Here is a 57,671-nt window from a genome sequence, read left to right as displayed (position 1 = left end):
AGCCAGGATACCCATACCTTGTCGCCATTTTTACAGGTATTTTCGTTTTCGTGGCTTTGATAAATTTCGGGATGTTCCAGAATGCGGTTGATCAGATTATGCAGGTCTGGCAAGGCGTTTGAACTGTCCGGCAGCAAAGTTCCGTGTATTTTTTTGCCGTCCAGCTCTCCTTCGCTGTAACCGAAAAACGACAGGCCGTATTCATTGATAAACTCAATTGTGCCGTCTGTGCTGATGTGCAGAATAATGGAGCGGGCGTTGTCTACCAGTTCACGGTATCGTGTTTTGGCTTCGCGCAGGCTTTGTTCTACTGCGCGTTGCTTTATGATGTGTCGCGATTCGAGTGCCAGCGCAAGAGTCAGCAAGCTGACCAGCACGAACATGGGGAGCAGGATTTTGCGGTACCGCTGATAGAACGTCGGCGGTTCGTTCAGTATAATGCTGTCTGCGGGAACGTTTGCAAGCTCTATGGAATATTGCTGAAGCTTGTTATAATCGTAAATATAGTTGTTCGGGCTGACAGTGATCACAGGAATATCAGCAGCGTTGCCCCCGCGGGCTATACGCAACGCCATTGTAGCAGCCTGACGCCCCTGCTCAACGCCGTCTGTCAATTTACCGCCGACAATACCCCTTCCGGCAAAAAAACCGAATATCGCAAAGACAGGTCTGTCTGTGGCTTCGAGTATCTTGTTAAGACTTTGCCGGTAGGTTCGTACCTTTTGCTCTGTGTCCTGCAGGGCCGACATCAGCAGAATGGCGCTGCCGCTGTCCAGATTGGCCAGATCATGTTGCAGGGAGTCAAAGGTGTAGTTGCTCCACAGTTCCAGACGACCGCGTTGAGGAAGAGTGATAACCTGCCTGTTGAAGTCTTCAATTAATGCCTGACCAGTCTGGGAGCGGTCGCTTATGGCGACAATTCTTGATAGTTCCGGCAACATGGAAAAGGCTGCCTGCAGCGTGTCGTCAATGCTTACTGCCTCAACAATGCCGGTAACGTTTTCATGCCCTTTAAGCATTTCGGGGGTGTAATAGTTGTATCCGCAAAAGACGATACTGCTTTGTGCAAATTCTTTACGGTGCTTCAGCAGCAGATCAAGGGCGATGTTATCGGCGGTTATGATGACTTCAGGCGGGTGGAGGGTGTATTTTTTGCGTAAAAAACGCAGCATATCCACAAGATGCTCTTCTTCCGGATACCGTTTGGCATCAAGATAGTCGATGGACAGGCGCACGTTGCCGTTTGATGCATCAACGACAGGTTCGATAATTTCCTGAACACCGGTACTGATGTCCTGCACCCATAACATGTTCGGATGATATGAATGGAGCAGCAGAATGTGCAGCTTTTCGCCGGTGTCTGCAGCTTTTGCCTTTGCAGGAAAAGCAAAGCTGCCTGATATAAAAACGAGCAGAAGGAAAAAGGACAGGGCAAGATGTAATGCAAGGAGCCGCATCGGGCAGCACCCGTGCAGCATTTCCGGCTGATGAAAAGAATTAAGGACTGTTGCGCCGGAAGATGCTTTTTGAGGTGTGTATCTATCCGTAATGTTATGCATAATGGCCCTGTTATGTTTATGAAAACAAAGTCAGAGCCATAGTAGCATAGTTTATAGCGCAATCAACATTATAATAGGTGTGCCTACAGGAGGTTGTACGTGGAGAGGCTCAGGACAAGTTGTCCAGCTGACGCTTAGCTTCGTGCGGAGGACCTAACATGGATGAGTCGTGCATCAGCTCTGCCAGCGTGATGGACTCCAGCTCTTCTTCCATGACTTTGGAAATGCGCATCCAGACAAGACGGGTTTTACAGTCATGCGAACGTTCACAGGCAGAGTCATCACGGCTGCATTCTGTCATATGTATGCCGCCTTCCATTACGCGTACTATACGGCCAAGAGTCAGCTCTTTGGGAGAAACTGCCAGCAGGTGTCCACCTGTTGCTCCGCGAACGCTGGTGACAATGCCTTCTTTTTTTAACGGTTTTAATATCTGCTCGATAAATTGAACCGTTACTCCGGTGCTTTCAGAAAGCATGGATGCACGACGGGGGGTATTGTCATCATGCAGAGCAAGGTCAAGCAGCAGACGCGTGGCATAGCGTGTTCTTGCGGATAGCTTCATAATACTCGCAATCCCGTGGCATGGTTAAAGGAGCATCGCGTATTTAGTTCAGGTTAATCCTTAGTATGCTACTCCGGTTTCGTCAAGAATGCAGCCGGAAAAACTTCCTCTCTCTAAATATAATAGGTTGTTTTTTAGAAGTATTTAACTGAACAATGACTTTTGTGATACCCCTATGGGGCATCTTTTTTTTTAGGAGGACGCGCTGCATACACTCTTGCCAGCCCGCCGCGGGATGTTTCGCGGTAAAGGCTGGGCAGGTCGTGACCGGTCTGTGCCATAACGGCAACCACTTCATCAAAAAGAATGCGGTGAACACCATCTGAGAGAATCGCCATCTGCGCACGGGAAAGGGCTCTTGTTGCAGCACAGGCATTACGCTCGATACAGGGTATCTGCACCAGACCGTCCACAGGGTCACAGGTCAGACCGAGATGGTGCTCAAGTCCCATTTCCGCCGCGTATTCTATCTGTCGTACGGTGCCGCCCATCAACTGCGTTGCAGCGGCTGCAGCCATGGCGCAGGCAGAACCTACCTCGCCCTGGCACCCTACCTCGGCGCCGGATATTGATGCGTTATGTTTAATGATATTGCCGAAAAGACCGGCGGTAGCCAATGCGCGCAGAATGTCCGTTTCCGTGGCGTTTAGCGTGTCACGCAGATAGTACAGCACTGCGGGCACAATGCCGCACGAACCGCAGGTAGGCGCTGTTACTATAACGCCGCCTGCTGCGTTTTCCTCTGACACGGCAAGAGCGTAAGCCGTAACTTTGCCTGTCTGATGCATGGTCTTGTGGGCCAGCTTGGTGCGGGCCATATAGTTCCAGGCCTGCCTGCGAAGCCCTATGGAACCGGGCAAAACCCCCTGTGCCGTCAGGCCGCGCTCCACGGCGTCCTGCATAGCCTGCCATATTTCTTCCAGAAAGCTCCATATGTCGTCGCCTTCGCAACGCGCCACATATTCCCAGTATGTCAGCCCTTTTTCTTCACACAGCGCCATGATGGAGCCAAGATCAGGCAGGGCGTATACTTTGTTTGCAGACTGGCGGGGTTCGTCTTCCGCCATTATGGCACCGCCGCCTACGCTGTATACTTTCCAGCTGTCGAGTACATTGCCTGATTCGTCCAGTGCTTCGAAAATCATGCCGTTGGGGTGTCTGGGCATTTTTTCGTCAGGCTTCCACAGTATTTCACAGCGGGAATCGCCCAGCACCTGATGCACGGCCCAGTCGGTAAGGTGACCTTTACCTGTGGATGCAAGACTTTCATATAATGTGACTCTGAAACGGGGGGCATCCGGATTGCGCTGCAAAAATTTACGGGCCGCGTTTTGCGGTCCCATGGTATGGCTGGACGAAGGGCCGACGCCTATGCGGTAAAGCTCTCTGATGCTGTCCATGTTGCCTCACTGATGTGGAACGGTGATTCAGACAAGGCGGCGGACGAAAACAGGATATGAAAATGCGTCACATGCTTGCCTGCGAGTATTACTCTTCAGGTAGCGTGAGTTGCATACGGCGTCAATCCGGCTGCAGGATTTTTTATCATGCGATACCCCGCATCGCCGCCTGCAGTTACGAACAGGCAGATTATTTCTAGCATAATGACATGGTAAGAGTGTACAAGATCAGCTGCAAAAAGGACTGCATCAGCCTGTCATTTATAGGTAAACAGTAATCTGAAAGGAGTCTTCGTGGAAAGTCATGACGTTGATTACCGCATCATCGGCGGTGATTTGCAGGTAGTGGAAGTGGAACTGGACCCCGGCGAAACCGTTATTGCCGAAGCCGGAGCCATGTGCTGGATGGATCAGGGTATTGAGTTTGCCACGCGCATGGGCGACGGTTCAAAGGCGGACAGTGGTCTGTTTGGCAAGCTTCTGGGCGCAGGCAAGCGACTTGTGACTGGTGAGTCGTTGTTTATGACGCACTTTACCAACGAAGGTTCCGGTAAAGCCTCGGTTGCATTTGCCGGTCAGGTTCCCGGGCATGTTGTTCCGGTAAATCTGGCGGAGATCGGCGGCGAGCTTATTTGCCAGCGAGATGCTTTTTTGTGTGCGGCACGTGGTACCCAACTGGATGTTGCGTTCAGCAAGCGGCTTGGGGCGGGGTTCTTTGGCGGAGAAGGCTTTATTTTGCAACGTCTGCGTGGGGACGGTCTGGTCTTTGTTCATGCAGGCGGTGCCGTGGTTCGCAAGGATTTGCGCGGCGAGATGCTGCGTGTTGATACTGGCTGTCTTGTAGGTTTTACCTCTGGCATCGACTACGACATTGCTCTTTCCGGCGGGTTGAAGTCCATGGCGTTTGGCGGAGAGGGTGTTTTTCTGGCTACGCTGAAAGGGCATGGCAGTGTGTATCTGCAAAGTCTGCCCTTTAACAGATTGGCAGACCGGATCACTGCTCTTTTTCCGGAGAAGAAATAACGTATAAAACTGATGCGAATAAAACGGCCGCCCAAAAGGCGGCCGTTTGTGTTTGTTAAGTCTGCGTACGTAACCTACTGTCAGCAGAGCTGTTCTTATTCCCATCCGTTGCGACGTTTCTTGTCACCGGTAACCAGCAGCAACGAAAAGTAATGCGGCCTTTCCGGTGCTTCTGCCAGTGATTCGGCAACCACTTCTCCATCCATGCCAAGACGCGAGATAAACGTGCTCTGGCTGTCTTTTTTTGCGGCAACAATGGTATCGCGGATGGTGGTGAAGTTTTTGTACGTCTTAAGGATTACAGCGTTATCTGCAAAATCAAGAGCCTTATCCAGTCCGTTGCCTACGCCGGAAAGCAGCAGCAGGTTTTCTCCTGACTCACACAGCACAGTCCGTGTGCGCGCCGCAGCGGCCTGATATGACGTGATACCCGGAACAACTTCAACAGGCAGATCGGGGTTGATAGTCCGCAGCGTCTGCATGAGGTATCCGAAAGTAGAGTAGATAAGAGGGTCGCCCAGTGTCAGAAAAGCACAATTTTTACCGGCGGCAAGATGTTCTGCCACTACGGCTGCATTTTCGCTCCATGCCTTGCGAAGCTGTTCCTTGTCGCGCAACATGGGAAAACCCAGCTGTCTGATTTCCACGTTTGCACGCATGTGCGGACGCGCGATGGACAACGACACCGAATAATCGTTTTTGGTAGAGCTTGCGGCAAATACAACATCTGCACGGGCAAGAGTTTTTACCGCTTTTATGGTGAGCAGATCGGGGTCGCCGGGGCCGACGCCGATGCCGTACAAGGTTCCGTACACTAAGAGTCTCCTTGACCAGTTACCGCAGGGGCCGGAGCAAATCGCGAAGGATGCAGATACCGCGCAAGTTCTTCCACAGCGGTCACGGCACGTGGGCCGGGCCGCGAGAATTGCGCTTCTTCCACAATCATCCAGCGGTTTGCCTGCACTGCGCGCAAGGGGCGGTAGTGCGGCCTGTCTGTAAGCGGAACAGGTACTTTATTCATGGGGCCGTGCTGCACAATGTATACGTCTGGATTCAGGCGCAGCAGTTCCTCTTCCGAGGGGCGATCTAGTTTTTTGTCTGCCTGCAGGCAGTTTGTTCCGCCTGCAAACCGGATAATGTCATTGACGATAGAGGCCTGACCCGCTCCCAGCAGGTTGGGGTAACGCACTTCAAAAAAAACAGTCGGTTGCGGTTGGTCGGCAACTGCGGTCTGCACTGCTTCAAGTCGCTGCTGCAGGTTGCCGTTCAGGTGTGCCGCTTTTTGCGGAGTGCCTGTCAGAACGCCCAGCCGCGTGATAACCGAAAAAAGCTGTTCAAAGCTGCCTGCATGAAATTCCGCAACGGGAATGTTCATGGCACGCAATTCCGCAACGGCCTGTTGTGCCTCTTTGCGTCCGCTCATCTGAAGCACCAGATCAGGCGCAAGGCCTGCGACCAGCTCCAGATTAGGGCGCATGTGTGTGCCGATTGCCGGAAGTGCTGTAATGGCGGGGGGCCAGTTATCAGCATTGGTGCGGGCAACCAGCCTGTCCTGCAAGCCCATCTCGGTCAGTATTTCGTTAAAGGCACCGTACAGTGCGATGATGCGCTGAGCAGGTGCCTGTAATTGCACTGTGTGTCCGGTATCATCCGTAATGGTCACTGGTAGTCCGGCATGAAGGGCATGGCGGCCATGAAGGCTATGACGGGCCGAAGCGGAGTCGGCAACTGTCTGCAGCTTGTAGCCATGCGTTTTTCTGGAATCAGCAGCAGGTACCCTGCCGGATGAGCTGGCGGGTGCACCAGCGGAACCGGCATTTTGCTGCAGCAGCAGAGGCGGGGTTTCGGCTGGAGAGCCTGCCACCGCAGGTGCGTATACTGAAAATACAAAAGCCGCTGCTACCGTAAGGCAGCAGATAATTTTATGTAATCCGCTTATCACAGGACGCCTCCGGCATTGCGGGATGGCAGGAACAGGGCCTGCGGAACATCATGGTCAGGGTGGCGTACCACTCTTACAGATGTTTCGTAGATACGGCACAGATTGTCTTCGGTAAACACGTCCTGCGTAGGGCCGTCCAGCGCGATACTGCCGTCTTTCAGGATTATCAGGCGGTCACAGTATAATGCCGCCAGATTCAGGTCGTGGATGGCGGCAACCACAGTTAATCCTTGCAGATATCTGCGGCGCAGCATGTCATAAATTTCCACCTTGCGGGCTATGTCCAGACCTGATGTTGCTTCGTCAAGCAGCATGCACGGGGCGGATTGCGCAAGGGCACGGGCAATAAGCACGCGTTGAAATTCACCACCGGAGAGCTGTGATGCAGGGCGCGCCGCAAAGCGGGCCGTTGCGGTTTCCTGCATGGCGTTATCTGCGGCGTTATAGTCCTGCCCATCATAGCCACCCCAGAACGATACATACGGGTAGCGTCCCATAAGAACGACGGAGCGCGACGGTATGTGAGGTACGGTATCCGGCCGTTGCGGCACAGAAGCAACAGCCATGGCCCGTTGCCGTGGTGACAGGCTGCTTACTTCGGCTAACGCCGAAGCGTTGGTTTGCGCTATGCAGTGCTGTCTTGCATCGGTACTCTTTTGTGAGGATTGCCCTGTACTTTTTGGCTCGTTGTCGTGAATTTGTTGCGTGCAAGTTGCTGCGGTATCTTCAGCTGCTGTATTCATGTTGTGCCCGAATCCGGCGCTACAGGCAGAGCCTGCGGCATCAGCCGGACGCAGCAGAACAGCACCGCCAAGCGGAGGCAACACGCCGGAAAGCGTCAGTAGCAGGGTGGTTTTGCCGCTGCCGTTGGGTCCAAGCAGGCCGACCATCTCCCCCTGCCGTATATGCAGTGAAATATCGCGTAGTACGGGCGAGTTGCCGTGCCCCAGAGTGGCGTTTTGCAGGCGTATCATAACGACTGCCCCGTCTTGCGGCGTAGCAGCAGGCAGAAAAACGGGCCGCCAAGCAGCGCCGTAACCACGCCTACGGGAAGTTCTGCTCCGCCGGAAAGCAAGGTTCGTGCAAGAACATCCGACCAGAGCAGCAGCAGCCCGCCGGTAAGAGCGGATACCGCCAGCAGTGGTCTGTGTTCTGCGCCTATGAGCAGTCGTACAAGGTGGGGTACAACCAAACCTACAAACCCGATAACACCGCTTACAGCAACGGAGACACCGGTAAGAGCTCCGGCGCCCAGCAGCAGCCAGAGGCGTACCCGTCCTGCATCCATGCCCAGTTGACGTGCCTGCACCTCGCCCAGCGAAAGAATATCCAGCTCCCGCGAAAAACGAATTACCGGCAACATTCCCAGCACGAACCATGGCATAAACAACATCACCTCATGCCAGCCGCGTCCCTGCAGGCTGCCCATTATCCAGAACACAATGCTGGCAACTGATTCTTCATCAAGCGATTTTACCAGCGAGATAAGGGCTGAAAGAAACGTGGATACGACTACACCTGCCAGCACCAGCGTCTCGCGGCGCATGACCCCGCCCACACGGCCCAGCATAAGCACAGCTGCAAGAGCTGTAGTAGCGCCCAGCAGAGCCGCGGCGGGCAGCACGCCCACAGCGGGAAAAAAAGGCAAAGCTACAGAGCCTATGCCCCAGAAAATAGCTACCGAAGCACCAAACGCAGCACCTGATGAAACGCCCAGTGTAAACGGGTCTGCCAGAGGATTGCGCAACAGGCCTTGATACACAGTGCCTGCCACTGCCAGAGCGGCACCTACCAGCAGCGAAAGAACAACCCGCCCCAGACGCAGGTCAAGCACAACAACGGAAAGTGCAGGATTATCCACCGCTGCGGCGGGCAAGGCACCAAGCCCCGCACCATGCAGCAGTATTGCCGTAACATCCTTAAGGGAAACGGGAAAGGCGCCGAAAAAACAGGCCAGAACCACCGAGGCAACACACGCACACAAAGCTGCCGCCACCAGCAGAAGGGGGCGGTTGGTGTGCGTCTGGTACGCTCCAAGGGTGTTTCCGGCCTGCTTCATTTAATCAAGCTCATCAAATGCGGTTTTCAGATGATCAATCCAGATGGCGCGCACGGCGGGAACAGAGGCCATGCCTTTGACAACGGTAACGGGAGTGATGCCGTTGGCCTTGAATTCACTTTTCCACGAGTCGGGCTCGTCGCTGGCCATGTCGTTAACGGTGTGATCTCCGGCAACGGACATCAGCGGCAGCAGGTATGCTTTTTTGACACCGTTCTTTTTCAGAGCGCCAAGGATATCATCCAGCGAGGGGCTGCCTTCAACGGTGCCCACAAACGCGGTCTCGTCCAGCTTGTTCAGATAGTATTGCAGCGCAGGGTAGAACGCATTGGCTGCATGGCTGGTACCGTGACCCATGAAGACAACGGCTTCGCCTGCTTTACGGTCAGCGGGTACGGCAGTCATAATGGCCTTTGCCACGCGCTCCATATCTTCTGCGCTGTACATCAGCGGTTTGCCCACTTCGACCTGTTTGATGCTTTTGGGCATGCCTTCAAAACGCTCTGCAGTATGCATAAGCCACAAAAATTCAAGCCCGGGGATCATATGCAGTGACTGCACGGCAACGTGGTTGAACCCTTCATCGCCAAGTCGGGCAAGTGCCACGGCAGGGGAATCAACGTGCATGTCCTGTTCGTTGGCAATGGTGTTGCGTACCTTACGGGCGGTGTAAGCCCAGCGTACTTCCACGCCGGGAAACGCGGCGCGTACTTCTTTGTCCAAGGCTGCAAAAGGAGCACGGGCCTCGGGCACTGTGCTGCCGAACGTTGCCAGAAGGATGGCTTTTTTATCCGGCTGGGGTGCTCCGTGGCCTGCCATGGCAGGGACGGCAAGAAGCATCAGGCAGAGAGACAGAACAATAGCCTTGCATGCATTGTTCATTTTCATGAGGAAGACCTCCAGAAAAACTGGGGCGTTGATATGATGTCACGGTAAAAGGATAAGGCGCTGCTTCCTGTAAGTGCAGGAAGGGGCGCCTTTGTTACCTTGACTGACTTTCTGCGGCAAAGCCCCGTGCCCAAAAAGTTCTCCTTTACTCTTCAGGCAGGTCTTCCGGCTTGTCCGACCATATCCGGCCTTCCCGGAGCAGCTCCAGTGGCACAGTGTGGATATGGCGTTATTCGAACTTACGGCGGCGGGTCCGCTCCCGACTTTAACGGGATTCCCTATCAAGCCCATAAGGGCACCTGAATTGCTTCGGGTTATATACTCCTAATGCTGCTTGTCAAGCAACCATGGGGCAACTGCCGAGGCAGAATCGGGATGATGTCGAGGCGGCATTGTGGCGATGCGTGGGCAACATCGAAGTCGCAGGGCTTCTTGTGCATATGAGCTTGTCAGGCGGCAAAAAGCAGATAACATCCTGTAGCCAAAAGTAAGCTGGCGATACGCAAAAACTGACTTTGTAACAGCAGCATAAAGCCCAGCCGCGGAGTAAAAATGCCCGCGTGGGAGGGGAGCTGATGGCGCAGGGCTCTGATGGGCGTTGCCGCTATGGTGCCCAGCACCAATGCTGTGACTGTCTGGGCGGTGGTCAGTGCTCCTGCGTCAAGCAAGGCCCCTGCTGCCGCAATGCCGGATGTAAATTCTGCTGCTACGGCAAAGATGATCACGCTGGCAGCTTCTACCGGCAGAAATCCCCATGAGACTCCTTTTGCAGCGGCCATGCGCAACGCTTCAAACACACCTGCCTGCGTCAGCGCATATATCAGGAAGTAGACCGGAGCGGTAAACAGAATGATGCGGGCAAAGCGTCTGCGAAAAAGAGAAGCAACACGTTGCAGATCCAGTTTTACGGATTGTCTGCCTGACGCGGTTGCTGCTTCCTGCGTACAGTGCTTCAGCCGGTTACGCGACCATGCCAGCAGGACCATCGTGCGTGCAAGAGCCGCCATGCCGTTTAATGTCAGGTAGATGATACCTGCGGTGCGCGTCATGGGCACCACGATGAAAAACGTTGTGGGAAGGTGCAGCAGAAAGACCGGCAGACCGGTATTTACAAGGTAGGATGCCCGCAGTTCATCTTGCGATATGCGGCCGTCCTGCATGGCTTCCATAAGCATGGTGTTGGCTGCCGTACCGGAGAAAAACGCAGTGGCAAAGGCTGCACCCGCGGTCTGCCCCAGCTTGCCCCATCGGGTGAGCGGCCTTGCAAGGCGGGCAAGAAACGGTGCCCAGCCTGCTCCTTCGATGATAAGTCCTACGGCAAGGCCGATTGCAAGATATATCAGCATGCGCAGAAGCGGGCGAACAAGCTCCGGCCATGCTTTTTCCCAGTGCAAAAGGGCAGGGTCAGTGTGTATGATGACTGCCAGAGCTGCTATGCCGCAAAGAAGCGGAATAAGTGAAACAAGTTTGCTTTTTTTACGAGAGCCTTTGTGCTGTTTTATTCTGCCGGAGGCTGTGCCGTTAACCGATGGTTGGTGAGGTTGTTTTGTACTTGGCATAGATGTTTGTGACGAATTCAATATGCTGCAGCGGGTGCTTCTGACTGTGATAACTGTTAGAATCTGTTGCTTTGCAGCTTGTTTATTTGACAGGATACGCGGCGCATGGTGTACTTTTTTATCACATACAGTTGCTGAGTGAGGACACCAGAAACACATGAAGATTCCTCGTATACCCATAGTCTTGCCATGCGACAAGGTCGTATGGCTTTTGTGCAGCTTTTTGCTGGTGTGTTTCTGTGCCTTGATACCCCCTAAAGTTGCTTTTGCAGACAATCATCTGCGTGTGCTGGTCCTCAATTCATACCATCGGGGGTTCGAATGGTCCGATGCAGAAATGGCCGGTATTGAGGCTTGGTTTAAAACTTCCGGTCTGCAGCCGCAACTGTACTTCGAATACATGGATAGCAAACGCAGGGGGTACGAAAGGGCTGCCACGCAGGCTAGCAGTATACTGAGCGAAAAGTACTACCGTGACTTCTTTGATGTAATCATCGCCGCGGATGATAACGCTTTCGACTTTATGACGGAGTTCCGTCAAGCTCTTTTTCCGGACGTACCTCTGGTCTTTTGCGGCGTAAACAGATTGCAGGTTTCCCGCGATCAGATGTTGCAAAACACTACGGGTGTTCTGGAGCTTACTGATATTGCTGGAACTATATCCTTGGCTATTTCAGTGCAGCCACAAATCCGCAATATTGCATTTGTCACAGATAATACAACGTCCGGCATGCGGATGTTGCAGGTGGCCAGAAATGCTCAGCAGCAGTTTGCCGGACGGCTGGGTTTTATAGAACTGGCGAATCTGTCTCCTGAACGCCTTAAAGATGCTCTTGGTAAGCTGCCCTCATCCAGTGTGGTTATTTTGCTCAGCTATCTGCGAGGCAAAGACGGCAAAACCCTGACCGTGGAAGAAGGTTCGCGGATGGTTGTCGGCGCATCCCCTGTGCCTGTATACGGCGTGGCTTCGCAATATATTGCGAGCGGCCTTGTGGGGGGCATGACTCTTTCGGGTTTTGAACATGGCAAACATGCCGCACGGCTTGCAGAGCTTATCCTGCGCGGGGCGGCAGCTGACAGCCTGCCGATAAATACCGAAACGCCTACTATGGGAACGCTGGATTACGCACAGTTGCAACAGTTCGGTGTCCAGCTGGGCGGCCTGCCGGAAGATGTGCTGGTCCGCAACCTTCCTGATAAAAAGTTTCCTGTCTGGGGCTATCTGATTATCGTGCTTTGTGTTTTGGCTATAGGGGCTGGTGTTGTCTTTCTGTTACGCAGATGGCAATGCCGTCAGGCGTGCAGGGAGGTTGTTACCGCCGGAACAGGTGCCCTTGCAGTAATGCAGGTGATGAAGGCCATTGTGCTGCTGCTGGATGATAACGGGCGCGTAATCGCCATGAATAACGTGGCCGAAGATGCCTCAGGGTTTGATACCGCTGCTGCAAATGGCCTGATACCGGAAGCTGTATTCCCCATGCTGGCAGGCCCGTTGGAAAAAGCCAGAAGTGCGCTGCAGGAAGGGGCAGATCATTTTTCGCAGCTTACAACCGCCAGAATGCACAATGGGGTAAGAAAGATTGATATTTCCGGTTCCAAATTTTCGTATGCAGCCGGCGGCAGCCTGCTGGTATTGCGTGATGTGACTGATGATGTCGCCTTTGAAGTTGTATCGGCAAATCTTCACAGGTTGTCTTTACTTACCCGCCACATAACAGGATTATGCCAGGGCGCAAAAGAGCCGTTGACCAGTATGGCTCAAGGTGCTGACGAGCTTAAAGAAGTATTCAGGGCTGATTCTGAAATTAATTTACGAACAGCTGCCAGAGCAGGCTGCAGCATGGATGCACTGCAAACATACATGGTAGTGCGCGGTGTTCCGCGCAGACTGGAAGCCTTGCGGGAAGCTGCGATGGAAGTGATGGGTGTTGTGGCGCGCATGCCCAATACCGAACGACGCAGGCCCGGAAGAGCCATGCCCTTGAAAGACGTGGTCGAAAATGCCCTCAGGCTGGGCAAGGAAGACCCGCGACTGCGTGAAGCAGGTATCAGCCGTGTGGGGTGGCGTCTGGAGTCTGACAAAACTCAGGTTATGCACGTGATACGGTCAGGTGATGCGGAACTGGTTGTATACGAGATGATAGCATTGGGCCTGCAGGCTCTTGCAGAAGGAGCAGCCTCCCCGGGAGGGATTCGTATACGGCACGGTGCCGATGCTGCCGGAGGGTACGTTACTTTGACTGCTTCCGGATGTACCAAGCCTGTTGATGTGGAAAGACTATTGCGTAGCGAGATAGTTCCGCTACGTAAAGATGAAGACCCGGAAGGGCACGAAGGTTTTGCCCTTGCAATGTTTATAGCCGAGCGAAGATTCGGCGCACCGCTTAACGTGACGGCCTTTCAGGACGGGTTGCGGATTGAGTTCCTGTTGAGGCAGAGTGGCGGGGTGGCAGCGTAACAAAATAAGCAAGATGCGCCGGCAGAGCCGGGGGAGCTATGTCTCAGTCTAAAATTTTATTGGAATCCGGAACAAACGAGCTTGAGGTTATCGAGTTTTATCTTGATGAACCGGGGTATCGTGGTGCCTATGGCGTGAACGTGGCAAAAGTGCTTGAGATTCTGCGAGAGCAGAACATTACTGCTGTACCCGGCGAACGTCACCCTTCGGTAATGGGCGCTTTCCGTCACCGCGACGGCGCTGTTGTGCCGCTTGTGGATCTTGCCTGCTATCTGGGGAAAACGCTGGAAGAACACGAGCCTCCCAAGGTTATTGTGACTGAATTTAACGGGGTGATTACGGCGTTTCAGGTTTCCGCTGTCAACCGTATCCATCGTATAAGCTGGGAAGATGTAGAGCCGCCTTCGGAAATGTTGCAGGCTTTTTCTCAGAGTGCGTTTACCGGTGTTGTAAGGCTTGAAGGGCGCGTTGTTTTTCTGCTCGATTTAGAAAGCGTTGTGGCCGACCTGAATCCTGATTTGGCCGTCCGCCAAAGTGCGCCGGTAGTGTTGAATCAGGGCGAACAGGTGTACTCCATTGTTCATGCTGATGATTCCGGCAGCATACGCAAAATGGTTAAGCGGTTGCTTGAAGAGGGCGGTCGCTTTCAGTTGCAGCAGGCGACGAACGGCGAAGAAGCTTGGGAGATGTTGCAAGAGCTCAAACACAGGGCCGAAAGGGAGAATGTTCCGCTTACCTCGTTGGTTCAGGCTGTTATTACAGACGTGGAAATGCCCCGTATGGACGGGTTGAACCTGTGTAAAAGAATTAAGGAAGATCCCGTACTGAAGCAGCTGCCTGTCGCTCTTTTTTCCTCGCTTATTACAGATCAGTTGCTGCACAGGGGGGAAGCCGTGGGGGCTGATGCTCAATTTGCCAAGCCTGAGTTGTCAGAGCTTGGTCGACGCCTGCTGGAATTGCTGGGCGAAAATATTTAGCTCCAGCCTGTACAAGGTAACGAAAGTAAAGCCTGCATCATTCACGATGCGGGCTTTTTTGTTTTATGCATGTACTGCGTGGGAACAAGCCTGCAAGGAAGAGCGTTATGTAAGGACTAACGCTCAATAAGTAAGGTGGATACTGCGCGGGTATCGGGAGCTTTATCTGCCCGTTATTCCCTTGTGTGAGACAGGCCGAAACGAAGCGCAGGCAGGCCGTTGCGGGGGGCACGTGTGGCCGGAGGTTACTCGCTTTCTGTAAAGGTATATCCTGAAGTGTTGCAGACTGAGCGTATACCTGTTGTCTGAAACTGCGCCTGTTCTGAGACTGGCTGTTATGCCGGTCAGGTATGCCGTCGTATCTGCAACTGAACCGTGCCGGCGGCTGGTGCATGAGTGGTGCTTATAAGTCTGGCTGGAACGTGCTTTGTTACATATGACTTAGAACTATGCGGCACGGTAGAAACAGAGCAAGCAGGCCTTGTGGCCGAATGACGATGTGTACCGGCCAGTTAGGCAAAGCTACCACTTGCTCCACAGAAATTTGCCCAGATCAATACGGTCGCTTTTATCAAAAATGATGCCTTCTTGTACCAGCAGATCTTTTTGCCTTGCATAATCTGCACCTGTCATTGATATTTTGCCCTGACTGTTGATGACTCGATGCCAGGGCAGAGAGGCTGAAGAAGAACAGCTGTGCAGGATGCGGGCAACCTGACGCGCTGCTCGGGGATTGCCTGCCAAGGCGGCGATCGTGCCATATGTGCTGATACGTCCGGCAGGAATGTCTTTGATCAGCGAAATCACCAGTTCTGTAAAATGTGTTCTGCCCATGTCATGTGCAGAGGTACTGCGTGTTGTTCTTTTTGGGAAGGGGGGGGCGCCAGAAGAGATCAGCTGCGGGATGACAGAGCAGGGGGATAAAAAAGAAAGCGCGCCACACTGCGTGTATGACGCGATTTCTCTTATGTTCGCTATGCGAACGCTTCTGCGCTCTGCCTCCGACTTTGTCCGGTACACGAAGGCATGAGAACAGTGAGTGTGGACCAGACACTCGCCCTTCTATTACCAAGTATCGTGCCAAAATGAGCGTGTTGCGCTTTTTTGTATTTAACACGCTGAATTGTTAAATAATAAAAAATGTAATGAATAAATTCTTTCATTCTTCGCGTAGTAAATAATACTTTTGTCCGTGATTGCGGACGCGATAGGGAAGCCTTTGTCCGTTATCGCGGAAAAGCGGTGCGTTGTTTGTCCGCTATTGCGGATAGCATGAGATAAGTATCACTTGTTTTTTGAAGAATTGCCGTCACGTAAACCGTATCGGCGGAGTAAATCGTATAAGTAGGACCGCGAAAGACCGGACATGGTGCACGCCTGTGGTATATCTCCGTCAGTGCGTCGCATCAGCTCCTGAAGATATTCCTGAAAGATGTTGTCGCGGAATGAAAAAAACGGCGGGAGGGGCTGTTTGTGTGAACTCAGCCCCGCAGCGTCGGCAACATGCGCGGCAGGCTCTGTGCTATCTGTTGCAGCGTATGCATAAGACCTTTCCTGATCGGAATATTGAGTCTGAGGCTGGCCTTTCTGCTCTGCGGACACTTCCGGCAGTGCACCGCATGTCTGGCAGGGGCGTTGGGGAGAAGCCTGAGGCGTAGGCTGATGGGAACCATGAAAGGCAGCAGCATGGCGTATCGCTGTATTTTCCTGAACACCGGCCGTGCCGGATGGGGTGTGTTCCACCAGCGTTTCTGCTGCGGGTTGTTTGGCCGTAAACCTATGCTTCATTGCAGCCCGTGCAGTGCTGATGCGTACGTGGTCGGGCAGGTGACGGGCAAAAAGGCGTGGTTCGTCTTGCGCAGCTAAAACGGCACGCTCCAAGGTGTGCACCAGCTCACGCACGTTGCCGGGCCACGCGTAGGCTCGCAGCACTTCCTGCATATCCGGCGCCATGGCCTTGGTGGCAATGGCGTATTTGCCGCACAGGCGCTGGATGTAATGGTCCGCCAGCTCGATGATATCACCGGACCGTTGTCTCAGCGGCGGCAAGTGCATCACAATGGTGCGCATGCGGTACAAAAGGTCGGAACGGAAGGTGCCCTGCGCGACCATTTTTTCCAGATCACGGTTTGTTGCCGCAATCAGGCGAAAGTCACTGGTTACCTCATTTCTGCCACCTACCGGACGGAATCTGTGTTCCTGCAATACCCGCAAAAACAGCTTCTGCATGGCCAGCGGCAGTTCTCCCACCTCATCCAGAAACAATGTGCCGCCGTGTGCCTGCAGTACCAGTCCGTCTTTGTTCTGCTCCGCGCCGGTAAATGCACCTTTGCGGTGGCCGAACAGAATACTGCCCGCAAGTGTTCGGGTGAGTGATGCGCAGTCTACGGCAACAAAGGGGCCGCTGGCTCTGTGGCTGTTATTGTGAATGGCGCGTGCGAATACTTCCTTGCCTGCTCCGGTTTCACCGAAGAGCAGAACAGAGGCATCGCTGTAAGCAGCTTCGGAGACTGTCTGCAGGCATTTTTGCAGGGCACTGCTGCTGCCTATGATGTCGTCACGCTTCAGGGCGGCGGCAGGGCGGCGCGAAGGGCGCCTGCCCCGATAGTCCAGCGCACGCAGTAGCGGCAGAATAATTTTATCTGTCGGGGCGGATTTTTCTACATACTCCCACACACCGGTTCTGATGGCTTCTTCTGCGGTATCGGGGTCTCCTTCATCAGTAAGCAGAACTACTTCGGGCCTTCCGGCAGCACTGCGGAGCGCTTCCACCGCAGTCAGTCCATTGCCGTCGGGCAGGTATTCATGCAGGTACACGATGTCATGTTCTGCCGTGTTCGCAAGTGCCAGCCCGTCTTTCAGGGAGGACGTGTGCCTGACCTTATGCCCCAGTCCTTCGATGATGGCACTGAGAGTAAGGACAAAGGCTGTATCTGCGTCTATGATGAGAATCTGGGCCATGTGCGTGATTCCGGATGGTTATCTGCAATTTGTTCCAGCATAAGCTCTACAAGCCGTATGCGCGCTGTGCTGTCCAGCGGCTTGCGCGCCAGCCTGCATGCTCCGGCGGCACATGCCGCATCAGGGCTGACCGCATCCTGAGGAGAAAGGCATAATGCTACGGGAATGTCGGGCCTGATGCCTGCCAGTGTGCGGGCAAACTCCAGCCCGTTCAGCTGGGGCATGGCGTACGCAGTGATGACAAGGTCGAAAGATTCAGGTGATTCCATAAAAAGGCGAAGACCTTCCACCGGACCGGGACGTGTTTCAATTCGGTACCCCAGAGGCCCGAGCATTGCGCGCCATTTGTTGCGCTCGTGGTGGTCGGTGTCTACCACGAGAACACGCTCGCTGCCCAGTCTGGGGGAAGGGCCTGTCAGGGAAGCCGTCAGTCTGGTTTCACCCACTGCAGGCAGGTACAGGCACATTGTCGCCATGCCGCTTTCTTCAGGCCCCTGACACAACATGCCGCCATGCAGGTCTGCTATACCCTGAATCATGGCAAGGGCGGGGTTGCCGTGCGTACTCCACGGCGGGCAGGTATTGCAGCCATGGGCAAGCAGTGCCGGTTTGCTGCCGGCAAGTGTGAGACTGACGTATTTTCCCGCAGGAATAGCTTCGCATGCGTTGCTGTCCTGCCGGTTTGCCGCACGGTGGTGCGGGCCCTGAATATCTATAGTGCGCAGGCGCAAGACTGTCTGCAAGCTTTCGTTACTGCTATCAGCCTTTCCGGAAGGAAAACAGGCGACATGTTCCAGCAGCGCGGTAACTGCACGCAGCAGCAGATGGGCATTACCTTTTACGGTATCGCAGTATGCTGCAATATCAAGAACAGGATATGGCGTATTCTGACTTTCCGGATAGCTGCGTAACGCTGCCACAGCGTTTTCCACGATGGTGGTAAAAGACAGCTCAGTCAGCTCGGGCTCCAGTCCGCGGCAGAATTCGTGCATACGATACAGTTGGCTGCGCGCTTCTGTTGCGGCGTTCAGGGCGTCATCCAGTGCGGTGTGGGCGGGACTGTGCGCAGGCAGAGCGTTAAGCGCGGATTGAGTCTGCTGTGCAATCAATTCTATCTGACCGCTCATCTCTTCGGCCAGCGCTCTGGCCAGAATGCCCCCGCATTCAAGGGCTTGTGTTTCCGCAAGCTCTTGCTGCAATTGTTCAATTCGGATTTCGGCCGCTTTATATGCGGTGATATCTGTAACGGTTCCTTCAAAGTGCCGAATGCTGCCTTTAGATGTGTATACAGCGCGGGCGCTTACAGAAATCCACTCCGTTGCGGACACAGGACGCGAGTTGTCGTGGTTGCGCGGAATGATGCGCAGGTGGATGTCATTGACTACGCCATAGGCCACAAGCTCTTTAACCATGGCCGTAAACAATTGCGGCTCTGCAAACAGGCTGTGACCGGCAGTGCCGCTTTCCGCCAGAAATGCATCGGCAGACGGGAAACCGAACATTTGCGCCATGGCAGTGTTTACCAGCAGAAAGCTGCCGGAACGGGATTTTCGGAAGAGTCCGGCTTCGGCGTTTTCAAAAAGGCTCCGGAACTCTTGATCATCTTTTTGTGCTGGATGCTGCTCACGGATTTTGCCGCGCTGCAATCTGTGATGCTGGCTGCTCATGGCTTGGTCCAAGAAATCATTATGTTGCCGCTTGCCAACGCTGGCAGATGCCTGAGCGTTTTGGTGCACTTGGCAAACGGCTTTGGCATTGTGTTTTTGTTGCAATAAAGGAGACGGCCGTCTGACCGGACATGAGCGCCCGTAGTGTGTACCGCCTCAATGCCTTCAGTATGCCTTTGGGCTACCGTCCTTGCCATCGTCTCTGCAACCCCGCGTGCAGCCGGTTGAACATTGCATTTTCGGGAACAAGTTGCCTGCGTGGGCTGTCTGAATGCGCCCTCATCACGATTGACCGTCGGCACCGGATATCAGAGACCGTTTCAGGCAATGCCCCGTGTGTTTTTCCAGGCTATGCAGGGTTGGCAGCTCTCAGGAACAGGCCGGCGGCAAGGTCCTTATGTCCGCAACGCAAGACAGCCTTTGTCCCCGGATGGACGGTCTGCGCCAGCTCGCCTTTATGATTTTCTACACCGTAGCCTGTCTGCGCAAGCTCCGGCCTGTTCAGTCCGGGGGCCAGAATATGTACGGATGTGCTGGCATGCCATGGTGCAAGAACTGCCACTTCCCATGCATCGTCGTTATGTTGTCCGATAATGCGGGCAACCAGCGGCAGGCGTTCTTCCTTTGTAGCTGCGGGCCACGTTTTTCTGCGGCCTGAGGGCAGGAAAAAGCCTGAAGAAAGGGGCCTTGTGGCTGTATTCCGCAGTTCGGCCATGTACAGGTCTGGCCGGTAGCGTCCTGCTGCAAGGTCGTCGATGGCAGCCCGATATACGTCCACAACCTGAGCGGCATACCCTGCTGTTTTCATGCGGCCTTCAATTTTCAGTGCGGCAACGCCCTGCATGGCAAACCAGCGCAGGTATCGCACCAGGCACAGGTCATGCGGGCTCCAGATATGTGACCAGCCGTCATCTTCGGTAACTGTCCATGCGGGGGCGCCTTTGCGGGTACGTTCTTCAAAGTCCACTTCAATGCCGCCGAAGCCTGATTCCTGATCGCTGCATTCCACCGATGCAGTGCGATAGTCAAAGCGGCAGGGATGCGTGCATTGGCCCAGATTTGCGGGGCGGTCGTTCATCCATGCGCTAAGCAGGCAGCGACCGGAAACGGCAAGGCACATGGCGCCGTGTACAAAGGTTTCGTATTCCACATCAGGCACGGCGCGCATGATGGCTTTGATGTCTGCGGCACCCAGTTCGCGGGCCAGATTCAGGCGGCTTGCGCCTATGTCGCGCCAGAAGGCGGCAGATTCGCTGTTTGCCGTGTTGGCCTGTGTACTCAGATGTACGGGAATATGCGGGGCAATGCGCCGTGCCATGCGCAGCACGCCGGGGTCGGCAATGATCAGGCCGCTGATGCGGTATTCGCCGTTTGCAGGAGCATCAGCACTGCGCCATTGCGGCTCCAGCTGTTCCTGGTTGCAGAAAAAAGGCTGTGCCAGACGCTCCAGCGTGGCCTGCATTGTTTTAAGCTGATGCTCGTAGGGCAATGCGTTGACGCAGCAGTAAATTTTTGCGCCGCAGCTATGTGCTTTGGCAAGGGCAATCCCCAATGCTTCCGGCGTAAAGCCGGAGGCTCCGGCTCGCAGATTCATTTCTGTGCCGCCAAGGTAGACGGCATCAGCGCCGTAACGCAATACGGCATCAAGGCGCGCCATGTCTCCGGCGGGAGCCAGCAGTTCAGGCGAAAAGGTTGTTGCAGGCATAGTATCCATTATATGTGCAGGCCGCGTTCTGAACGCAGCGCTTCTAGTTTTTCAAGAATATAATACGGCACACGCAAGCCTCCCTTGCCCGTGCCGAGTGATATGTCGGGCTTGACGCTGCCGTGGTAGTCCGAACCGCCGGTAAGCGCAAGGCCGTACCTGTCTGCCAGCCCCACGCATCGGCGAACGTCTTTTTGTGAATGCTCGCTATGGTAGGCTTCCATGGCGTCCAGCCCCGCTTCCTTCATTTCTGCCACCATGCCTTCAAGCCACTCTGCAGGAGCTTTGATAAGCATGGGGTGTGCAAACGATACGGTTGCTCCGGCTTCTTTCAGCACAGATACGGCCTCAAGGGGCGAAAGCGTGGCGCGGGGGACATACGCAGAGCCTCTGTCACCCAGATACACCTCGAAAGCTTTTCTGGTGGAAGGGGCAATTTTTTTTGCCACCAGCACCTGCGCAATGTGCGGTCTGCCTACGGAGCCGTTTCCAGCAACGGCAAGCACTTCATCATAGGTAATGTCTATGTTCATGCCCTGCAGCTTTTCTACCATATGCCGGTTGCGGTCGTGCCGCCTTATGCGCAAAGTTTCCAGTTTTTCCAAAAGTGGCGCAGGATTATCCGGCAGCCACAATCCTAGAACATGTATTTCGCCGTAGGGGCCTACAGACCCCAGCTCGCATCCGCGGATTATCCGGATGCCGTGTTCGTCCGCTGCCTGCTGGGCTTCGGGCAGGCCGTCCAGCGTGTCATGGTCGGTAAGTGCAATAGCGGCTAGTCCGGCCTTGGCGGCATTTGCAATAAGTTCTGTCGGGGTGTCGCTGCCATCGGATGCAGTTGAGTGGGTGTGTAAATCTATATAGCGCGCGGCTGTCATGACAAACTCCGGAAAAAAGCAATGTGTGGTCGCGAAAGTCGTACGGGTTCTGTATTGCTTACAAGAATGCTACGGCCCCTGCGGTACACTGTCAATAAAGGGTGGTGTGCGCTCGGGTATTCTCGTGACAGGTGATGTGAAATAATACTGTGAACAAATGTGCCGGTTCGACATACTACCTCTCCGGCGTGCGGGATGATGGCAGACCGGTTACTGCATTCCGCATGTAGGGCTATGCGGCAATGCGCTGCGGCTATCTGCCCGTTACTGGTTGTGTTCTGAAATTTTGTCGGCAGCAAGCTGCTGCGGTTTGTTGCAGGCATCGGTACCGGAGATGATTATTGCGGGATATTGTCCTGTACGATTCTGCTTGCTTGTCAACGTTGCAAATGTTGCATTACGTTGTCCCGTGGCGCTCTGAATGTGCAGGGCAAACTCCGGATATGCGACCTTCGTACTGATTGGAACGGACAGGCAAACTTGCCCCGGCATTCGCTTCACTGTATGGTGGGCAAAATTAAACAGGAGTCCTGCTCGTGACTATAAATAAAGAACTTCTTGAGATACTGGCCTGTCCTAAGTGTAAAGCACCTGTCGAAATGACCATTGATGGTGACGGGCTTGCCTGTGATAAGTGCAAAGTGGTGTATCCCATCCGTGAAGACATTCCTGTGATGTTGGTGGAAGAAGCCATTGCCAAAGACCGCTGGACAGATGGAGAGCGGGGTAAATAATTGCAGTAACGCGGCTGTGCATCCGGCAGGCTTATTATCCGGTGTCAGGCACGTTTACGGAGAATTGCCTATGGCTATCGACTTCAGTTCGTTTTATGAATTTCCCCATTTATTTGATCGCATGACAGGGGAAATGGAACATCAGTTTGCGGGGGGAACCTCGCGTCAGGTCGCATTTCCGCCATTGAATATCGGTGAAGACGATAAGGCTGTATATGTGCGAGCCCTTGTTCCGGGTGCAGGCATGGACGATCTGGAACTGGTGATAACCGATAAAACTCTGTCTTTGCGGGGCGAGCTGAAGCCTGTTCAGGGCAGATATTACAGGCAGGAGCGTCCTACAGGGCCGTTTCAGCGCGTGATAACCGTGGGTGTTCCCATTGACCGTGATAACGTGAAAGCCACGTTGCGTAGCGGCGTGCTGGAAGTTGTGCTTCCCAAGCTTTCAGACCAGCGGCCCCAATCTATACGGATTGATATACGGTAAAGGGGAATAATATGAGTACGTGCCAGCAGAAAGTACAGAACCCCCGCAGGCCCAAAGTGCGCCCCGCAGCAGATCTGGTAGAGCGTGAGGACGGTTTTTACCTGTACCTTGATATGCCGGGTGTGAACAAGGAAGAGCTTGTCGTGGATATTGACGACAACGAGATGACTGTGCATGCCGTAAGCCGTTTTGGTTGTGCCGCCGGTGAGCGGATTCATGCTTTCGAGTTTTGCGATGTGGAATATCATTCGCAATTCAGCCTGTCAGATATGGTCGACAGAGAAGCCATTGCCGCAAAACTTGCGGATGGCGTGCTGACGATATATATGCCCAAGCAGCAGAAGGTGACGCCTAGGCGCATTCGTATTGAGGTGTTGTAGGCATAGTTGCCGGAAAACGGTATTTCAGCCCCTGCTTGCTGCGGGGGCTTTTTCTTTTTTTGAGTAAGTTACTAATAATGATAATGGATTATGAAAATTTTATTTGCATCTGATATTCATGGATGTCTGCCCGCCGCAGAGCGCATTTGGGCTGTGGCAGATGCTGTTCAGCCGGACGCCATCGTCGTGTTGGGGGATGCGTTATATCATGGCCCGCGTAACCCCCTGCCGGAAGGGTACGACCCGAAGCAGGTTGCTGCGCTGCTTAACTGCCGCAAAAACCGCATCATTGCCGTGCGCGGAAACTGCGACAGCGAAGTAGACCAGATGCTTATCGAATACCCCATGATGGGAGATTTCGCCTGGGTGCTGGTAGACGGGAAAAGGCTTTTTCTGACGCACGGGCATAAGTCTTCTCCCGCATCATTGCCTCCGCTGGCAGACGGAGACGTGTTTGTGTATGGGCATACGCATATCCCCAAGGCGGAAAAAAAAGTCCATGCTGACAGCGGCGGCTTAGTGCATATCTGGAATCCGGGGTCGTGCTCATTGCCTAAGGATGGTTATCAGGCTTCGTATGGTCTGTTGGCAGATGGAATTTTTTGCGTATGCGCCATGGACGGAACCGTATTGCTTGAGGATGCTCTTTGGTAGCACTCTGTTGAGACGAGGAATGAATATATGACTGAGCTTTGCTCCGGCAAAACGGAATTTGCTCTGCCAGAAACTGCCACGTCAGATGAACAGCAGCATGGTTCTGCGCAGACTGTTGAAGCCGCTTCTGAAGAAGCGGAAGTTTTTTTTACAACTTTTGTTGAAGAGACAAACTGGAACGAACTGGCAGTGGCCGCAGATGGTGTGGTGGACACTGCGCTTGCCGACAGGCTGAATACTCCGTTGCAGATAGGTGGCCGGACGATTGCCAACAGGTTGTTTCTGGCTCCTATGGCAGGGCTTGGGCATATAGCCTATCGTCAGGTGCTGGATAGCTTCGGGGGCTACGGGCTGGCGTTTACAGGCATGTGCAGCGCCCGGGCAGTGCCAACGGAAAACCCTGCGGTGTCTCCTGTCTTCAGCTGGAGGAAGGAAGAACTGCCAACGCTTGTCTGTCAGCTTTTCGGGGCCGACCCTGACGACATGGCCGCTGCCGCCCGCAGGGTGGAAGCTGAAGGCTTTTTTGGTGTTGATATCAACATGGGCTGTTCTGTTGCGCCCATTGTAAAGAAGGGCTGCGGCGCTGGTTTGATGCGCGATCCGGAACGTGCTGTACGCATGGTAGATAAAGTGCGCAGCGCAGTTTCGTGCCCTGTTTTTGTTAAAATGCGTACAGGCTGGAGTCCGGAGCCGGAAGCTGCCGTCACTCTTGCCCGTCGCATTCAGGATGCCGGTGCCGATGCACTGGTGTTTCACCCGCGTGTGGCACCTGACAGGCGGACGCAGCGTCCGCGTATTCCTCATATCGGTCTGGTTAAAGAAGCACTCAATATTCCCGTGTTCGGCAACGGCGATGTGTTTGATGCTGCGGACTGTACCGCCATGCTGGACAGGACGGGCTGCGACGGTATTTCCGTGGGCAGGCTTGCCATTGCCAAGCCGTGGATTTTCAGCCAGTGGAGCAAGGGGTTTGTTCCCGTCAAACAGACGTACAGGGATACGCTGTTTGCCATAATGGACGCGCTGGAAGAACACTACGATCCGACACGCGCCATCAAGTTTTATAAAAAATACATCATGTATTATGCGGCCAGTTTCACCTTCGGTAACAAACTGTTCGGCAGGCTGATTCGCGGTGACAATATGCAGGCCATGCGGGCTAATGCTCTGGCAGAGTTCGCCCGCTTGCCGCAGGTCAGCGTACGTCCGAACCTGCTGATGTTTTGTATGTAACCGGTCAGCTGTTCCCGTTTTGCTATTGTATTCAGGCCCGCCTTTGGCGGGCTTTTTTTTGCACTCACAATAATCTGAATATGTCTGAAGGCATGTCTGCACAGTTATAATGCGTCTTCACTGTACATACTGAGGGGCTCGGGCTATTATTCCGGTAATATTCTCTTATCGCGCCCTGCTCCGCAGGACTTCCAAGGAGGCCCCATGTCCAAGGCAGAAAAGCAGAAACAGTTCCCCAAAGATCTTTTCAGACTGGATAGTCTGGCTGACGATATTAAACGGAATATGGTGTCGCAGCTGGGTAATGACCCCCGAAATAAAAGGAAGTTTCCCTACTTTCACGCTTTAGGACACAGTGTGCGTGAACGTCTTATCGATATGTGGATGAAGACGCAGGGTGACTATTATGACTCTATGACGAAGCGGGTATATTACCTGTCTCTGGAGTTTTTGCCCGGACGTTTTCTGATGAACTATCTGACGAATATGCAGATAGTGGATGAGTGTAAACAGGTTGTTGAAGAGCTGGGTTTTTCATTGGAAGAACTGGAAGAGGAAGAATGGGATGCAGGCCTTGGCAACGGTGGGCTGGGCAGGCTGGCATCGTGCTACCTTGATTCTATGGCCAGCCTGAGGATACCGGGTTATGGGTATGGTATTCTTTATGATTACGGAATCTTTTATCAGTCCATAAGAAATGGAAATCAGGAAGAACGTTGCGATAACTGGCGTCGCTCCGGTTGTCCGTGGGAAATTGTCCGGCGGAGCACGTTATTTGAAGTACGTTTTTACGGGCGCTCGGAAGCGTACCATAATGTCGACGGCAAAGTATGTTACCGGTGGGTGGATACCGACAATGTCATGGCTGTACCATGCGACATTCTTATTCCCGGATACGGCGGCGAGCATGTTTCGAACATGCGTTTATGGGCTGCGCAATCCAGTCGCGAATTCAGTCTGGCCGACTTTAACCGTGGAGACTACATAGGTGCCATGCATGGCAAGGTAATGAGTGAAAACATTACCAAGGTGCTGTACCCGAACGACCAGTTTGTGCAAGGTATGGAGCTGCGCCTTAAACAACAATATTTTCTGGTTTCTGCAACATTTCAAGATATCTTGCGCAGATACCTGAAGCGGCATGTATCGCTGGCTGCTTTGCCGGATGCTGTTGCCGTACAGCTTAACGATACACACCCCGCCATTGCCATTCCTGAACTGATGCGTCTTTTGATGGACGAGCATAACCTTGGCTGGGAAGTGGCATGGGATATCTGCACACGCACCTTTGCCTACACCAACCATACCGTACTGCCCGAAGCGCTGGAAACATGGCCTGTAGATTTGCTGGGCAGGCTGCTGCCGCGGCATATGCAGATAATTTATGAGATTAACAGGCGTTTTCTTGAGGGCGTGGCGCAAAAGTACCCCGGCGATACAGAACGGCTTTCGCGTATGTCCATTATTCAGGAAGAAGGCGGCAAAAGGGTACGCATGGCGAATCTGGCTATTGTGGGCAGCCATACCGTCAACGGTGTTGCGGCATTACACAGCCATATCCTGCAGACGGGATTGTTCCACGATTTTCATGAGTATTACCCGCGCAAGATTCGCAATGTAACTAACGGCATAACCCCGCGCCGCTGGCTGCTGCAGTGCAACCCTGCGTTGTCACGCCTTATCACTCAGGCCGTAGGGCCGGACTGGGTATGCAATCTTGATAAACTACGCGAACTGGTGCCCATGGCGGAAGATAGTGCCTTCCGCGAGGCATGGGCAAAGGCAAAGCTGGACAACAAACGTAATCTTGCCCGCTATGTGCTGCGCAAAGTGGAAATGGGCATCAATCCCAACACCATGTTTGATATGCAGTTCAAGCGGATGCATGAGTATAAACGCCAGCTGCTTAATGTGATGCATGTCATTTCGCTGTTCAACTTAATCAAAGATAATCCTTCGGCAGGTATTACGCCCCGCACAGTGATGGTCGGCGGTAAGGCTGCCCCCGGATACTATCAGGCGAAGTTGATCATCCGGCTGATTAATGAAGTCGCACGGGTGGTGAACAGCGACGAAGATGTTGCAGGCCGCCTGCGTGTGGTTTTTTTGCCCAACTACTGCATTTCTCAGGCAGAAAAAGTCATTCCTGCTGCGGATCTTTCCGAGCAGATTTCCACAGCCGGTATGGAAGCTTCCGGTACGGGCAACATGAAGTTTTCATTGAATGGTGCGCTGACAATAGGCACACTGGACGGCGCAAATGTGGAGATTATGGAAGAAGTGGGTGAGGAAAATATATTCATTTTTGGCCTGAAGGCGCACGAAGTGGCTGAAAAACGCCGCAACGGCTACAACCCGAGAGAATTCTATGAGAATGATCCGGAGCTGCGCCGTGTGGTGGATATGATCGGTTCCGACTTCTTCTGCCCCGATGATTCAGGCTTGTTCCGGCCTATTTTTGACAGCCTGATGAATCATGGTGATTTTTATATGCTTATGGCGGATTACAGGTCCTATATGGACGCGCAGTCTGCTGTAAGCGCATTGTATCTGGATCAGAAAGAGTGGGTCCGTAAGTCCATACTGAATGCCGCGAATATGGGTAAATTTTCCAGCGACCGTTCAGTCATGGAGTATGCCCGTGGTATATGGAATGTGGAGCCGCTTGAGGGATAGGACTTTCATCTGTCCGCAGGAAAAAGGAACCCCCGCCGTACGGCGGGGGTTTTTGTATAGGCAAAACACAGCATTTTTGCAGCGGCTAATCAAACAGTTCCATAATCCATGGCTTTCTTTTTTTTCTGCTGTCGGAATAGCTATCATGCGTTGACGCATTGTGATGCTGCTTTTGGTTGTCGTAGGAGGACTGAGTTGGATGCGCTGCGTAATGCCTTTGCTCTTCTTTAAGAGCTTTCTCCAGAATTTTATCCAGCTCTCCACGGTCAAGCCAGACTCCTCTGCATTCGGGACAAAAATCTATTTCTATATTCTGGCGGTCAGTAATATGTAATGGCACGTCACATCTGGGGCACTTCATTGTGTATCTCCTTTGTATGCTGTGGGTTATCTATTTATTGCATGTGTATACAAAAGCAGGAGGGATATTTCTCCATATACATCGTGTTGTTTCGACATCGGAGAAATGCGTATGTAAAAGCGATCTGAAGCTGTTGAAATGTGGAAGAAAAAATCCTGAAATATAAGCATACGTCAGAAATATTCCTCCAATGTTCAGGCTTGCTGTTACTGATTCTAAAATTTCATTTTGAAGATGCTTTGTCAGTGTACTCCATGGTAATGATGAAATAATCATATCGGCACCTTGCATATTGTACTTGCATAAAATTTCAGGAAGGTGTGTTGCGCATGCATTTTCAAAGTGAACCTCGGGATACGATTTCTTAAGAGCCGAATATATCTGTGGCCTTTTTTCGATTGAAATAAATTGTGCATCCGGATTTTTGTTGCGGGCAATGCATCGTGTGATAGCTCCTGATCCGGGGCCGAGCTCAACAATGCTTTCGGCTGAATTTAAAAGGGTGGTTTGCGCCATTACGTTGCATAGGCGCGAACTGCTCGGCCAGATGGAACCTACACTGGAGGGCGCTCTGAGAAAGGACTTCAGCAACAGTAAGCGTGGGACGGACATAAAGAGCCTCGTTGGCGTGGAGAGAGCCGCATGTTAACGTAGCGTGGAAAATATTGTTATGGGCTAAGCATACACTGTGCCATAACTCTTGTTGACTGTAATAATGTACTATATTTTGTAAAATTGTTGTTCTTTATGAATTTATGTGCTGTTTTTTGCACTTTAAGATGGTTTTGTGCATGTGATGTGAATATCTATGCTGAGGAAATGTGCAATAAGGAAGTTCTCAAAGCTTCTTATGGTTCAATACATTGAAGTAAAAGTAAAAGCACCACATTCTTCATAATTGAAAATGTAGTGCTTTTTGAAGTCGGTACAACGCTTTTTGGAATTGTATCAACCAGAATTACAGGCTGTTGTACTATGGTCCGATGTTGCTTAGTCCTTGCTTTTTTGTGTGGCAAAAAACGAAGCAGCCCAGTCCATAGACTCCGAATACAGCTTGCGAACCAGCTCCGGCTCAAAGCCCAGCCGCGGCACGAGCTTGCTGAGCACTTCCAGATCTCCGTCTTCCAGACTTGTGAGCAGGTCAAATAAAGGCTTGTGTTCGTTGTTGGGATCGCCCAGCAGGCTTTCTTTCAGCTTTGAACTTAGTGGCAACATGTCTGTCACTTCTTCCATGGGTATTCCCAGAATGGCATCAAGAAGCGAAAACATGCCCAGCAGAAAGAGCGTTTCAGGGTTGAATCCCCAATAGTCATAGTGGGTGGTCAGCTGCTGTAAAAAATGTGCCCGCTGCATGGAGATGAAGGCAAGCTCCTGAGAACCGTCAGAGCGGCTGGCCATGTCTGCCACAAGCACTGCCCGCAACCAGGACCGTGTCTGTTCCCAACCTAATAAAGTCACAGCGTGGTCTACAGATGTTACCTTCTGGCGAAGCCCGAAAGCGGAGCTGTTGAGCAATGAAAGTAGGCGGAAGGTCAGCGATACGTCTGCCTTGACTGCCTCGGCGATGGCTTTGGGGTCCGGGGATGGAGATTCCAGAATGGACATAAGCTCGATACGCGCAACTTCATGGGACGAAAGGCTGCGGCCGGAAGTGACTTCCGGTGCTTTGAAGAAAGGCCCTTCAAAAAGAGCTATTCCCATTCGTCTTGCTGCTTCGAATTGCTCATTGTCTTTTATGTTTCGTGCCAGCATGACGCTGGATGTGTCGCCTCTGCTGCATGCGATGGCTGCTGCCTTGACGGAAAAATCCACACAAACCACATCAGCCAGCAACATGCAGTTTTTTTCCGGTTTGCTGGCATGTGAGCAGTCAATGGCAATGGTATACCCCTCGCTCTTCAGCTCTTTCAAAGCCTGTGTAACGTTTTCTGTTTTTGTGGCTTCCTGTGATACGCGGATAGCCCCGGATTGCGGCGGCAAGGCTTTGGGCACACCCATCAGGATGCTTTCCGCATCAAAAGCGATCATTACACGCTTGCCTCGTTCCATATCTTCCTGCAGCCGGAAATAGGCACTGGAACCCAGACTGGCTGCCGCCCCTGTCTGTTCGGGGAAGACAGTAAAAATGCCTTGCTGGATTTCTCCGCCCAGCAATTCGTAGCCCCAGATGCGTTTTTCAGTATCCATGATGGGCTGCTTCGAAAAAAAAACCGGTCTGCTAATCTTTGTTGAATCGGCCATGTGTGCCCCTTGCTACATATGCGGTTATGGTGCGGCAATCATGTTGCCGCACCAGATAACTGAAGAGATTTATGTTGAATACATAGCATAAGGCGGGACAGGGTCGTAATTATAACACTACCATTGAATCTGACCTGATTCGCTTAACTGAAGCGAAGGGACAAAGGCTACTTCCCACGGTGTACCGTCAATGTCTGCAAAGTAGCCAGTGTATCCCCACGGCTTTTGCACGGCAGGAGAAAGAATCCGCCCGCCTGCCTGCTCCGCCAGCCGGAGCAGATCGTCCACTTCTTTTTCCGAATGAACATTGTGCGATATGGTTATGCCTCCGGCTGCCGGTTTTGCCAGCGGTATTCCTGCATCTTCCAGCAGAAGCGGAGCAGGATACAGAGCCATCGTGATGCCTCCCATATTGAAAAAGGCTATTGCATCCGCATGGGGCGTGTCTTGTTCTTTCCAGCCTAATGTATGGAAGAACTCCCTGCTGCGGGCAAGGTCGGCCACACCGATGCTGATGCAGGTAATATGCTGGTGAAATTGTTGTGTGCTCATAAGAAACTCCTTGTTTTGATAATTCCGCACGCAGGTATGGCGGAAAAGATAATTATAGCGCAATGAGGGGCACTGCGTCTTGAACAAAACGGACAGGAGCAAGCGTGAGGGGGCAGGTTGAATTTGATGCGCAGACCGGAAAGTGAGAGCGGGATGCTATGGTATGAAAAGGCTTGAAGGAGGCAGCCCGCATAACTTGCGGCAGTCGCGGGAAAGGTGGGCCTGATCGGCGTAACCGGCATGTAATGCGGCCTGAGCCAGTGACACGTTACCTTGCTGCCGGACAAAGCTGACTGCCCGTTGCAGACGCATGACCGAAGCCAGTTGCTTGGGACTTGCTCCGGCGTGTTGCATGAACAGGCGATGCAGGGTGCGCGGCGTTGTATGAAGCCGTTCGCACAGAGCTTCGAGTCGTTGCGAGGGATGTTGCTGCAACAGGCGTACCCCCGCAGATAAAGCGGGCGGCGCAGGAGTGGCGAGTTTGTAAAGACATGCGGCCACAGCATGGGCAAGCCGTTGAGCGGCTTTGGCGGGGGGCGGTGCATCATGCAGCAGCATTGCGGTGTTGAGGTGGCGGGTCAGCAGAGTGCGTCGTGTCTTGGGACCGTTGCCAAGTTCAACAAGTGCTTCCAGTGCACCTGCACTGTTGTCTCGCAGGTCGCGCATAGAACACCCTAGTGCGCTAAACGCGGCGGCAGGAGCAAAGCGGACACCGGCAAAGTTGTTCCACCGTGTGTATTCCGGCCGGATTGCTCTGGTCATTGTGCCTATAAAATCAAGCGATGCCTCATGAATGGCACCCGTGGAATCAGTACGCCACCGGAGAATGATGTCGGCGCAGGCATCCGGAATGATAACTTCGGGAGGAGAGATTGCATCAGGCATGCTTGGACCGGAAAAGGCTTGATCGGAAAAATTCTGGCCGGAAAAAGCGTTGCCGCAGGACAAGTTGCCACAGGGTATGCTGTCGGAAAATATGTCGTAAGGCGAGCGCGTATCGGCAGAAGTTGCTTCGGGAGCAGCGGAAGTGCAGCGGGACGATTTTTCAGGGGATGGGTGATTGAAGCCGGAAAAGGTTTGCGCTTTTTGCTCTGCAGGCCGACAGGCTGGACCGGAATACCATACGGCCTCTACTATACCCGCAAGCTGCGGAGGCGGTGCAGACTGATGGATCATATGCAGAACCAGAGGCTAGAGTGAGAAAAAAGCGGGGTGACCCTATCGGACACCCCGCATCGTTTTGTGATTATGAACGGGCTGCTTTGGTTCCCAACATTCTTTCGTCTTCGTTGGGGCGTGTGGATTTTTGCTGTACGATTTTTGAGCCGGAAGGCACATCGTGTGTCAGCCACACGTTACCGCCGATGATGGAGCCGCTGCCTATGGTCACACGGCCCAGAATGGTGGCACCGGCATAAACGGTGACGTTATCTTCCAGAATGGGGTGGCGCGGGTTGCCCTTGATTAGCGTACCGTTGTGATCTTTCGGGAAGGACAGCGCACCCAGCGTCACGCTCTGATACAGGCGGCAGCCTTTGCCGATGATGCACGTTTCACCGATAACCACGCCCGTACCATGGTCGATGAAGAAATCTTCACCAATCTGAGCGCCGGGGTGGATGTCTATACCCGTTTTAGAGTGCGCCATTTCACTGATGATACGCGGAATAAGCGGTACATCAAGCTGGTAGAGCGCATGGGCGATACGGTGGTGCAGCATGGCAATGATCGAAGGATAGCAGAATACCGTCTCGCCGGGTGTTTTGGCTGCGGGGTCACCCTCGAACGCGGCTTTAACGTCGCTGGTCAGCATTTGACGGATTTCAGGCAGCATACGGACAAAGCGCTGGGCAAGGTCGTGCGAATAGATATCGCAGCTGTGACAATCATTGGCAAATTCTGCGCAGGTAAAACACCCGCCGCGGCGGATTTGTTCTGCCAGCATGCGGTAAATGGAATCCAGATTGGCTGCCAGATGGTAGCGCATGGACTCCAGTTCAATGGAAGATTTGCCGAAGTAGCCGGGGAACAATGCTGCTTTCAGCCTGTCCACGATTTCGGTCAGTTCTTCCAGAGACGGCATGGGGGCGTTGTTCAGCGGCTTGCTGAATACTTTGCTGTACGATTCGGGGGCACACATGCTGTCCACCACGTCGTCCAGCCAGCTCATTCCGCCAACGCATTCTTTATCCAATTCTTTTTTGCAATTACTCATGCTTTTCCCGTTGCTCTGATAGGTGTTTTGAGTGCGCCTTTACCGTCTAAGATGTTTTGATCTTTATTGTGGTCATGAAAACAGCGGAGTGCTCAGGTAGCGTTCGCCGGTATCGCATATGATAAAGACGATGCGCTTACCTTTCATTTCCGGCCGTTTTGCCAGTTGCAATGCCGCGTAGGCATTTGCTCCGGAGGATATGCCGCACAGAATGCCTTCCTGCTTCAGCAGCTTGCGGGCGGTTTCCATGGCATCGTCGCCGGATACCGTGATTACTTCGTCATATACATCCGTGTCCAGCACATCGGGTATGAATCCTGCGCCGATCCCCTGAATGGGATGCGGTGCGGGTGCTCCGCCGGAAAGAACAGGCGATGCTTCCGGCTCTACGGCCACCACGTGCAGGTCTGATTTCAGTTCGCGCAGGCGTTGACCCACACCGGTAATGGTGCCGCCGGTGCCTACACCTGCCACAAACGCGTCTACGTTGCCGTCTGTGTCCTGCCAGATTTCTTCAGCCGTGGTGCTGCGGTGTGCTGCCGGATTTGCCGGATTGGCAAACTGTTGCAGCATGACAGCGCCGGGTGTTTCGCGCACGATGCGCTCCGCTTCTGCAATGGCACCCCGCATTCCCTGTGCGGCGGGGGTCAGCACCAGATTTGCCCCGAAGCCGCGCAGCAGTTTTTTACGCTCATCGCTCATGGATTCGGGCATGGTCAGGATCAGCTTTAACCCGTGAACCGCGCAGATAAAGGCAAGGCCGATACCTGTATTGCCGCTGGTAGGCTCGACAAGTACGGATTCAGGTGTAATTTCACCCGAAGCCAGAGCCGTATCCACCATATTGCGGGCAATTCTGTCTTTTACAGAGCCGCAAGGGTTGTAAAATTCCAGCTTTGCGACCACCTCGGCATGACAGCCTTCTGCCAGCTTTGTTAGCCGGACAAGTGGCGTGCTGCCGACAAGATCGGCCATATTTTTTGCGATTTTCATGGTGCTTCCTCCTTGGGCTGAACAAAAAAGGGCCGGAGCGGACGATATACGTCCGGTTCCGGCCCGTGGATTCATTTGTATCCGGGCCTTGTTAGCAGGTACAGGCGGGCTTTTCTGCAGCTTCGTTGCGGTAGGGCGAAATTTCGCGCAGCCGTTTAATGATGCGCGGCAGTTCGTCCACAACAAAGTCTACGTCGGCCTGCGTAGTAAACCGGCTGAGGCTGAAGCGGATTGAGCCGTGAGCATATGTAAAGGGTACACCCATGGCCCGAAGTACGTGAGAAGGTTCAAGGCTGCCAGAAGTGCAGGCAGAACCGGAGCTGGCGCAGATGCCGTGGCCGTCCATCAGCAACAGGATTGCTTCACCTTCAACGTACTTGAAAGCGATATTGGTGGTGTTGGGCAGCCTGTTGTCCGTGTCACCGTTAACGATTGCATCGGGGATTGCTTTAAGCAGGCCGTCTTCCAGACGATCACGCAGCGCCTTTACGGTGGTGCGTTCTGCCTTCATGTTCAGAGAGGCAAGCTCACATGCTTTACCAAGCGCTACAATGCTGGCTACGTTTTCTGTTCCTGCACGTCTGCCGCGCTCCTGATGTCCGCCACGAAGGAACGGGCGGAACGGTGTGCCACGACGTACATACAGTGCACCGACGCCTTTGGGGCCGTGCAGTTTGTGGCCGGAAAGCGCAAGATAATCAACAGGCAGTTCCTGCACGTTTATAGGCTCTTTGCCTACTGCCTGCACTGCATCGGTATGGAACAGGATGCCTTTTTCCTTCACAATCTCCCCGATTTCTTTAATGGGGAAGATGGTGCCGGTTTCGTTGTTGGCAAACATGATGGATACGATGGCCGTATCCTTGCGCAGTGCATTTTTAAGCTCTTCCAGATCCAGCCGGCCCTTTTCATCCACGTTAAGGTACGTGGCTTCATAGCCTTTCTTTTCAAGATGCTGCACCAGATTAAGCACTGCGGGGTGCTCCACCCGTGTGGTGACAATGTGCTTTTTCTCAGGCTGTGCCTGCAGAGCGGACATAATGGCGGTGTTATCGCTTTCCGTACCGCAGGAGGTGAAGATGATTTCTTCCGGCTGGGCACCCAGCGCCTTTGCAACGCGTTCGCGTGCAAGGGCTACGTGTTTGCCTACCTGACCGCCGAACGTGTGCATGCTGGAGGGGTTGCCGTACAGTTCCTTCAGCAACGGCAGCATTTCTTCCAGCACGTCCGGATCGACAGCGGTGGTGGCATTGTTATCCATATAGATGGTGCGCATCTACGAAACCTCCTTCACCGTAATGTCAGCTTCGACGAATTCACGCAGGGTGCCTTCTACAAAGTTTTTCAGCGTCAGCTGGCTTGAGGGGCAGTGCGAGCACATGCCGCGCAAGGCGACAATGACTTCGGTGCCGTTGATGTCTACCAGTTCGATGTCTCCGCCGTCCTTCTGCAGGTTGGGGCGGATTTCTTCTTCCAGCGTTTTGACAACCAGCTGCATGCGCTGCACGTTGGACAGCTTGCGCGGCTCCGGCTCGGGTACTTCACAGGCAGCTGCCTTGCCGTGCTCTTCGTCCAGCAGGCGCTGGATGTCACTCAGGCAGTCGCCACAGCCGCCGCCGGCTTTAGTGAAGTGAGTCACTTCTTCCACGGTGGTCAGGTTGTTTTCGCGGATGCTGCGCAGGATCAGTTCATCCGTAACGCCGAAGCACTTGCATATCAACTGGCCTTCGTGGTGGTGCTCTTCTACTTCTTCGCCGCGATAATTTTTGATAGCGGCTTCCAACGCTTCCTGTCCCATAACGGAGCAGTGCATCTTTTGCTGGGGCAATCCGCCCAGATAGGCGGTGATTTCTTTATTGGTAATCTTCATTGCCTCTTCAACTGTTTTGCCCTTGATCATTTCTGTCAGGGCAGAAGAGGAGGCAATGGCGCTGGCGCAACCGAAAGTCTGAAACTTTGCGTCAACAATGCGCTCTTCGTCGTCGATCTTCAGGTATAATTTTAAAGCATCGCCGCAAGCAAGGCTTCCAACCTCGCCTATGGCGTTGGCGTCTTCTATAACACCCGTGTTACGCGGGTTGAGAAAGTGGTCTCGAACCTTGTCGGTGTAATCCCACATGATGATCCTCCAATCACTGCTGATGGGTGCGCTAAACAATTGCGCTTTTCACATATAACAACAAATCGGCAGGGGGGAAGTGTTGAGGGGGATTTTTTTTCATATGAATCAAGGGTAACCGCTCGCAACGGCTTATATGGCAGGTACTTGAGGGATGGAAAAAAGTATTGAAAACAGAACGGATACTGCGTTCTGCTGTGATGTGAGCACTGATTTTATTGTGGATGAGTAACGGGCGGCTTGGTAGTGAGGCGCTCTAAACGATGTTGGCGCCGCTTAGAATCATGACAAAGCGCTTGAAAACATCCATGTCGATTTCGCCTTGCATTTCTTCACGCATCATACGCAGAACGCTGAAGGGGTTACGTGCCTCCGCGTATGAACGATGAGACGTAAGCGCATCATAAATGTCTGCTATGGTCACTGCACGTACCGGTAGCGGAATTTCCGGGTCTTCCAGACCGCAAGGGTACCCTGAACCGTCCAGCTTTTCGTGGTGAAAGAGGATGCAGTGCAGGGCATCCTGAGAAAGGGGCATGCGTGTGCACATGCCTACACCGGTGAGCGGATGCCTGTTTACGCTCTGGCGTTCATCCTCATTGAGCGGACCTGCCTTGGTGAGAATGGTGTCATCAAGCGCGGCTTTGCCGATGTCATGAAGCATAGCGCCCAGTCCGAATTGAATCAGGCTTTCTTCGTCAAAACCGTATGTCTGCAGTATCGCCTGCGAATATACAAACACGTGGATGGAATGCGTATAGGTAGAATAATCATGAGCAATGAGCGAGGCGATGGTGCCCATTGAATTTTCCAGCGTCAGAAAGCCGATACCTTCCGTCACAAATTGCAGAATCCGCTCAAAGCTGCCACGTGCAAGGGTCGGCGGCAGTTTGGTGGTAAAAATTTCCTGCACAATTTCTGTGGAGGTATCGTAGAAAATTTTTGCTCTGGCAGGCAAAGGGATGGTTTCGTCGGCAAGAACATCACCCAGATGGTCCGCCACATGCTGGCGGTATTCGGGCTTCCGGCTGGTGCGGATATAGACTTCTTCCACGCCGTTGGCGCTCAGAATGCGCTTATGGCGTTCGGTAAAGCGTTCGCCGGCTTTTGTGTACAGTACATGGTTTCCGCTTTGGCGGATGTATAGCCCGAACGGGCCCATCATGTCCTGACGCAACATGGCGCAAGGAACGGGCATAAATTCCTGGGCAGATTGTTCAAGGGCTGCTGATGCCTGAGTCATAACTGCTTCATGGGCTTAGTGCTGTGGGTACCTGAAACCTGTACGACGTTACCTGTTGAGGTCGTTGAATATGCGCAGCTGGAACCAGTGAACAAGGTATTTCGGGCATGGAAGGCTGTGGCACACTCAAATTTAGACTTGCTAGAATAACTCTAGAGATTGTTGTGCCATAATGTCAATAGCATTGCAGGAAAATAGCTCTGCTGAACTGTATCTTTTAACGTGAAGCAGTCATTCCCGCATTGCTGAGTAACAGAACAAAATCTTTGAACAGCTGCATGTCCAGTTCTTCAGCCATTTCGCTACGCATAAGCTGCAGTACTGCAAATGGGGGGCGACCTTTGGCATAAGGCCTGTTTGATGTAAGGGCATCATATATGTCCGCAATCGTAACTGCTCTGACTGCAAAGGGAATCTCTTCGCCTGCCAAGCCTGTCGGATACCCTGTACCGTTCAGTTTTTCATGATGAAACAGAATGCAGTTGATTGCCGCTTGCGGAAGGTTTTGCTGTGGCAGACAGGCGACACCCATTAGTGGATGTGTTTTTATATATTCCAGTTCTGATTTTGTGAGGGACTCTGTTTTTTGTAATATAGCTAAAGGTATTTTTGTCTTTCCTATATCGTGCAGCAACGCTCCCATTCCAATTTCTGCCAGAGCTTCTTCTGTCAGGTTGTGGTTCTGTAGCATACCTAGCGTATAAAGCATGGTGTTCAGGCAGTGCGTCCAGGTGCGGTAATCATGCGAAATGAATTTGCCAAGCGCCTTTATGCCGTGTTGTGTTTTTAAAAGCTCCAGAGCGTGCGCGACAACCAGCTCCATACGGCGGACAATTATTTCTCCTGCATCAGGAATTGTACCCTCAAAAGCATCCCGCAAGAAATCCGCTGCAATGCCATATAGGGCTCCTGCACGGGAATCGATTGGTAATGAGTCGTCTTTTAATATGCTTCCCAGATGCGATTCGACGTGAGCAGTATATTCCGGCTTGTGGGATTGCTGTAACCATACTTCCGAAATTCCGTTATCAGTAAGGCGTTTTTTATGTTTGTGAGTGAACGCTTCATTCGCGTTAGTGTAGAGAACAAACTTGTTGTCCTGACGCAAAAAAACACTGAACTGGGTGGAACAGTCAGGTAGAAGCATGAGTGGCGATATGCAAAAGTAGCTATTGCAATTGCTATTTGAGGACATAGAGTTTCAAATGGTTCCTTTGGGCTCTCTTACTGAACGGACTTTTTGGAGGTACGTTTTTTTACGGAAAAAGAAAAGTAGCTATGATGCCTATTGAAAAATTATGCAGTCTGTTTTTGCAGACTCGAAAAGGTATTGTCCGAAAAATCAGAATACTGGAATGCAGGAAATATTCACGTTACAGACAGGTTGCAATTCTAAGGCGCAGAGCGGTGTTGAAATTCGGGAACCAGTCGTTCTGCAATCGGGAGGTTTAGGATGCTATCTAAAATTTCGGTAAAGGGGCTGGCTTTGCTGGTGGCAGCAACGGGGCTGGTCGTGCTTCTGGCGTGTTTCGGGTGGCAGTATGCTTCTGTACAGCATGAGGCTGCCCGCGGTGCTTTGATGACAACTATGATTGCCGCCGTGGTCGGGTATTGTGTGCTTGTTGTGCCGCTTCTTGCGGCACTTGTTATTAAAGTGACGCGACCCGTGGCAGAGATTCACGCCCGCGTGGAGAAAATTTTACAAGGTGACTACAGTGTCTGCTTTGCCTGCGACGGTGGAGACGAGCTGGCTGAAATGCGGCTTGCTCTTGATACCCTGCTCACGCGTCTCAAGTATAATCTGGGATTTGCGCAGGGTGTCCTTAACGGAATCGACACGCCTTTTGTGGTGGTAGATACCAACGAAGTGTTGACCTACACCAACTCGTCGCTTATCGACCTGCTGGAGCAGACAGGAAAGCCGGAAGACCATTACGGGCAGAATGTTGCGCACTTCTTTTACGGAGATGCCACCCGTAAAACAGTATTGTATGACAGCCTGCAGCACCATACTGTGACAAGTCGTGAAGTCGATCTGGCCAGCCGCAAGGGCAATGTGCGCCGCATACATATCCATGCTTCCCCTTTGTTTGATCTTTCCGGAGAGCTGATGGGGGCGCTGTGTATCTACCAGAATCTTACAGAACTGCGAGCCCGCGAAGCGGAAATTCTGGCGAATAACGAGCGCATAGCAGAAGCCGTGAAGCTGTCTGAAAATGTATCGCAGCAGGTCTTTGGCATAGCAGAAAATGTTGAGGGGCTGATTACGGAAGCATCGCAGGATGCAGAAGTTCAGACCGAACGGGCTGTAGATACTGCTTCTGCCATGGAACAGATGAACACCGCCGTGTACGACGTGGCACGGAGTGCTTCTGCTGCTGCCGAGCAGTCCGGCATAGCCTGTGACAAGGCTCGTCAGGGAGCTACTGTTGTTGAGCAGGCCATGTCTGCTATTGATGAGGTGGCTCAACTGGCGGAAGGGCTGAAGGCAAGTATGGGTGAGCTGGGCAGGCAGGCAGAAGAAATCGGCCAGGTGATGACTGTGATCAGCGATATTGCCGATCAGACAAACTTGCTGGCACTTAACGCCGCAATTGAAGCAGCACGGGCAGGTGATGCAGGCAGGGGCTTTGCCGTGGTTGCGGACGAGGTGCGCAAACTGGCCGAAAAAACCATGCACGCAACCGGAGAAGTCGGTGCGGCCATTTCTTCCATCCAGACAGGTGCCCGCAGCAATGTGGAGCGGGTGGAGGCTTCTGTGCAGGCCGTGCAACGGTCGCGTAAGCTGTCTTCGGCATCCGGCGATTCTCTGCGCGAGATTGTGGAACTGGTAATCAGCACAACTGATCAGGTGCAGGCCATCGCCACTGCAAGTGAAGAACAGTCCGCCACCAGCGAGCACATTAATCATGCAGTAGACGAAGTAAGAACCATTTCAGAAAATTCTGCACACTCGCTGCGTGATGCTGCTACAAAAATTCATGAACTATCTGTCAAGGCGGGAGAACTGCAACGCATTATTGCCTCGGTAGGTAGTGCATAAAGTTTGGAAGCCGTTTGCTGTAAGTATAAAGGCCGCCTTGACAGGCGGCTTTTTTTGTCCCGTGTACATAAGTGCTGACAACCTTGCCGTAAATACCATGGTAAGGTAAGCATGTATGGATAATCAGTGATTTCAAGGTCACGGAGGCAGTATGAAGTCTTTTAGAAAAGAGCTGTGGTTTGAAGCCCCGACACGCAGGGCATATATAAATATTACCGGTCAGGTGGAAGAGTGCCTGCGGGAGAGCGGCATCCGCGAAGGGTTGTGTCTGGTAAACGCCATGCATATTACCGCCAGTGTCTTTATTAATGATGACGAGTCCGGTCTGCATAAAGACTACGACGAATGGCTGGAGCGCCTTGCCCCGCATGCGCCGGTGTCGCAGTATAGGCACAATGTGGGTGAAGATAACGCTGATGCACATATGAAGCGCCAGATAATGGGGCGCGAAGCTGTAGTTGCAATTACCGAAGGCAGACTGGATTTCGGAAAGTGGGAACGTATCTTTTATGGTGAGTTTGATGGGCGCCGCAAAAAACGCGTGCTTGTGAAGATTATCGGAGAGTAGTGTTTGCTTCAGTTTTTCACTGTAAACCGTTGTGCCTGCCGGAGTGCCCGTGAATTCTTCTAACGAGCCTGCCGGAACAGAACCGCCTTCTCCTGTTGTGACAGGAACAGAGGCATCCCGTGGTTTTTTGCGGCGCACGTGGCGTCTGATGACGGACGCATCACGCCGGCACTGGGCACTGGATGTCTCATTATACCTGTTTGTTATGACAGGGCTTGTGTGGTTTACGCTGCATGGAACCGAGGAACTGGGGTATCACTGGCAGTGGAAGCGGGCTTTCCGTTATTTACTGGATACCCGGGGGGGCTGGCATGCGGGGCCTCTTGTTGAAGGTTTGCTGGTAACGTTCAAAGTGGCCGGGGTAAGCCTGTTTCTGGCGTTCTTCATTGGCCTTGCCACGGTAATGCTGCGACTCTCACACTCGGTAGTGGGACGGGCGCTTGGGGTGGGGTATCTGGAAACCGTCAGGAATACGCCGCTCCTCATACAGCTTTTTGTCATGTATTTTGTTGTGGCTCCTCTGCTCGGCATGGACAGGTTTGTTTCCGCCGTGCTGGCTCTCAGCCTGTTTGAGGGGGCATATATATCAGAGATCATACGCGCCGGTATTCTGGCAGTTCCCACGGGGCAGTGGGAGGCCGCCCGAAGTCTGGGCCTGAGCCGCTGGGGGGCCTACCGCAAGGTCGTGCTGCCGCAGGCGCTGTGTCATGTGCTGCCGCCGCTTACCAGCCAGATGGTTACTCTGGTAAAAGATTCGGCGCTGGTCAGTACCATTGCCATTTACGATCTTACCATGCAGGCGCAGGCAATAATTGCAGAGACCTTTCTGGTTTTTGAGATATGGTTTATTGTTGCGGCGATGTACCTTGTTGTTACGTTCAGTCTGTCAATGCTGGCAGAGCGACTGAAATGCCGATTCCGCGCTGGAAACGGGGCAGGCAGTATGGCCCGCCCGTAAGGAGGAAATGATATGAAGCGCATTCTTACTCTGGTGGTGGCCTCGCTACTTGTTCTTGCTTTTGCTGTTATGGCCTCTGCTGCTGATGTACGCCAGCAGCTTACCCAGCAAAGTACCATTGCACAGGCCGTAGACCGCGGTGTGCTGAAAGTTGGTTTTTCCACATTTGTGCCGTGGGCCATGAAGGATAAACAGGGCGAGTTTATCGGGTTTGAAGTGGATGTGGCAAAACGTCTTGCTGCAGATCTGGGCCTTGAGGTGCAGTTTGTTCCTACAAAGTGGTCGGGGATTATACCTGCGCTGCTTACTGGCAAGTTTGATGTGATCATCGGCGGCATGAGTGTGAAGCCGGACAGAAACCTATCCGTCAACTTTACCGTTCCTTACGATTACGCCGGTATGGCCATCATGGCACATAAAGAAAAGGCCGCAGGATTCAACAGCATTGAAGCTTTTGACAAGGCGGATGTGGTAGTTGTTGCCCGTATCGGCACCACTGCGGCGTCCGTGGCGAAAAAGTATTTTCCCGCAGCCCAGATTCGTCTGTTTGATGACGAAGCACAAGCCGTTCAGGAACTGCTGAACGGCCGTGCCCATGCCATGGTTTCCAGCGCACCGCTGCCTGCCTTTACAGTGTTTGAAAACTCCGACAAGTTGTTTTTGCCTGTAGAAGGCACCTTTACCCGCGAACCTGTGGCTTTTGCTGTGCGCAAGGGCGACATTGATACGTTGAATGTTTTCAATAACTGGATTCGCATGGTCGATGCTGAAGGCTGGTTCAAAGAACGCCAGCATTACTGGTTCCAGACCAAAGACTGGGAAAGCCGCATTAAATAGCTTGGTGTAACCGGGCGGGGGGCCAATGCTGCCCGTCCGGTTTTGCCTTGCTGCTTGCTGTAACAGCGGGACACACTGCACAACTCGACTGATTTGCCGAAAAAATAAATGAGCCTTATGCCGCACGTTGCGGTAAAAGGCTTTTTCAACCTCTGCCATGTTGCTGTTATCCTGATGAAAAGAGTAAACCGACGACTGTGTTTTCTTGATTATGCGCTGCTGGCACTGTGCTGCGGCGCAGTAGCAATGCTTGTGTGGAAAATGCAGGCAGGCAGAGAATATGACTGGCAGTGGGGCGTGATCTGGCAGTATTTTTTCCGGCACGATGCACAGGAAGGCTGGGTGGCGAACCTGCTCATGCAGGGCCTTTTGACAACCATTCGTCTGAGTATATGGGCCACATTGCTTGCTGTGGTGTTTGGGACGCTGGCGGGGCTTGCCCGCGTCAGCCGCAGCCGGTTGAGTCGTATGCTGGCCAGAACTTACGTGGAAACTGTCCGCAATCTTCCGCCGCTTGTGCTGGTGTTTATTTTTTATTTTTTTGTCAGTTCACAGGTTATGCCTGCATCCGGACTGGAAGATGCGCTGTACGGACTTTCTACGTGGCAACGTCAGGTTGTGGAGTTTTTGTTCGGACCGGTGCAGGGCGTGGCAGCCTTTGCAGCAGGGGCGTTGACGCTGGCCATTTACGAAGGTGCCTATATCGCTGAAATTGTCCGTGCGGGGATAGAATCTGTTGAACACGGGCAGTGGGAGGCTTCTGCCTCGCTCGGGTTCGGCCGTTTCGATCAGCTCCGGCTGGTCGTGCTGCCGCAGGCACTTAAGGTGATTATTCCACCTCTTGCCGGACAGTTCATTTCCACTATCAAAGATTCTGCCATTGTTTCTGTCATATCCGTTCAGGAGCTGACGTTCCAGGGGCTGGAGCTTATGGCGTCTACTTTCAGGACATTTGAAGTGTGGACAACCATCGCAGTGCTATATCTTGTTTTAACGCTGCTGTGTTCCTACGCCGCGCGCAGAGTAGAGGCCCGTTTACGTTGGCAGACATAATGTTATGCTCTGCGGTGACATGAACCCTCTGCCAGTTGCATTGCCAGTAGGCATCACGTCGGAACAGCAAGACCCCCCGTGTATCATATATGATACACGGGGGGTCTTGCTGTATTGTCTGCTGATGCTAGGAAAGTCTTTTTTCTTCCATCAATGTGATGATGCGCTGCGCCATGCTGGCAAGGTCGGGTTTTGATATCTGGTCATCAGCGCCTACAGATTCGCCTTTGTGGCGTAATTCAGGAGTGATAAGTGAAGAATACAGAATCACGGGCACATCTTTGGTCTGCGGGTCTTGCTTGATTGTTTTGGTAAGCGACAGACCGTCCATAAGGGGCATTTCGATGTCGGAAACAAGGATGTCGACGAAGTCCGAAAGCGGCCTTTTTTCTTCTGCGGCCCTTGCTGCTTCTGCGCGGAGCATGGTGAGCGCTTCATGCCCGTTGGTGGCGATAAGCGGCTCGATGTTTGCCGCCTTAAGGTTTTCAATCAGCATGTTGCGAATGGACGGTGAATCGTCGCTGACGATGGCGCGGTACCGTCTGGGGGCTTTGATGCCTATGCCTATCTGGCCTCTGGTAGAAGCGTCAAGGTCGGCGATGATGTGCTCAAGGTCTACAAGCTGGATAAACTTATCATCCATTTTTACAATGCCCACAACGGAATCAGCGCCTATGCCGGCAAGAAAGCGTCCGGGGGGCTGAACATCACCCCACCCGACGCGGTGGATGTTTGTTACGCCTGAAACAAGAAAGCCGGTAGTGGTTCCGCTGAACTGGGTAACCATAATAACGTCGTGCTTGTGGCGTACCACATTAAGCCCCAGCCATTTGCCAAGGTCCAGCACCGGCACTGTCATGCCGCGCAGGGGAATAATGCCCATAAAGCATGGGTTGGTGGCAGATTCAGGCACCTGAAGTTCCGGCGCTTCAATTACCTGCATCACTTTAGCAACGTTCACTCCGAGATAGCAGGCTCCATCACCGGAGTCAGTCCGATGGTTCAGAAAAAGTTCGAGCACTTCCAGCTCGTTAGTGCCTGCTTCCAGCAGAATGTTATGGTCGTTGTTCATGTTTTTCCCCTGTGGCTATGCGTGGGAACCACTGACCGGAGTGCCTGACGTTTGCTTGTTAGGCTATACGGCCTGACCTTCACAGCATTTTACTATAGCACTAATCAAAGGCCTCGCAAACGCTTTGGCGCCAATTATCAATCTGTTCCTCGTATAACGCTGCATCTGCTTCAAACCCGCACTCCGTGCAGGTTACGCGCAAATTTGATCAGCGGCCATGCAGTAACGCCTTGCCGCTACAGGCAAAGCACCGCACGGTGATGTCGCTGTCAGTGCCTGCGTCTTGCGGAACCGTATTTACTTCTGTTTTCGGCATGCAAGCTTTGTAATGCTCCTGATATGTTGAAGTAAATAGTCAGATGGCAATGCATGACCGACAGCTCCGGGCTATCTGTCCAGAGCTTCGCATGTTTTCGCAGCACATCGGCCTGAATGAATATGCAACTTTGACTGGCTGAAAGCATCGTGCTGCTTACTGCAGACTTTCGTTGATATGCTGGCAACAACATTACACCGCCTTAGGGTGTTGCGGCGGTGTATTTTTTCAACTCGTCAGCCAGCGCAAGAATTGTATTCGCGTAGATGGTACTTTTGTTGTACTTCATCAGTACCTTGTGCTGCTTTTGACGCGTGATGCCTTCTTTCCATCCGTGTTCATGCAGATAGCGTGAAAGGCTGAAGACAGCATCGGGCACGGAAAACAGATTAACTTTGCCGTTACCGTCGCCGTCTGCTCCGAACAGAGAAATATTGGTGGGCATAAACTGGCACAGGCCCACAGCACCATATATGGAACCGGGCATGGCAACAGGGTCGAGATTATGTTCCTGTGACCACGCCAGCAAGGCTTTCAGCTCTTTATAGGCCCAGTCTGCCTTTTGGCGGGTACGTGTGTTTGTCCACTCAAGCTTATGCTGCGTTTGCAGGTCCAGAGCGGATAGTTCGGCCTGCATGTATGTGACATCTCCGGTTGCAGCCAGCGACGACAGATTGTGCAAGGCTGCAGCGCTGCCAAGGAATGCGCCGAGGCGTGTTTCGACAAACAGCAGTCCAGTGGCGACTTCAGCGGGAATACCGTACTTTTTTTCAGCAGCAAGGAGAGTATCTCTGTGCTGTTGCATAAAAGCCGCTGTTTTTTCGATATTCGCTTTGGTCACAACGCCTTTGTATACCGGTGGCGGCCCTTTTTTAGCGGGTGCTTTTGCTGCGGGCTTGCTTTTTTTAGGCGGCGGAGCGTATTTTCTTTTATAAAGGGTCTTGATTTTACGCGCCATGGGGTCCGGCGAGTAGTCTTCTCCAAGCCGTGCGTAGAGCAGATAAATATAGGCAGGGTCGAATCCGTCGCTGATAAGGCGATCGGTAAGCTCCTTCCATCCAGCCTGCAGTGCGATAGCCTGTGCTGCCTGCGCTGACGGGGTTGAAAAAGCGTGCAAAGGCAGAAGGTCATGGGGGTTTGTCTGGACGCTGGCAATCAGCAGCGGCGCAGCACCTTTTTGCGGTGCGTCATGTTGCGCGTTTGCACTTGGCGCAAAGCACAGCATAAATGCCAGCAGACAAGTTGCCGGAAGCATTGAAGTCATAGTATTAGAACTGTAAACAGCTTTATTATAGAGTTGCATACATCCACATTACGCGGTCTGAGCTTTTATCGCAATGGTATCAAAAACAGGAAATACGGTGCAGCAACATGAAACGTGAGAATGGAAGCGAGCCTCTGCATGATCGTGCCGGAAAGCTGGTACATTTTGTCACGCGGGATATCTGGCTGCAGGATATGGAAAAAGCGGAAGGTCGCCATAAAGGGATTTTGGGCCTGCTGCGCTGGCTGTATCTTGTGGTGCACGGTTTTGTTTCTGATCAATGCCTGCTGCGGGCTTCCGCGCTTACCTATACGGCTGTACTTTCTATTGTTCCCACGCTGGCTGTCGCCTTTTCCATTTCAAAGGGGCTGGGCATCCAGAATACTGACTTCATACGGGCGTTTTTGCTGCGCGTAGCCGCAGGGCGTGAAGATACTGTCTCTCAGATTTTATCCTATGTGGATAATACCAATGTGAAAACACTGGGTATTGTAGGGCTGCTGGCTCTGTTTGTCACCGTGGGGTCGCTGATGGGCACCATTGAAAAAGCCTTCAACTCGATATGGGGCGTGGCAAGGGGCCGTACCCTATGGCGTAAGTTCACAGACTTTTTTTCCGTTACGCTTATCTGCCCGCTGGTCATGGGCGCTGCGTTTTCTTTTTCTGTTTCCTTACGGCATGAAGCGCTGGTGCAGAAGCTCCTGAGTGTCGGCGTGTTAAGCTATGCATATGTGGCTTTTTTAAAGATGGTACCTTTTTTGATGATCACGCTGATGCTGCTTTTCATCTACATGTTCATTCCCAATACAAGAGTGCGCTTTAGCAGCGCCCTGCTGGGCGGGCTTGTGGCAGGCGGGCTGTGGAGCATGGCGGAGAGCGCATATGTCGGGTATCAGATAGGAGTGGCAAAATATAACGCCATTTATGGTGGTTTTGCCCAGCTCCCGTTGTTTCTTATCTGGGTGTACGTAACGTGGGTAATCGTGCTGCTTGGGGCGGAAGTCAGCTTTGCCGTGCAGAACCTGCGCACGTTTGAAAGCGAAATTAAAGCGAACACCGCCAGCAGGGAAGAACGCGATAAACTGGCCGTGGTGGTTATGCTTGCTTTGACAAAAGCCTTTTATGCAACGGCAGGGCCTGTGCCGCTTGATGTGCTGTGCCGTGCTGTCCACGCTCCTGTTCGTCTGGTGCAGGAGGTGCTTGCCGCCATGGAGCGGGTATCACTCGTGGTCAGCACAGAAGGCGATGCGCCGAAGTACGCGCTGACGGCTCCTCCTGAGTCCATCAGAGTAATGGATATTCTGCTTGCTCTTGCCTCCCACAGAATAGGCGGAGACAGGCCGCCGGTGACCAGAGTGTTTCCTTTTGTGGATAAAGCATTTGAAGCTTTTTATCAGGCATCTATCAAAAGCCCCGCCAACATGAGTCTTAAAGATTATCATCACAATCATATGCCTGAATCATTTGGCAGAGATATGGTGGCTCATCTGCCGGGGATGCAGGCTCGTCAGAGAACTGCGCAAAAGGGAAAGGGAAGTGGACAGGGCGAGCCTGTTGCGGAATCAGGACCGCAGGTAAAGAAAAAGGCAGCTTCTGAGAAGCCGTCTGTTGTGGAATCGTTAACTGCTGCAGACAACAAAGCCTAGATGCAGGCGGGCACAGTGTCTTGCCCGCATTGGTGCGGGCAGGGGACGTCACTTCGTTGAGTCAGGGGTGCTTCAGCTGCAGGTTATCCAGTGCAGGCTTGGCATCTGCGGAAGCGGCATCATAGTTGTTGCAGGGGGCTGGGCCGTACCCTCCTGTATTTTTTCCGGCGGGTTTTCCGGCAGGGCGTTTTTTGATGCTGCCTGATTCTGCATCTGAGGAGTCGGTCAGGTTTGAGCCGGAAGGCTGACGTGTGGCACGATATGCTTTAAGGCGACATATGCGCGTTGAATTCTCAGGCGTTGTTTCACGGTAATCACGCACATGGCTATTGAATATTGTCAGAAAATCCGGATTGAGCGCTAGAAAGTACTTGGAAAAATATACTCCCAGCGGCTTGTCTTTTGCTGTGTGCACACGGATAAGACGTTCGAGGCCGTTTCTGGCAATAATTTCATCCATGGCCTGATCGCTGGCCAGCATGGCATCAATCCGTTTTGCCAGCAGCATCTGTGTCAACTGCTGCGTGTTGGGCGGGTAGCCCTTTACAATGAATTGCTGGCTGTTCAGCCACTGCAGCATATTAGACCCGTGAAAGGCTGCAACATGCGCAGTTGGCCTGAAAGTGGGGCAATCGGGGTTAAGGTCGGAATCTGCCCGCAGATACCAGTTCCAACGTTGTTCTGCGATAGTGGCTGACAACGTGGCGTACTTGTCGCGTTCCTCATTGTGTGATGCGGCAAAAAATCCGTCAGCATGCCCGTTTTTCACCATTTGCTGAGCGCGGCTCCATGGCGTGACAAGCAGGTTCAGCTGAAATCCCATTTTATCAAGCGCATAACGGACCACCCGCACAGCGCTACCCTTAAATGTACCATCGACAGTGTAGTAACTGTAGGGGCAAAGCTCATGTGTAACTAGCGTGATCTGAGGAGCCTGTGCTGCAGCAAGTTGCGGACAGAATAACCGCAGGCAGGTGAGAAGCAGTGCAGCCATGACTATTGTTCTGTTCATGAACCATTGAGTAGCACCGAAGAAGCGAGTGCGCATCGCTGTTATTTTTTTATTTTACAGTATGCTGTGCAGTGTGTAGTGGCACTTTCGCCTTATACCGACTGTTAAACGTGCGCCAGTCCGCCTGTAGCCTGAATTGAGATGCAGCGCTGCCTGTGCTGCCAGATGCAGGCCACCCAGATAAAAACGCCCCTTCTTTCCGAAGGGGCGTTTTTGCGTGCAGTGCTATTTGTAGGCTGCCTCAAAGATGCTGAGGACAGCGGCTTCGTCAAGTTCCACCGGTGTAACGCGGAACAGACCTCCCATACTTTCCAGAGCGTTTTTTGCCATGGCGGGCAGGTCTTCACGCTTTACGCCGAAGCCGGACATGGTAAGCTCGCCCAGCCCGCAGTTGTATTTCAGCTTGGAAAGCGCATGTACAAAAGCCATGGGCTGTTCATCGGCAGGCAGACTGTCAACATCTACCCCCATGAAAAAGCCAAGGTGTGTCATGCGTTCGGGGACAAATTTCGCCATGTGGCTGAAGTAAGCCTCGGAAAGCATGACAAGCCCCGCACCATGCGGGATGGCGGGGTAAAATGCAGACAGGGCATGCTCCAGAGAATGGTGTGAAATGCAGGAAGAAAGCGATTCGCATATGCCTGCAGCAGTGGATGCCCACGCCATCATGGTTCTGGTTTCCGGATTACTGCCGTCGCGTACGCATTGGGGCAGGAAGGTGGAAATCAGGTGTATTGCCTGCTGGGCAAGCAGGTCGCTGGTCGGCTGGTTGCAGTTGGCAAGATACGCTTCCACCGCGTGAAAGAAAGCATCCATGCCGGTGCAGGCTGTGATACTGGGCGGTACGCTGAGCATCAGCATGGGATCGATAATGGAAAAGCGGGGGAAGGTAGAGTCGTTGCCCCAGCCGATTTTTTCACGGGTTTCGGTGTTGGTGATCACTGTCCACGGGTCGGCTTCGGTGCCTGTGCCTGCCGTGGTGGGAATGGCGACAACAGGAAGCGCGGGGTTTTCCGGTGTCTGTCGTCCGCCGGTACCATCGTTCATGTAATCCCAGTAATCGCCCGTGTTGGCAGCCATTAGAGCAATGGATTTTGCAGAGTCTATTGAGCTGCCCCCGCCAAGTCCGATCACAAAATCACATTTTGACGAGCGGGCAAGAGCTGCACCTTCCATGACGTGCTCTTTTACAGGGTTGGGCTGGATACGGTCGTACACTTCACTTTCGCAGCCCGCTTCAGCAAGCAGAGAGGTGACCCGAGCAAGGTACCCCAGCCGTGCCATAGAGCCGCCCGCACTGACAACAATAAGCGCCTTTTTGCCGGGTAGCGGTTCTTTGGCCAGCTTACGGATCATTCCCTGACCAAAAATCAACTTAGTGGGCATGTGATAGGTAAAGTTCATCATGAATAAAGCCCTCCTTGCGGTGCGCTGTATGTGTGGTGGCTACGCGGCAGGCCAAACGGCAGTGTCTTCTGGCTAACCGATTATCCCGCCAGTGAATATTGTGTGGATACGCTCTAACGGATTATAGCACAAGGGCAGGTGTGGAAAGTTACCGTTTGTTGACGGGTAAAGAAGTGGCAGAGACATGCGGGAAATTATGCTGAACACGCAGAGCGAATCCGGCGGGCGTTTACAGGCTTTGTTTTTAGATCCCCATGCATAGCGTGAGGTTGTTGCTCATAAATAAAAAAGCGGCAGCGTTTGTTCGCTGCCGCTTGAATTGTCTGATGGATTAATTAGCGCTGCAGAAAGGCATTATATGCTTTTACCGTGGCGTACAAGTCTGCCTTGCTTGCCAGCTCAAACGGGCTATGCATTCCCAGAATGGCAGGGCCGAAGTCGATAATGTCCATGCCGTATGCGGCAAGGTACATGGCAACGGTACCGCCGCCGCCAAGGTCTACACGGCCAAGTTCCGCCATCTGCCACGGAATGCCCTGTTCATTCAGTACGCCGCGCAGCCAGCCTACATATTCGGGGTGGGCATCGTTGGCTTCGTACTTGCCACGGTGACCGGTGAACTTGCAGAAGCAAGGACCGTAGCCGATGGTGGCAGAGTTCAGCTTTTCGTGCAGGTCCTGCCAGTCGGGGTCCATGGCGCCGTGAACATCAGCAGAAATGGCGTGGGTGTTCAGCATCACATCTGAGAAGCGGGCAGCAGGCTGCCATGCGTTGATAAGGTCCATTATGCAGTATTCAAAAAAGCGTGATTTTGCACCGGTGGAACCTTCAGAGCCGATTTCTTCCTTGTCCCAGAAAAGTACACACTGGGTGTATTCCGGTGCATCGGAAGCAAGCAGCGCCTCAAGCGAAGCAAACACGCAGATGCGGTCATCGTGTCCGTAACCGCCGATAAGGGCTTCATCAAGACCAACATAACGGGCAGGACCGGCAGGAACGGCCTGCAGTTCTGCGGAATACAGGTCTTCTTCCACAATGCCGTATTTGGCATGCAGAATTTCAAGAATACGGGCTTTGATTTTTTCTTTGGGCGCATCTTTTGCTTCTTCGCCGTTTTCATCCTTGGCGGACTCCACAGGGCGGTGCGCCAGAATGATGTTCATTTTTTCGGCTTCAAAAGCATCGGAAAGTGTCTGGCCTGCCTGCTTTTGCGCAAGGTGCGGGAGCAGGTCGGAAATGGCGAAAACCGGATCGCCGGAGTCGTCGCCAATATTCACCTGCACTACGGTGCCGTCTTCTTTTACCACAACGCCATGAAGGGCTAGCGGGCGGGAAAGCCACTGGTACTTGCGGATGCCGCCGTAGTAGTGGGTTTTGGCTTGCCCTACGCCGCAGGCTTCGTAAAGGGGATGTTGCTTAAGGTCGATACGCGGCGTGTCTGCGTGCGCACCGATAAGGCGCAGTCCCTGAGAGAGCGAGGATTTACCTCTGGCTGCGATGAAAATAGTTTTGTCTTTGAACACACGGTACACGCGGTCATGGGCAAAATTCTGGGTGTAACCTGCCTCGCGCAGCCTGTTTACCACGTATTGCATGGTTTCGCGTTCAGTCTTACAGTGCGAAAGAAAATCAATGTAGCGTTCAGCAAGTTCTTTCATGGGAGCGGCGTGTTCTTCGCCGCCGTAAACTTCCCAGCAACTTTTGGGCGAATGTTCAAGTTTGGTAGTCATGTGTGCGTTTCTCCGGTCGTTATATATACGCACGGGCAGTCCCCCCCGTGCTGTCTGTACGATTGTTGTCAGTCAGTTGAAATAGTGCGCAAAGCTGCCGTTGGCAAGCGGACGGGATGTGTGTTTTCCGCTGTTACCTGGCTCTGCCTTTTCTGCCTGTGTGGTCGTTGCAGCCGCTGCAGTCGTGGCCGGATAGAGCAATGGAACCGGCCAGAGGGTATGCCTGCATCCGCTCGCCGTCCGTTCCACCCCACGGGGTCTTGGTCGGCAAGGCAGAGAGGCGCATGGCGCAACGTCCGGCGAGGTGATTCCTTGCCGCTTTGAGTTCCGGTAGAGTCCGCTTAACTTTTTACCTGTTACAGTTCCGCACCTTCTGCTTTGCGGTCGGCAAGCAGAGCATCGAAATATTCAATGGTGCGCTTCAGGCCGGAATCTATGCCGGTCACAGGCTCCCACCCGAGTTCGCGGCGCGCAAGGTCAATATCAGGGCGGCGGCGTTTGGGGTCGTCAGTGGGAAGCGGTTTGAATATGATTTCCGACTTCGAGCCGGTAAGCTCCACAATTTTTTGTGCCAGTTCCAGCACTGTACGTTCCGCGGGATTACCCAGATTAACGGGACCGCAGAAGTCTGCAGGGCTGTGCATAAGGCGCAGCAGGCCGTCTACCAGATCGTTTACATAGCAGAATGAACGGGTTTGCGAGCCGTCGCCGTAAATGGTGATGGGCTTGTTCTGCAATGCTTGCAAAATAAAGTTAGACACGACACGCCCGTCATTGGGGTGCATGTTGGGGCCGTATGTGTTGAATATACGGGCAATTTTTATTTCCACTCCGTGCTGACGGCGGTAGTCCATAAACAGCGTTTCGGCGCAGCGCTTGCCTTCATCATAGCAGGAGCGCGGGCCGATAGGGTTGACTCTGCCCCAGTATTCTTCCTGTTGCGGATGGACTTCGGGGTCGCCGTACACTTCGCTGGTGGAAGCCTGAAGAATGCGTGCTTTGACGCGCTTGGCAAGGCCGAGCATGTTGATGCTGCCGTGCACACAGGTCTTGGTGGTCTGCACAGGGTCGAACTGGTAGTGGATGGGCGATGCAGGGCAGGCGAGATTATAAATTTCGTCCACCTCTATATACAGGGGAAAAGTAATGTCATGCCTGAGCAGTTCAAAGCGCGGATTATCCAGCAGGTCACGCACATGGTCGCGGCTGCCGGTGAAGTAATTGTCCACGCACAGAACCTCTGCACCGCGGTCCAGCAGAACACGGCAAAGGTGCGAGCCGATAAAGCCTGCACCGCCGGTAATCAGGATGCGCTTGCGGGCCAGATCTTTAAATTCGCCCTGTTGCATAAAAATGTCTCCGGATAGTTAAAAAACGGCAGTGGCGCCGGATTCTTTCGGGTTATGCCTGCGTCAGAGCCTGACTCAGCGCGTTTGTCACCAGCGCAAATTCGTTGTCGGCAAGGGTTCGCGGGTCCAGACAGAACGCATCCTCCAACAGCATGCCAGCCAGCGGCGGGTCAGTATCCAGCAAGCAGGCTTTCAGCTCTGTGGCGGAAAGAGCGGCAGGGCGGATGCATACCAGCGTGGTGGGCAGGTCGCGCTCGGGGAATGAACCGCCGCCAACGCGCGAGGCACCTTTGCGCTGTGTTACTTGCGCTGCATCGCCCAATGCTTTTCGCAGCCGCATGGCAAGTCTGCGTGCGCGCCGTGCCAGCTCTTCGGGCTTTGCCAGGATCATGGCAAGAGTGGGGACCTCGCGGGTTGCTTTGTCCATATCCATGTACAGCCGCAGAGTAGCTTCCAGTGCGGCCAGCGTCATTTTGTCGATGCGCAGAGCACGGTTCATGGGGTTCTTTTTGATGCGGTCGATAAATTCTTTACGCCCTACAATGATGCCTGCCTGCGGGCCGCCAAGCACCTTGTCGCCGGAGAAGGTGACAACGTCAGCTCCATCCGCCACCACTTGCTGCACAGTGGGTTCGTGCCCGAGTCCGAGACCCGTAAAATCATAAAACACACCGCTTCCAAGGTCTTCGATAACCGGCAGGTTGTGCCTGCGGCCAAGTTCGCACAACTCGTCCAGTGCGACCTCTTTGTGGAAGCCTAAAATACGGTAGTTCGAAGTGTGCACTCTCAGCAGCGCAGCTGTGTTTTCGTTGATGGCTGCTTCGTAGTCTTTCAGGTGGGTACGGTTGGTGGCGCCGACCTCGTGCAGAATGGCGCCACTGCGTGTCATGACGTCAGGAATGCGGAAGCTGCCGCCGATTTCCACCAACTGCCCGCGCGAAACGATGACTTCGCGGTTTTTGCACAGTGTATCCAGCACCAGCAAGACTGCTGCGGCGTTGTTGTTAACCACAAGGCCCGCTTCGGCGCCGGTGACGGATTTGAGCACGTCTTCCACGTGGCTGTAACGGCTGCCGCGTTCGCCTGTGGAAAGGTCGAATTCAAGGTTTGAATAATGCGCGCAAGCCTCTGCCACTGCTTTGGTAGCTTCTGCAGCCAGCAGCGAACGGCCAAGGTTGGTGTGCACCACAACGCCCGTTCCATTGAGCACCCGCCTGAAGCGGGGACGGCTTTGCGCCTGAACATAGGCGCAAAGCCGCGGCATGAGTGCCTCAAGTCCGAGGCTTTCGGGCGAGGCATGAACTCCGGCTCGGATTTCTTCGCGGCAGATGTTCAGAAAGGCGTTTACATGTTCGCGCAGCATGGGGCGCGGCAAAGCTGCCAGATTAAGAGGCTGGCGTGTTGCTGATTTCGCGGTGCTGGCGGATTGTGCACCGGCAGGCACTGTGTCCGTAAGGGCATGAAGGACGGCGTCTACCGAGGGTAAAGCACGAAAAAGCTGGTTCACTGGCGCTTCCTTGGCTGTTGTGGCGTTAGCTGGCTGTAAGACCGTGCGAGTATCATCAGGTTCTGCCGGTTATGGCAGTGAAGCAGGTGCCAATCCAGCAACGCCGGGGCTGCGGTCTATTAATTCAGAGTGCCTGTACACAACGTTACCAGCAAGTCTGAGAGCGACTGCTACAAAGGTAGCACGTTCAGAATCCCAGCCCGTTACAGTAACTGCATGGCAAATGGTAACAATCCGTAGCGACCATCTGATACGCATAGTATGTACAGTTTGCCTTCGGCACTAGCAACTGCCGCTTCCGGTTGCTACAGGTAGCCTTGTCTGCAACTCCGGCAACTGCAATTCGTGTGGCATTGACTGTCGCCGGTAACGAGAGGCGCAGCTGTGTGAACAATCGCTGGAAGCATACTCTGTATCACCTTTAGAGCCTGCGGGACTGTTCCGATGAAAAGCTACGGATAACCTGCTCAATTGCCCCACCTTTACTTCTTCAGATACTCGGGATGGAGTGTAAAGAACTCGGCCAGCAAAAACAAGGAGCCGCACATCAGAACAGGGGGACTATCGTCACCCTGCGGTTCTATCTGCTGTGCCTGCTGCAAAGCATCCTGCACAGAAGCGCAGGGGCGAAGCATTGCCGCATCAGCAAAATCAGGTTTGAGCAGAACAGCAAGCTCTGCCGGCAGGGCTGCACGTTCGTTGCCTGTCAATGCGGGCAGCAGAATCGGTCCATCGGTCATTTCAGCCAGCAGCTTGCCGACCCCGTTCAGGCTTTTATCCTTCATGGCGGCAAAGACAATAGCTGCCGGACGGGTGCCCGAAGCTACAAGAGCTTCTTTTAACGTTGTAAGTCCGTGCAGGTTGTGCCCGCCATCCAGAATGAGAGCAGGGTGATTTTCCGTTTTTTCTATAAGCTGCATACGCCCTGCAATCCATGCATCGGCAATGCCCAGTGTGACCACATCTGTCCACGGGATAAGTGTAGGACGCGGGATGGCTTTTTCATCCATGATGGTTTGCAGGGCTGCCAGTGCAAGAGTCGCGTTGCGGCGTTGATGGGGACCGTGCAACGCGGGTACGGCTTCTTCTGGCAGGGTGACGAGGTCTTCTGCCGTAAAAGCGCGGGTGGATTGCGCTGCGCAGGCTTCGTCCAGTATTGTGCGTACGGCAGCTTGCTGGGCAGTGGTGACAACGGGAACATGTTTACGGATTGCTCCGGCTTTGTCCGCCGCGATTTTTTCAATGGTGTCGCCCAGTATATTTTCGTGGTCCATATCTATGGACGTAAAGACTACCGTATCCGCAGCTATGGCGGTGGTGGCATCATACGTACCGCCAAGCCCTGCTTCAAAAACGGCAAGCTCGACTTCGTAGTCGGCAAATGCCAGTGCCGCCAGCACAGTGATGAATTCAAAATAGGTCAGAGTCTCGCCGCCTGCGGCCATAATGTCGTTGGCGAGCAGCAACCAGTCTTCTTCTGGCAGCATCTCGCCGTCTACCAGTACCCGCTCGCGGGGGGTCACAAAGTGGGGCGAAGTGAAAAGGCCGGTGTTCAAACCAGAGCCGGTGGCGATGGATGCAATGAATGTAGCGGTGGAGCCTTTGCCGTTGGTGCCGACAACCTGTACTACAGGGTATTCCGGACGGGTCAGTTCCAGTTCGTCCAGAACAGTGCGGATGCGCCCGAGGTCAAGCTCCATGTGGAACAGGCCCAGTTTGCCCAGATAAGCCATGACCTCGGCATAGGACGAAAAGTGGCCTTCTTCCGTTGTGGTATCGGTGTCTATTGTGCTTTCGCTCATTGCATTGTCTCCGTAAAAAAGTGGGCGCACGGCCCCGTGCAAGCACCCGTATGAGATGCAGCGACAATCGTCAACAGAAATACGCAACAAATAACAAACAGGCTCTTGACCAGCGGAGTCTGTTCGGATAAGAACATCATCCTCGCGCGCCTGTAGCTCAGTCGGATAGAGCAACTGCCTTCTAAGCAGTCGGCCAGGGGTTCGAATCCTCTCAGGCGCGCCAGTTATTACAACGAGTTGAGTATCAGCGGGTGAGTTTCGGTAGAAAGCGACTCACTCGCTGACTCACTTTTAGGCCTTGAGAAAACGCCCTCAAGCGACGTCTGTTGTAAGTTGACACTCTATTTGAGAATTTTGCCATTTCAAAATGAGAAAAAGCCCCGACCAGAGTCAGGGCTTTTTATGTCCTTACTCCGTCACTTACTGCGGTTTAAAAAAAGCCGCTTACAAGCGATGTTATAGTACCCCTTATCCAACTCTACACCGATGAATTTTCGGCCCGTAGAAAGAGCCGCTTTTCCAGTTGTCCCAGAACCCATAAAAGGGTCCAGAACAACGCAATCATCTTGAGCTATAGC

At 53.1% G+C, this 57,671-nt stretch carries 50 protein-coding genes, 1 tRNA gene and 1 riboswitch (1 of these 52 running past the window's edge); of the genes, 16 read left to right on the top strand and 35 right to left on the bottom strand.

All coding sequences use genetic code 11. The features are described from left to right. From ACK5LI_RS15395 to ACK5LI_RS15385, 3 genes are all read right to left on the bottom strand, one after another. A protein-coding gene (locus ACK5LI_RS15395) for an ATP-binding protein (protein ID WP_416950981.1) crosses the window boundary here: on the bottom strand, positions 1-1,559 show its 5' portion. The gene continues 1,345 nt to the left of window position 1, outside the view; 1,559 of the gene's 2,904 nt are visible here — the first part of the coding sequence; the start codon lies at positions 1,557-1,559; the stop codon falls past the left edge of the window. A 109-nt stretch (positions 1,560-1,668) separates the two neighbouring features. Then, positions 1,669-2,124, bottom strand: a complete 456-nt coding sequence (locus ACK5LI_RS15390; RefSeq protein ID WP_416950979.1) for an RrF2 family transcriptional regulator — start codon at positions 2,122-2,124, stop codon at positions 1,669-1,671. 173 nt (positions 2,125-2,297) lie between these two features. Further along, complete coding sequence (locus tag ACK5LI_RS15385; RefSeq protein WP_416950978.1) at positions 2,298-3,524, bottom strand: L-serine ammonia-lyase; 1,227 nt, start codon at positions 3,522-3,524, stop codon at positions 2,298-2,300. A 294-nt stretch (positions 3,525-3,818) separates the two neighbouring features. On the opposite strand from ACK5LI_RS15385, the gene ACK5LI_RS15380 reads away from it, so the two are divergent. After that, entirely contained in the window at positions 3,819-4,547 is a 729-nt protein-coding gene (locus ACK5LI_RS15380; RefSeq protein WP_416950976.1) for a TIGR00266 family protein, read from the top strand. 95 nt (positions 4,548-4,642) lie between these two features. Here ACK5LI_RS15380 and cobI read toward each other — a convergent pair whose 3' ends face one another. The 6 genes from cobI to ACK5LI_RS15350 form a co-directional block, all read right to left on the bottom strand. Further along, a complete protein-coding gene (gene cobI, locus ACK5LI_RS15375) occupies positions 4,643-5,362 on the bottom strand; it encodes a precorrin-2 C(20)-methyltransferase (RefSeq protein WP_416950974.1) in 720 nt (239 codons plus the stop codon). Beyond that, entirely contained in the window at positions 5,362-6,489 is a 1,128-nt protein-coding gene (locus ACK5LI_RS15370; RefSeq protein WP_416950972.1) for an ABC transporter substrate-binding protein, read from the bottom strand. Before ACK5LI_RS15370 ends, cobI begins: the two co-directional genes overlap by 1 nt. Then, on the bottom strand, positions 6,486-7,463 hold the full coding sequence (locus tag ACK5LI_RS15365; protein WP_416950970.1) for an ABC transporter ATP-binding protein: 978 nt from the start codon (positions 7,461-7,463) through the stop codon (positions 6,486-6,488). Before ACK5LI_RS15365 ends, ACK5LI_RS15370 begins: the two co-directional genes overlap by 4 nt. Continuing rightward, a complete protein-coding gene (locus ACK5LI_RS15360) occupies positions 7,460-8,548 on the bottom strand; it encodes a FecCD family ABC transporter permease (RefSeq protein ID WP_416950968.1) in 1,089 nt (362 codons plus the stop codon). Before ACK5LI_RS15360 ends, ACK5LI_RS15365 begins: the two co-directional genes overlap by 4 nt. Continuing rightward, on the bottom strand, positions 8,549-9,436 hold the full coding sequence (locus tag ACK5LI_RS15355; protein ID WP_416950966.1) for a sirohydrochlorin cobaltochelatase: 888 nt from the start codon (positions 9,434-9,436) through the stop codon (positions 8,549-8,551). It lies immediately after the preceding gene. Positions 9,437-9,573: 137 nt separating this feature from the next. Continuing rightward, a riboswitch (cobalamin riboswitch) is annotated at positions 9,574-9,754 on the bottom strand. Positions 9,755-9,885: 131 nt separating this feature from the next. Continuing rightward, positions 9,886-10,995, bottom strand: coding sequence for a nucleoside recognition domain-containing protein (locus tag ACK5LI_RS15350; RefSeq protein WP_416950964.1), 1,110 nt, complete (start codon positions 10,993-10,995; stop codon positions 9,886-9,888). A gap of 157 nt (positions 10,996-11,152) precedes the next feature. Here ACK5LI_RS15350 and ACK5LI_RS15345 point away from each other — a divergent pair, with 157 nt between their 5' ends. Next, entirely contained in the window at positions 11,153-13,453 is a 2,301-nt protein-coding gene (locus ACK5LI_RS15345) for an ABC transporter substrate binding protein (RefSeq protein ID WP_416950962.1), read from the top strand. A 38-nt stretch (positions 13,454-13,491) separates the two neighbouring features. Next, entirely contained in the window at positions 13,492-14,430 is a 939-nt protein-coding gene (locus ACK5LI_RS15340) for a chemotaxis protein (protein WP_416950960.1), read from the top strand. Between the two features lie 522 nt (positions 14,431-14,952). Here the strand turns inward: ACK5LI_RS15340 and ACK5LI_RS15335 are convergent. The 5 genes from ACK5LI_RS15335 to ACK5LI_RS15315 all read right to left on the bottom strand — a co-directional run bounded on the left by ACK5LI_RS15335 (position 14,953) and on the right by ACK5LI_RS15315 (position 21,641). Further along, the gene (locus tag ACK5LI_RS15335) at positions 14,953-15,264 is read right to left on the bottom strand and encodes an MGMT family protein (RefSeq protein ID WP_416950958.1); all 312 of its coding nucleotides are present in this window, start codon (positions 15,262-15,264) and stop codon (positions 14,953-14,955) included. A 450-nt stretch (positions 15,265-15,714) separates the two neighbouring features. Continuing rightward, positions 15,715-17,391 carry a sigma-54-dependent transcriptional regulator gene (locus ACK5LI_RS15330; RefSeq protein ID WP_416950956.1) on the bottom strand — a complete coding sequence of 559 codons (1,677 nt, stop codon included), beginning with the start codon at positions 17,389-17,391 and terminating at the stop codon, positions 15,715-15,717. Continuing rightward, positions 17,370-19,058, bottom strand: coding sequence for a response regulator (locus ACK5LI_RS15325; protein WP_416950954.1), 1,689 nt, complete (start codon positions 19,056-19,058; stop codon positions 17,370-17,372). Before ACK5LI_RS15325 ends, ACK5LI_RS15330 begins: the two co-directional genes overlap by 22 nt. A gap of 349 nt (positions 19,059-19,407) precedes the next feature. Continuing rightward, positions 19,408-20,772 carry a peptidase U32 family protein gene (locus tag ACK5LI_RS15320; RefSeq protein ID WP_416950952.1) on the bottom strand — a complete coding sequence of 455 codons (1,365 nt, stop codon included), beginning with the start codon at positions 20,770-20,772 and terminating at the stop codon, positions 19,408-19,410. Then, positions 20,772-21,641: a PHP domain-containing protein gene (locus ACK5LI_RS15315; protein ID WP_416950950.1), complete on the bottom strand. Its 870-nt coding sequence runs from the start codon at positions 21,639-21,641 to the stop codon at positions 20,772-20,774. The genes ACK5LI_RS15320 and ACK5LI_RS15315 overlap by 1 nt, the downstream gene beginning before the upstream one ends. A 536-nt stretch (positions 21,642-22,177) precedes the next feature. Here ACK5LI_RS15315 and ACK5LI_RS15310 point away from each other — a divergent pair. The 6 genes from ACK5LI_RS15310 to ACK5LI_RS15285 all read left to right on the top strand — a co-directional run bounded on the left by ACK5LI_RS15310 (position 22,178) and on the right by ACK5LI_RS15285 (position 27,805). Then, complete coding sequence (locus tag ACK5LI_RS15310; RefSeq protein ID WP_416950948.1) at positions 22,178-22,375, top strand: Trm112 family protein; 198 nt, start codon at positions 22,178-22,180, stop codon at positions 22,373-22,375. Positions 22,376-22,445: 70 nt separating this feature from the next. Continuing rightward, the gene (locus tag ACK5LI_RS15305; protein ID WP_416950946.1) at positions 22,446-22,862 is read left to right on the top strand and encodes an Hsp20/alpha crystallin family protein; all 417 of its coding nucleotides are present in this window, start codon (positions 22,446-22,448) and stop codon (positions 22,860-22,862) included. Positions 22,863-22,873: 11 nt separating this feature from the next. Beyond that, a complete protein-coding gene (locus ACK5LI_RS15300; RefSeq protein WP_416950944.1) occupies positions 22,874-23,242 on the top strand; it encodes an Hsp20/alpha crystallin family protein in 369 nt (122 codons plus the stop codon). A gap of 90 nt (positions 23,243-23,332) precedes the next feature. Next, a complete protein-coding gene (yfcE, locus tag ACK5LI_RS15295; protein WP_416950941.1) occupies positions 23,333-23,896 on the top strand; it encodes a phosphodiesterase in 564 nt (187 codons plus the stop codon). Between the two features lie 27 nt (positions 23,897-23,923). Then, positions 23,924-25,129 carry a tRNA dihydrouridine synthase gene (locus tag ACK5LI_RS15290; protein WP_416950939.1) on the top strand — a complete coding sequence of 402 codons (1,206 nt, stop codon included), beginning with the start codon at positions 23,924-23,926 and terminating at the stop codon, positions 25,127-25,129. A 204-nt stretch (positions 25,130-25,333) separates the two neighbouring features. Then, a complete protein-coding gene (locus ACK5LI_RS15285) occupies positions 25,334-27,805 on the top strand; it encodes a glycogen/starch/alpha-glucan phosphorylase (protein WP_416950937.1) in 2,472 nt (823 codons plus the stop codon). A gap of 85 nt (positions 27,806-27,890) precedes the next feature. Here ACK5LI_RS15285 and ACK5LI_RS15280 read toward each other — a convergent pair whose 3' ends face one another. The 11 genes from ACK5LI_RS15280 to ACK5LI_RS15230 all read right to left on the bottom strand — a co-directional run bounded on the left by ACK5LI_RS15280 (position 27,891) and on the right by ACK5LI_RS15230 (position 38,676). Further along, positions 27,891-28,166, bottom strand: coding sequence for a zf-TFIIB domain-containing protein (locus ACK5LI_RS15280; RefSeq protein ID WP_416950935.1), 276 nt, complete (start codon positions 28,164-28,166; stop codon positions 27,891-27,893). 30 nt (positions 28,167-28,196) lie between these two features. Beyond that, a complete protein-coding gene (locus ACK5LI_RS15275) occupies positions 28,197-28,778 on the bottom strand; it encodes a class I SAM-dependent methyltransferase (RefSeq protein ID WP_416950933.1) in 582 nt (193 codons plus the stop codon). A 378-nt stretch (positions 28,779-29,156) separates the two neighbouring features. Then, on the bottom strand, positions 29,157-30,353 hold the full coding sequence (locus ACK5LI_RS15270) for an EAL and HDOD domain-containing protein (protein ID WP_416950931.1): 1,197 nt from the start codon (positions 30,351-30,353) through the stop codon (positions 29,157-29,159). A 171-nt stretch (positions 30,354-30,524) separates the two neighbouring features. Continuing rightward, a complete protein-coding gene (locus ACK5LI_RS15265; RefSeq protein ID WP_416950929.1) occupies positions 30,525-30,959 on the bottom strand; it encodes a VOC family protein in 435 nt (144 codons plus the stop codon). A gap of 156 nt (positions 30,960-31,115) precedes the next feature. Next, positions 31,116-32,135, bottom strand: a complete 1,020-nt coding sequence (locus ACK5LI_RS15260; RefSeq protein WP_416950927.1) for a helix-turn-helix domain-containing protein — start codon at positions 32,133-32,135, stop codon at positions 31,116-31,118. 70 nt (positions 32,136-32,205) lie between these two features. Continuing rightward, entirely contained in the window at positions 32,206-33,174 is a 969-nt protein-coding gene (gene epsC, locus ACK5LI_RS15255; RefSeq protein WP_416950925.1) for a serine O-acetyltransferase EpsC, read from the bottom strand. A gap of 72 nt (positions 33,175-33,246) precedes the next feature. Beyond that, positions 33,247-34,167 carry a cysteine synthase A gene (gene cysK, locus ACK5LI_RS15250; protein ID WP_416950923.1) on the bottom strand — a complete coding sequence of 307 codons (921 nt, stop codon included), beginning with the start codon at positions 34,165-34,167 and terminating at the stop codon, positions 33,247-33,249. Between the two features lie 91 nt (positions 34,168-34,258). Then, on the bottom strand, positions 34,259-35,443 hold the full coding sequence (gene nifS / locus ACK5LI_RS15245) for a cysteine desulfurase NifS (RefSeq protein WP_416950921.1): 1,185 nt from the start codon (positions 35,441-35,443) through the stop codon (positions 34,259-34,261). Next, positions 35,444-36,286 (bottom strand): Fe-S cluster assembly protein NifU, encoded by an 843-nt coding sequence (nifU, locus tag ACK5LI_RS15240; protein WP_416950919.1) that lies wholly within the window; start codon positions 36,284-36,286, stop codon positions 35,444-35,446. 256 nt (positions 36,287-36,542) lie between these two features. Further along, on the bottom strand, positions 36,543-37,529 hold the full coding sequence (locus ACK5LI_RS15235; RefSeq protein WP_416950917.1) for an HD-GYP domain-containing protein: 987 nt from the start codon (positions 37,527-37,529) through the stop codon (positions 36,543-36,545). 217 nt (positions 37,530-37,746) lie between these two features. Continuing rightward, positions 37,747-38,676, bottom strand: a complete 930-nt coding sequence (locus ACK5LI_RS15230; protein ID WP_416950915.1) for an HD-GYP domain-containing protein — start codon at positions 38,674-38,676, stop codon at positions 37,747-37,749. 306 nt (positions 38,677-38,982) lie between these two features. Between ACK5LI_RS15230 and ACK5LI_RS15225 the strand changes: the two genes are divergently transcribed. The 5 genes from ACK5LI_RS15225 (at position 38,983) to ACK5LI_RS15205 (ending at position 43,988) form a co-directional block, all read left to right on the top strand. Further along, positions 38,983-40,572: a methyl-accepting chemotaxis protein gene (locus tag ACK5LI_RS15225; protein ID WP_416950913.1), complete on the top strand. Its 1,590-nt coding sequence runs from the start codon at positions 38,983-38,985 to the stop codon at positions 40,570-40,572. Between the two features lie 151 nt (positions 40,573-40,723). Then, positions 40,724-41,140, top strand: a complete 417-nt coding sequence (locus tag ACK5LI_RS15220) for a secondary thiamine-phosphate synthase enzyme YjbQ (protein ID WP_416950911.1) — start codon at positions 40,724-40,726, stop codon at positions 41,138-41,140. A gap of 49 nt (positions 41,141-41,189) precedes the next feature. Continuing rightward, positions 41,190-42,098 carry an amino acid ABC transporter permease gene (locus ACK5LI_RS15215; protein WP_416950909.1) on the top strand — a complete coding sequence of 303 codons (909 nt, stop codon included), beginning with the start codon at positions 41,190-41,192 and terminating at the stop codon, positions 42,096-42,098. A gap of 12 nt (positions 42,099-42,110) precedes the next feature. Next, positions 42,111-42,935, top strand: a complete 825-nt coding sequence (locus tag ACK5LI_RS15210) for a transporter substrate-binding domain-containing protein (RefSeq protein ID WP_416950907.1) — start codon at positions 42,111-42,113, stop codon at positions 42,933-42,935. Positions 42,936-43,043: 108 nt separating this feature from the next. Beyond that, entirely contained in the window at positions 43,044-43,988 is a 945-nt protein-coding gene (locus tag ACK5LI_RS15205; protein ID WP_416950905.1) for an amino acid ABC transporter permease, read from the top strand. Positions 43,989-44,115: 127 nt separating this feature from the next. On the opposite strand, the gene ACK5LI_RS15200 is transcribed toward ACK5LI_RS15205, so the two are convergent. Continuing rightward, on the bottom strand, positions 44,116-45,060 hold the full coding sequence (locus ACK5LI_RS15200; RefSeq protein ID WP_416950903.1) for a chemotaxis protein: 945 nt from the start codon (positions 45,058-45,060) through the stop codon (positions 44,116-44,118). A gap of 518 nt (positions 45,061-45,578) precedes the next feature. Then, on the bottom strand, positions 45,579-46,679 hold the full coding sequence (locus ACK5LI_RS15195) for a lytic murein transglycosylase (protein ID WP_416950901.1): 1,101 nt from the start codon (positions 46,677-46,679) through the stop codon (positions 45,579-45,581). 68 nt (positions 46,680-46,747) lie between these two features. On the opposite strand from ACK5LI_RS15195, the gene ACK5LI_RS15190 reads away from it, so the two are divergent. Continuing rightward, entirely contained in the window at positions 46,748-48,286 is a 1,539-nt protein-coding gene (locus tag ACK5LI_RS15190) for a YhjD/YihY/BrkB family envelope integrity protein (RefSeq protein WP_416950899.1), read from the top strand. A gap of 61 nt (positions 48,287-48,347) precedes the next feature. Here ACK5LI_RS15190 and ACK5LI_RS15185 read toward each other — a convergent pair whose 3' ends face one another. The 7 genes from ACK5LI_RS15185 to ACK5LI_RS15155 all read right to left on the bottom strand — a co-directional run bounded on the left by ACK5LI_RS15185 (position 48,348) and on the right by ACK5LI_RS15155 (position 57,093). Further along, positions 48,348-49,298, bottom strand: a complete 951-nt coding sequence (locus ACK5LI_RS15185) for a substrate-binding periplasmic protein (RefSeq protein WP_416950897.1) — start codon at positions 49,296-49,298, stop codon at positions 48,348-48,350. Between the two features lie 225 nt (positions 49,299-49,523). After that, a complete protein-coding gene (locus ACK5LI_RS15180; RefSeq protein WP_416950895.1) occupies positions 49,524-50,705 on the bottom strand; it encodes an iron-containing alcohol dehydrogenase in 1,182 nt (393 codons plus the stop codon). Positions 50,706-51,040: 335 nt separating this feature from the next. Beyond that, complete coding sequence (locus ACK5LI_RS15175; RefSeq protein WP_416950893.1) at positions 51,041-52,435, bottom strand: aminopeptidase; 1,395 nt, start codon at positions 52,433-52,435, stop codon at positions 51,041-51,043. A 133-nt stretch (positions 52,436-52,568) separates the two neighbouring features. After that, positions 52,569-52,721 (bottom strand): hypothetical protein, encoded by a 153-nt coding sequence (locus tag ACK5LI_RS15170; protein WP_416950891.1) that lies wholly within the window; start codon positions 52,719-52,721, stop codon positions 52,569-52,571. 70 nt (positions 52,722-52,791) lie between these two features. Next, positions 52,792-53,784 (bottom strand): UDP-glucuronic acid decarboxylase family protein, encoded by a 993-nt coding sequence (locus ACK5LI_RS15165; protein WP_416950889.1) that lies wholly within the window; start codon positions 53,782-53,784, stop codon positions 52,792-52,794. A gap of 52 nt (positions 53,785-53,836) precedes the next feature. Beyond that, complete coding sequence (selA, locus tag ACK5LI_RS15160; protein WP_416950887.1) at positions 53,837-55,291, bottom strand: L-seryl-tRNA(Sec) selenium transferase; 1,455 nt, start codon at positions 55,289-55,291, stop codon at positions 53,837-53,839. A 482-nt stretch (positions 55,292-55,773) separates the two neighbouring features. Then, positions 55,774-57,093 carry a bifunctional folylpolyglutamate synthase/dihydrofolate synthase gene (locus ACK5LI_RS15155; RefSeq protein ID WP_416950885.1) on the bottom strand — a complete coding sequence of 440 codons (1,320 nt, stop codon included), beginning with the start codon at positions 57,091-57,093 and terminating at the stop codon, positions 55,774-55,776. 146 nt (positions 57,094-57,239) lie between these two features. Here ACK5LI_RS15155 and ACK5LI_RS15150 point away from each other — a divergent pair. Then, positions 57,240-57,316 (top strand) — tRNA-Arg (locus ACK5LI_RS15150). Positions 57,317-57,509: 193 nt separating this feature from the next. On the opposite strand, the gene ACK5LI_RS15145 is transcribed toward ACK5LI_RS15150, so the two are convergent. Further along, complete coding sequence (locus tag ACK5LI_RS15145; protein ID WP_416945842.1) at positions 57,510-57,668, bottom strand: DNA methyltransferase; 159 nt, start codon at positions 57,666-57,668, stop codon at positions 57,510-57,512. Positions 57,669-57,671 lie beyond the last annotated feature (3 nt).

It is taken from the genome of Oleidesulfovibrio sp., from assembly GCF_047973035.1.
In the GTDB taxonomy this organism is placed as follows: Bacteria; Desulfobacterota; Desulfovibrionia; order Desulfovibrionales; family Desulfovibrionaceae; genus Oleidesulfovibrio.
This window is presented reverse-complemented; position numbering and strand designations above follow the sequence as displayed.

Excerpts from the sequence above, each read along its gene's own strand:
- ACK5LI_RS15390 (WP_416950979.1), bottom strand. The coding sequence starts at position 2,124 with ATGAAGCTATCCGCAAGAACACGCTATGCCACGCGTCTGCTGCTTGAC.
- ACK5LI_RS15385 (WP_416950978.1), bottom strand. The coding sequence starts at position 3,524 with ATGGACAGCATCAGAGAGCTTTACCGCATAGGCGTCGGCCCTTCGTCC.
- ACK5LI_RS15365 (WP_416950970.1), bottom strand. The coding sequence starts at position 7,463 with ATGATACGCCTGCAAAACGCCACTCTGGGGCACGGCAACTCGCCCGTA.
- ACK5LI_RS15360 (WP_416950968.1), bottom strand. The coding sequence starts at position 8,548 with ATGAAGCAGGCCGGAAACACCCTTGGAGCGTACCAGACGCACACCAAC.
- ACK5LI_RS15355 (WP_416950966.1), bottom strand. The coding sequence starts at position 9,436 with ATGAAAATGAACAATGCATGCAAGGCTATTGTTCTGTCTCTCTGCCTG.
- ACK5LI_RS15350 (WP_416950964.1), bottom strand. The coding sequence starts at position 10,995 with ATGCCAAGTACAAAACAACCTCACCAACCATCGGTTAACGGCACAGCC.
- ACK5LI_RS15345 (WP_416950962.1), top strand. The coding sequence starts at position 11,153 with ATGAAGATTCCTCGTATACCCATAGTCTTGCCATGCGACAAGGTCGTA.
- ACK5LI_RS15340 (WP_416950960.1), top strand. The coding sequence starts at position 13,492 with ATGTCTCAGTCTAAAATTTTATTGGAATCCGGAACAAACGAGCTTGAG.
- ACK5LI_RS15335 (WP_416950958.1), bottom strand. The coding sequence starts at position 15,264 with ATGGGCAGAACACATTTTACAGAACTGGTGATTTCGCTGATCAAAGAC.
- ACK5LI_RS15330 (WP_416950956.1), bottom strand. The coding sequence starts at position 17,391 with ATGGCCCAGATTCTCATCATAGACGCAGATACAGCCTTTGTCCTTACT.
- ACK5LI_RS15325 (WP_416950954.1), bottom strand. The coding sequence starts at position 19,058 with ATGAGCAGCCAGCATCACAGATTGCAGCGCGGCAAAATCCGTGAGCAG.
- ACK5LI_RS15320 (WP_416950952.1), bottom strand. The coding sequence starts at position 20,772 with ATGGATACTATGCCTGCAACAACCTTTTCGCCTGAACTGCTGGCTCCC.
- ACK5LI_RS15315 (WP_416950950.1), bottom strand. The coding sequence starts at position 21,641 with ATGACAGCCGCGCGCTATATAGATTTACACACCCACTCAACTGCATCC.
- ACK5LI_RS15305 (WP_416950946.1), top strand. The coding sequence starts at position 22,446 with ATGGCTATCGACTTCAGTTCGTTTTATGAATTTCCCCATTTATTTGAT.
- ACK5LI_RS15300 (WP_416950944.1), top strand. The coding sequence starts at position 22,874 with ATGAGTACGTGCCAGCAGAAAGTACAGAACCCCCGCAGGCCCAAAGTG.
- yfcE (WP_416950941.1), top strand. The coding sequence starts at position 23,333 with ATGAAAATTTTATTTGCATCTGATATTCATGGATGTCTGCCCGCCGCA.
- ACK5LI_RS15290 (WP_416950939.1), top strand. The coding sequence starts at position 23,924 with ATGACTGAGCTTTGCTCCGGCAAAACGGAATTTGCTCTGCCAGAAACT.
- ACK5LI_RS15285 (WP_416950937.1), top strand. The coding sequence starts at position 25,334 with ATGTCCAAGGCAGAAAAGCAGAAACAGTTCCCCAAAGATCTTTTCAGA.
- ACK5LI_RS15280 (WP_416950935.1), bottom strand. The coding sequence starts at position 28,166 with ATGAAGTGCCCCAGATGTGACGTGCCATTACATATTACTGACCGCCAG.
- ACK5LI_RS15275 (WP_416950933.1), bottom strand. The coding sequence starts at position 28,778 with ATGTCCGTCCCACGCTTACTGTTGCTGAAGTCCTTTCTCAGAGCGCCC.
- ACK5LI_RS15270 (WP_416950931.1), bottom strand. The coding sequence starts at position 30,353 with ATGGATACTGAAAAACGCATCTGGGGCTACGAATTGCTGGGCGGAGAA.
- ACK5LI_RS15265 (WP_416950929.1), bottom strand. The coding sequence starts at position 30,959 with ATGAGCACACAACAATTTCACCAGCATATTACCTGCATCAGCATCGGT.
- ACK5LI_RS15260 (WP_416950927.1), bottom strand. The coding sequence starts at position 32,135 with ATGATCCATCAGTCTGCACCGCCTCCGCAGCTTGCGGGTATAGTAGAG.
- epsC (WP_416950925.1), bottom strand. The coding sequence starts at position 33,174 with ATGAGTAATTGCAAAAAAGAATTGGATAAAGAATGCGTTGGCGGAATG.
- cysK (WP_416950923.1), bottom strand. The coding sequence starts at position 34,167 with ATGAAAATCGCAAAAAATATGGCCGATCTTGTCGGCAGCACGCCACTT.
- nifS (WP_416950921.1), bottom strand. The coding sequence starts at position 35,443 with ATGCGCACCATCTATATGGATAACAATGCCACCACCGCTGTCGATCCG.
- nifU (WP_416950919.1), bottom strand. The coding sequence starts at position 36,286 with ATGTGGGATTACACCGACAAGGTTCGAGACCACTTTCTCAACCCGCGT.
- ACK5LI_RS15235 (WP_416950917.1), bottom strand. The coding sequence starts at position 37,529 with ATGACTCAGGCATCAGCAGCCCTTGAACAATCTGCCCAGGAATTTATG.
- ACK5LI_RS15230 (WP_416950915.1), bottom strand. The coding sequence starts at position 38,676 with ATGCTTCTACCTGACTGTTCCACCCAGTTCAGTGTTTTTTTGCGTCAG.
- ACK5LI_RS15225 (WP_416950913.1), top strand. The coding sequence starts at position 38,983 with ATGCTATCTAAAATTTCGGTAAAGGGGCTGGCTTTGCTGGTGGCAGCA.
- ACK5LI_RS15220 (WP_416950911.1), top strand. The coding sequence starts at position 40,724 with ATGAAGTCTTTTAGAAAAGAGCTGTGGTTTGAAGCCCCGACACGCAGG.
- ACK5LI_RS15210 (WP_416950907.1), top strand. The coding sequence starts at position 42,111 with ATGAAGCGCATTCTTACTCTGGTGGTGGCCTCGCTACTTGTTCTTGCT.
- ACK5LI_RS15205 (WP_416950905.1), top strand. The coding sequence starts at position 43,044 with ATGAGCCTTATGCCGCACGTTGCGGTAAAAGGCTTTTTCAACCTCTGC.
- ACK5LI_RS15200 (WP_416950903.1), bottom strand. The coding sequence starts at position 45,060 with ATGAACAACGACCATAACATTCTGCTGGAAGCAGGCACTAACGAGCTG.
- ACK5LI_RS15195 (WP_416950901.1), bottom strand. The coding sequence starts at position 46,679 with ATGCAACTCTATAATAAAGCTGTTTACAGTTCTAATACTATGACTTCA.
- ACK5LI_RS15190 (WP_416950899.1), top strand. The coding sequence starts at position 46,748 with ATGAAACGTGAGAATGGAAGCGAGCCTCTGCATGATCGTGCCGGAAAG.
- ACK5LI_RS15185 (WP_416950897.1), bottom strand. The coding sequence starts at position 49,298 with ATGAACAGAACAATAGTCATGGCTGCACTGCTTCTCACCTGCCTGCGG.
- ACK5LI_RS15180 (WP_416950895.1), bottom strand. The coding sequence starts at position 50,705 with ATGATGAACTTTACCTATCACATGCCCACTAAGTTGATTTTTGGTCAG.
- ACK5LI_RS15175 (WP_416950893.1), bottom strand. The coding sequence starts at position 52,435 with ATGACTACCAAACTTGAACATTCGCCCAAAAGTTGCTGGGAAGTTTAC.
- ACK5LI_RS15170 (WP_416950891.1), bottom strand. The coding sequence starts at position 52,721 with ATGCGCCTCTCTGCCTTGCCGACCAAGACCCCGTGGGGTGGAACGGAC.
- ACK5LI_RS15165 (WP_416950889.1), bottom strand. The coding sequence starts at position 53,784 with ATGCAACAGGGCGAATTTAAAGATCTGGCCCGCAAGCGCATCCTGATT.
- ACK5LI_RS15155 (WP_416950885.1), bottom strand. The coding sequence starts at position 57,093 with ATGAGCGAAAGCACAATAGACACCGATACCACAACGGAAGAAGGCCAC.